The organism is Pseudomonas sp. S32, assembly GCF_016648095.1.
GTDB lineage: Bacteria > Pseudomonadota > Gammaproteobacteria > Pseudomonadales > Pseudomonadaceae > Aquipseudomonas > Aquipseudomonas parafulva.
On sequence record NZ_JACVVF010000035.1, the window covers coordinates 1 to 47,307 of the forward strand.

Here is a 47,307-nt window from a genome sequence, read left to right on the forward strand (position 1 = left end):
CACAGTATACCGTTGCGCGTTAGAAAACGAACTACCCGCTCACGACACTAGGAGGGCTGCCTGCTGTATTTTCGTGGCCAGATAGGATGACTTCGACCCGGAGTCATGAGCCCTTCGTTCTTAGGCTTCTGGATAGCGACAGCCTGTTGATCTAAGCAAATCGCTTACTGTGCCCCGGGAGATGGCGCACTCTCCGTGGGGCCTTTTCAGCCCGATTTTCTTACTTATATGCGACATTACGGTCAAAAAGGCGACGACTTTAACCTTCACCCCCTATAAAATTTTTTTGCGGGACGGAGTTGTTATATTTGAAGGCAAACAAAAAAGCAGCGCATTTTGCCCCACCGATTTTTCCCAGAAAAAACTCGATTTCTGACGCCTTTGCTGTTGCTGCTGCTCTGCTTCGAATCGTGTTGAACTGACCTTCTCCATGCCCCCCAGTGGGGGGCATTGGGGGAGTCGCCCTTTTGGCCGAAGGCCACTGCTTTTGACTTTGGGTTCAAAAATTTTCTTTGAGTAACAAAAAATGAGTGAAGCTCACTGATACCTAATGGGGATAGCTACGTCTGGCGTATGCATGCCTAGGAATGTGACGGCTGACATTAAAGATTGGTAGCTCATGCGACAGCATTCTGCTGGGGGCGAGTGGGGTGCTGAGCTGTGCAGTATCAAACCATCGATGAGTGCCAAGCTGCTCAGCATTGACGCGGATGCATGCTCAGCAGATTCGTTGAGAGAGAGGTCGCCTGTTGACCAGACGTGGGCCGTCTGATGCAGCGATGGCAGCCCTGATTACATTCGTTGTCGAGTAGATACTAAGCCTTACGCCGATTGCTACAACTCCTCGGGCGCTACAAAGGATCAGTGATGTACGTCGAAAAGAGCTTCACTCCTCAGCAGCTATTCGAGATGGTCTGGGCACGACCGGTTTTGATAATCGCCAAGGAAATTGGCGTATCTGATGTAGGCCTGCCGCAAGGCCGGGATCACATTGCCTGCCCGCGGCCACTGGGCTAAGCCAGAGTCGAAAAGGCCCCGGCGTCCAAAACCGCCAGTCTCCACTATACCCATCACGTTCCATGTTCTGGATATCCCAAAATCTGAGAAACCTAAGCCCCAGAGCCCAGTCAAAGACCTCGGCACGTTAATCGTTCCAACGGAATTGGTAGACCCGCATCCGTTGGTGAGCAAATGGCTCGCTGCAGCGAAGAAAGCCAAGGAGCTCAACGGCGCGCTAGTAGTAGAGAAGTCGCGGGTTTTGAGTTCCCACATTTCTTCGACGGAAATTGGCCGGTGCGCGATTCTGTTCGACAGCCTGATCAGGGCGAGTGAGGCCGTGGGCTACACGTGGGGTGTAAATGACAATGGAAGCTTCGTACGCCTGGACGGTGAGGATTTACTGATCACGATACAAGAGCGGATTAAACGATACGATATCCCTCCGCCGCCCCCCAAACCTTTCAAGCCTGGTCAGAGGGGGGAGCCTGATTTCACATCTATGAGAGCAGCCCGCTTTGGCTGGGAACCTACTGGCGTGCTATCCCTCATCGTGGATGCACGATCAGAGGTTTTGATCCAAAAAACTTCGGCGGACAGTAAGACCGGTAAGCTTGAATCGAAGCTTGGTCAGATATTGACAGGATTTGTTCGAATTGCTGCCTCTGTGAAAACCCGAAGGTCATCTGACGAAACCAATCGGTGTCGTTGGGCCGAAGAGGAGCGGGTAAGGAGAGAGAAGATTGATCAGCAGCGTCGTCAGGAAAAGCTGCGTCAAAATTTAATGATAAACCTGGAGAATTGGGAGCGAGCTCAGCGACTGCGCGCGTTTATTCAGGCGACGATGGATGCGTCACCGCAGGACGAAGCATCTCAAATGGCACTGGCTATTTGGGTTAGCTGGCTACGCAAAAAATCGAGCTGCTCGATCCTCTAAAAGTAGATATTCAGAAGGTTGTCGACTTGTCTGTGGATTTGCCAAATTCTGAATATGGTTACTGGAGCAGTGGCAAGAAGCCCGAGGATTGGTTGCCCTGATTTTCATTTGGATTTGAACTTAACCTGCGTTAAGATTCTCTACAGATCACTCATCACATTTTGGAGTATTTACATGTCCCGTTTGGCGGAATTCAGACAGCTCGAGCAAAAACTCGCCGTACAATTGGCCGAATTGGAGGCCATGAAAGGTAGCAGTGAGCTTCAGAACGAGATCGAGTTTGAAACCAAATTGCGCGATTTGCTTGCAAAGTATGGTTACAGTCTGAGAGATATCATCAACCTGCTGGATCCGCAGGCTGGTCGCCGTGCTGCCCCGGTAGCTGCAGAGAAGGCTCCTCGCCGAGCCCGTCAGGTCAAGCAGTACAAAAACCCGCATAACGGGGAAATCATCGAAACAAAAGGCGGAAACCACAAGCTTCTGAAAGAGTGGAAAGCTGAGTACGGTTCTGACGAAGTTGAGAGCTGGGTGTCGTAATTTGTCGCGTGCACCGACGGTAAGCTAAAAACGGCCTTAGGGCCGTTTTTTGTTCGTGCCAGTTCTTACTTGAGAGCTTGGCTTTGTCATATTCACAAGTGTCCTTAACCTAGCCTGTGCGCTTTGATGGTGTTGTGAAGTGGCCAGGCCTTTCTTGAATACATGCTTTGAACTCCACAGGTCTGGCCAAATGAACGGATAGCAGGCACTGTGGTAAGACCATTCAGCGCCTCTACATAAGCGCTGTGCCTACGCAGAGTCAAGGATGAGCTGTGACTACCCCTGAAAGCGTTTTCTTTCTACCTGGAGCCTCTGGCAACGTCCAGTTCTGGCATCCGGTTGCTGAAAGACTCAGATCAACAATACCCATACGCCACATGGGATGGCCTGGCTTCGGCACCACAGCACCCAGCCCGAAAATCGCTAGCCTGAAGCATCTTGCATCGTTGGCATTGGACGAAATCGATAGACCCACGGCATTGGTAGCCCAATCCATGGGGGGAGTCGTAGCCATCCATATGGCACTTGAGCGGCCTGAGTTGATTACTCATCTGACCTTAGCTGTCACTTCGGGCGGGATGGGCGTTTCTGCACTGGGTGCCGAGGACTGGCGGACAGAGTTCGAAACCGACTACCCGGACGTACCACGCTGGTTTCTGGATGACCGAACCGATCTCACGGCTCGCCTGCATGAGCTACGCATGCCGGTATTGCTCCTATGGGGTGGCTCAGATCCCATAAGCCCATTACGGGTCGGGCAGTTGTTAGCACAACGCATCCCTGGCGCTCGGTTGAAAGTTTTTCCCGAGGCTGCTCATGATCTAGGGCGTATTCATGCTAGAGAGGTCGCGAACCTGATTGATGAACACCATGGCTTTTGAGGTGTATCGAGTCGCTTTCAAGCAAGCTCCGTGAATCAGGCATTGGAATTTGCTATGCGGCGATGTGCCAAAGACCGTATCGAGCTGGCCTGAGCCCTCTGTGAGCTCAGGCCAGCTCAAGCGATTACTCCATTTGGGCGAGAAGTGCTTTAGCCACACCTTCAGAGCTTGCTGGGTTCTGACCTGTAACCAACTTGCCGTCTTCGACGATGAATGGAGCCCAATCTGGGCCCTTCTCATAATGGCCCCCCAGGCGCTGAAACTCATCTTCGATCAGGAATGGCACCACGTCGGTCAACTCCACGGCGGCTTCTTCGCCGTTGGTGAAACCCGTTACCCGTCGGCCTTTGATCAACGGGGATCCGTCACTACCTTTAACATGGCGAAGTGCACCAGGCGCGTGGCATACAAACCCGATGGGCTTGCCGGCGCGTTCGAATGATTCGATCAGGTTGACAGAGGTTTTCGACTCTGCGAGATCCCACAGAGGGCCATGCCCACCTGGATAGAATACTGTGTCAAAGTCTTCCGCACTGACCGTATCGAGCTTGATGGTTGCTGACAATGCCTTCTGGGCGGCTAGGTCAGCATTGAACCGGCGCGTCATGTCGGTTTGGAAATCAGGCAGTTCACTTTTCGGATCGAGTGGCGGTTGCCCACCCGCTGGGGATGCCAGCACAACCTCGGCACCTGCGTCTTTGAAGACGTAGTAAGGTGCAGCGAACTCCTCCAGCCAGAAGCCCGTTTTCAGGCCGGTGTCGCCCAGTTGATCGTGCGATGTAAGGACTATCAAAACTTTCATTTCACTATCCTCTCGATCAGAAATCCTGAGATGTTGGACGCAGGACAATTTCATTGATGTCCACATCCGCCGGTTGTTCGATGGCAAATGCGATGGCTCGCGCAACAGACTCTGCAGGAATTGCGTTCTTGTAGAAGTCAGCCACCGCCTGTGCACTGGCTTCGTGACCACTACCGAATTTCAGCTCGGAATCGACCGCGCCTGGCTCGATGGTGGTGGTACGGATGTTCTTCCCTACCTCATGGCGCAAACCTTCCGAGATCGCCCGGACTGCGTATTTCGTACCGCTGTAGACCGAACCGCCAGGGCTAAAGACCTTGATGCCCGCAACAGACGAGACGTTGATGAAGTGACCCGACCCTTGCTTTTCAAACAGGGGTAGGGCGGCAGCAATGCCATACATCACCCCCTTGATGTTGATGTCGATCATCCGATCCCATTCATCAACCCGCAGTTCAGAAATAGGCGCGATCGCCATTAGGCCAGCATTGTTGATCATCACATCCAAACGGCCAAACGTGTCCACTGCGTGTTGCACGAGGGAAATCAAGTCCTCACGACGTGTGACGTCCACCACGAGCGCCGTGGCTTTTCCACCGCTGGCTTCGATTTCTGCAGCAATTGCTTTGAGGCGATCTTCGCGTCGTGCAGCCAACACGACCAAAGCGCCCTTGCTGGCCAAGTGGCGAGCAGTGGTCTCACCCAGGCCGCTGCTTGCACCCGTGATGACGACGACCTTTCCTTCGATACCTTTGCTCATTTCAGAAGCCTCATTAGGTGGAGATGGCACCGATTATGAGTTGTCAAATCATCACAGAGAATGGAATATTCAGGATTTTAAAATTCCAAAATATGGAACAATAACGTGCTGAATCGGCTTGAGATGGTGAGGGTTTTTTTGGCGGTCGTTGATTGTTCATCCTTTCGCGAAGCTGCGAATCACCTAGGAACATCGCCTCAGAAAGTTACCCGGGCGGTGCAGGAGTTTGAACGACTCATGGGCGAGTCGCTGTTCCACCGCAGCACGCGACAGATGAGAATCACAGATTTCGGAAGGGAGCTCGCGCAAGAAGCGAGGGCGGCAATAGAAGGCTTTGACCAGCTCTTCTCTAGAGCGGATCGCGGTGATGGGCAAGAGATCATGGGGCGAGTGGGACTGACTGCACCGCATGCGATCGGCAAGCTCTACCTAGCCCGTTTCCTGGCTGAGTTACGTCGGCAGTATCCGAAACTGAGCATCGACCTAACTCTGGACGATGAGCTAACGGATTCGGTGGCATCCAAAATCGATATCGGGATTCGAGTGGGTACTGTCCGCGATCGTCGATTCATCGCGAGGACGGTGGCAAGCGTTCCGTTGCTTGTCGTGGCCGCACCTGAGCTCATAGCCAGTGCTGGAGCGCCATTGAGTCTTATGGAGCTGAAGACCATGCCTCTATCGCTGCTTCAGGATCGTAGATCCGGACGCGGTTGGCCGTGGATTTTTCCCAACGAGGAGAGCTTCATTCCCGAGCAACCTGGCTTCACATGCGATGACCCGGAAACTGAGTTGGAAATGGTGCTGCAGGGGGGCGTGTTTGCTCAAATGCCTCTTTACTTGGCTGAGCCTCATTTGTCGCAAGGCACCCTTGTTGAGGTGATGTCAGATCATGCTCCGCAACCACTCGATCTGGTTCTCTACCGGACGCGCCCAGGGCCTGCGCCGCGGAGAATAAGGTTGGTCTATGACTTCTTACTGGAAAAGCTCAGTGATCAACGTCTATTTCCAGGGGGAGCACCTACGGTTGGGCATGTGCCGTAGCAATAAACCGGTGTAGTGGTGCGTTCGAGAACGTGAAAAGGCTGACATTCCGGCAAGCCGCGTGGCATTGGGTAGTCTCAGATCACTGCAGGTGCAGAAAAATGGAGAGGGGTTGATGGCGGGTGCTCCTGCTGTTTTCAGTTCAGCCACTTCTCCGCTTCCCCCAGAAAATGCATGACTGCTCGCGATCGTTCGTCCACTCGAGTGATGAGCGACAATTCGCTCTGCATGTCTGGCTGACTCAGTTCCAGAGTGCGGATGCCCGGCATGCTCAATTGTGTAAGGGTCTCAGGAAGAATACTGATCCCGATGCCAGCGGCTATCAGGCCAGGAATGCTCATCAAGGACGGCACATACATGATGTTAGAGGGGTGCAACTGGTACTGACGGCATAGCTGGAGAGTGTGTGAGGTGAGGCCTATCCCAGCAGGGTCTTCCAGAAAGATGAATTTCTCTTGTCGGAGAGATGCCAAGTCACCATTGAAGTCCTGTGCCAATGGATGATTGTCAGGGGCCAGCAATACCAACCTGGAGAGGCTAAAACAGTGTGTAGAGGTGAGCTTCTCGGTGATGCAAAGCGCTCACTCATCGAACTGGCTTATGGGAGAAGTGAGTCTTTGACTCAGGCCTGCCAACATGCTCGACAGTGACTCAGCCATACCGGTCGATCTCCTATCAAGTGAGTTATATCAACACCGCTGCTGCTAAAAGGGCTGGAGTTCGATCATGTGCTCATACCGGATGCTGCTCATTTTCTGACCGAGCGCTTCGCCTCGGCCAAGCTCTTTTACGTTGCGATTTCGCGAGCTAGACACCACTGGTGATTGTCTCTTCAAACCCTATCTTGCAATTTCCTAGGCCAGTGCTTTAAGCCAACCCCTAGGAGAAAAAAGCATGGCGCAATTAGGGGGGCTGGTTGACTAGTTGGACGGCCATAGAATTTTTGCCAATACCGCTTGCTGCACAACCCTCGGAGTCAGTGCCAGTGCCTCTGCACGGTCGACTTCGGACGCCCCTGTAAAGATCGTTTCTCACCGGAGCGATGTAGTGCAGCCAGCGCCTCTGGGAGGCGCTGGAATTGCGACGGTTACGGGTCAGGTGTAAGTCGAGAGCAGAGCTCGCAAGAAATCTTTCCTGCGGTGAACGCTGCTGAGGATTGTGTAGTCGCGTTCTCCGTCGTGGGAGAGATGACCTGCGCCTGAACGAGCCACGCTATGCGTCGCTGCCGAACATCATGAAGGCCAGGAAGAAGCCGCTGGAGACCGTCAAGCCTGACGATCTGGGCGTTTCCCTCGTTTCGACCCAAGACCGTGAAAGTTGAAGCGCTGGCTGCCCGCAGCGCTGGCATCAAGGTCAAATCGGTGGCCGAACTGGTCGAGAAGCTGAAGAACGAAGCGAAGGTGATCTAAATGACTATCTTGGTTGTCGCTGAATACGAGAATGGTGCCGTAGCCCGGCCACCCTGAACACTGTTGCCGCTGCCGCCAAGATCGGTGGTGATGTGCACGTCCTGGTCGTTGGCCAGAACGTCGGTGGCATCGCCGAATCCGCCGCCAGGATCGCAAGCGTGGCCAAGGTGCTGGTTGCCGATAACGCTGTCTACACCCACGCTCTGCCAGAAAACGTAGCGCCGCTGCTGGTCGAGTTGGCCAAGAGTTACAGCCACGTGCTGGCCCCGGTCACTACCAACAGCAAGAACATCTTGCCACGCGTTGCCGCGCTGCGGGACGTCGACCAGATCTCCGAAATCATCTCGGTAGAATCTGCAGACACCTTCAAACGCCCGATTTATGCCGGTAACACCATTGCCACCGTGCAATGGAGCGCTACGGTCAAGGTCATAACTGTGCGCACCACCGGCTTCGACGCAATAGGCGCTGAAGGTGGCTCGGCGACTGTTGAAACCGTCTGCTCTACGCACAGTGCGGGTATCTCAATCTTCGTCGGTGAAGCGCTGGCCAAGTCCGACCGCCCGAAGTTGACCGCTGCGAGGGTCGTTGTATCCGGTGGCCGCGGCTTGGGCAACGGTGACAACTTCAAGCACCTGTACAGCCTGGCCGACAAGCTCGGCGCTGCCGTCGGTGCCTCGCGCGCTGCGGTCGACGCAGGCTTTGTGCCGAACGATACGCAGGTCGGCAAGACCGGCAAGATCGTTGCGCCACAGCTGTATATCGCCGTCGGTATTTCCGGCGCGATCCAGCACTTGGCCGGCATGAAGGACTCCAGGGTGATCGTTGCGATCAACAAGGACGAAGAAGCGCCGATCTTCCAGGTAGCCGACTACGGCCTAGTCGCTGACTTGTTCGAAGCGGTTCCTGAGCTGGAAAAGCTGGCCTGATCGGCCTGCAGCCGTACACGTAACCCGGGCTCTTGCAACAAGGCCTGGGTTTTAGCAGCACAATCTAAGATGATCGATTTTGGTCTCAGCCATGCCAGCACTTACTCATCATACCTCACTAACTACGAATCATTACGCCTTGAATAGCTTGTCATTCGCTTGTCCAGCAACGTTTGGCTTATACTAGATGAGTGGCGCCTGGTAATTCGGTCAGGTAAATCTTCAATGGATAGAATGTGGAATGACTTCACTCCACCAATACTGCCACCTGAGGGTATTCCTTGCACTCGAATCGATACATACCCGTTAAGGAGCCCATCGGTTGATAGCCAGTTCACAAATTTGGGATCTGTATTCGATAGCACGTAAGTGTAAGTGCCATCGGGGTTTGACACTGCCTGTGCTCCATTCAGGCTGCCTGTTTTATTGATGTAATTGCGAGAACGAGCCCACGGATCCATAACTTGAGTACCGATATAATTGGCTGATCCAGGATCTACTGTGATGACTAAAACCTCATCTTCAACGAGTGTAAAGCGCCGATTGACGACCCATCCCCAGCCCCCAGTTCGCAGCAGGAGTTCAGGTATCTCACCGTCGATCACAGGTTGAATGCTGCTGAGAATAGGAAGCCAGTAGTCAACGAACTCTGGAACAAGCGCCTCAGCATCTTTTGTAAGTTTGTCAAATGCTCTCCTCGGCTGAAGTGAAGGGCCAGAGACCCGCCGAATGCTTAAGCGGTTGGGTGATTGCTTAGCCCAGTCAGACAGGACATCCCTAATCATGAGGTATTTTGCATCGGCGGTACTCTGTATGTGGTTAGCTCTTCCATTTGCAGGCTGATTGTCGATGGTTATCTCAAAAAAACCATCGAATCCTACTAGAACTTCATGGTTAGCTAACATCGCAATATGATTCTCTCCAGTCATGCCCTTCCAACTGCTGGTGAGCTCAAAAAGATACTGTGATGGTGGTGCGCTTCCTAATTTCCCAGTAATTAGGTACTGACTATGACTATCAATTGCAACGATGCGATAAACGTTGTCGGGGTTGTCAACAATGTATCGTGCGCCTGGCCAATCCCTTCTGGGAGGGCTCTCATGTAGCATTATTTTAGGCCGCTGTGGGTCGTCTGCGGCCAAGTACGAGATAGCCCCCATTGCTAACTCGCGAACTGCTGAGGGTAGCGTCTTTTGAGCGTCAGCTGTTTGGGCCAGTGGCAATGAGCCAAGTTGTTTTTCCAGCTTTTCGATAGTTGCTTGGATGTTTGGCGAATTGAACAGGCGCAAGCATAAATTTTCTAGCTCTTTATTTTCTTTCGTAAGCAGCGCGGAGGAGAACAATTCCGCTTGTGGCTTCAAATCATTCAATGATTGAAGTGTATTAGGTGTTGGGAGGTGGGTCGAAGATCTATCTTGGCTCATTTATGCCTCATTTATCTAAGATAGTTGAGCATTGGATTGCGCTGTGAGTATTCTTAGTCGAGTGTGTCAACGGGCTGCGTTGGGAGCAGACAATCCCCGGTCAAGGAGGCCGCAGGGCGGCCTCTAATTCTGGTGTTCTAGATATTTATTCTATTCGCTTCGTCAGAAGTCATACCGCGCTGTTGCGCCCAAAGTTCGGGGTGTGCCCAAGAATCCTGAATAGCCACCATTGATTTCATTGAAAAATGTAGTGTAGTAGGTCTTGTCGAAGGCGTTTTTGACCCACAATGATAAATCCCATTGGCCTTGCCCCCAGTTACCTCGTAATCCTGTTGAAAAATTGGCTACGCCATATGCGGGGATTTGTGCATAAGATGAATCCTCTACGGTGCCTACAGCTTTAGAGCGATAAGCGTAGCTACCTGTGACATATGGCACTAGGTTATCGCCCCAATGCCATTCATACACGCTGTTGATGTTGGCGATCCATTTTGAAGCGCCTACTACTTGATTACCGCTGAGATCACAAGATGCTGGGGCTCCGGGTTGATAGGCTACCTCGGGAGGGCAAGGGGCATCTTTATAAGAAAGATAGCGTACATCGTTATAAGAGCCATTGACGTTTATCGTCAGGCCACGTAGCGGGATGAGCGTGGCTTCTAATTCTGCCCCGCGAGACCTAACTGAACCAGCATTGGTTAAATACTGGACACGATTAGCTTCGTCATACCCAGTGGTCTGATAACCATTGACTCGAGTCCAGAACAAGTTGCCGTTCAGTTGGAGGCGGTTGTCAAGTAAAGTACTTTTGATGCCCAATTCAAGGTTGTTCGCACGCTCGCTGCCGATCTCTAATGACTCTGCCCCTGCTGTAGGCGCGGTGCCGACAGAAAGGTTAACACCACCGGATTTTTCGCCGTGCGAAAGTGTCACGTAACCGAGAAGATCTTCGTTGAAGATATAGCTTAAGCTTAATAGTCCAGATGGGCTGAAACTATATTGATTTAAACTCCCAGATTCATACGCTCCGAACCGAGCGTTTCGGGATACTAATGCAGCGCCTGAAACTGGCTCGCCGCCAATTGATGGGCTACGATTGACCCAGGCGTCTTTCTCTTCGTACGTACCCCGCAAGCCCGCGGTGAAGTCCAATTTTGGCGTAAGGTGCCATGTCCCTTGGCTGAACAGCGCGAAGCTGTTGGTTTCAATATGCCCCTTGCCAAGGCTTTGAACGTTCGATAGAGCGCCAGTTGGAGTTCCATTCCATAGGTCGGCCAGAGGGCCATTACTGATTTTAGTTTCATTGTCTAAATCAGATCCGAAATAGTAGGCTCCCAGAACGTAATCAAATGTGCCACCAATAGGAGAAGCCAGCCTGAACTCTTGTGACCATTGTTTATCCTGAACCGACACGCCACTGTTGTTAGTGACTGGTACATTTAACGTGTCATCGTTACGAGGGCTGAAATCCCACCATCGGTAAGCGCTGACGGATGTAAGAGTGAAGTCACTAGATAGCTTCCAATTCGCCTCTGCCGATAGCCCACCTTGGTGCACTGTAACGCGCTGAACTCCATCTATATTGACTCTGCGCTTGCGTCCATCAACTAGTGTGGCGCCGACGGCAGCAGCTCGGGATTCAAAGCGGTTGACGCCATTAATAGTTGGGCCCGTGCTGTAGAGTGGATGTGTGCCGGCGCTAGAAGACTCCTCATTGTAGTCGCTTATGATGCGTAAACTGAAGTCTTCACTAGGTTTGTATAGTAATTGACCTTTAAACCCCTCTCGAGAACCGCCATTGAGGTCATGGCCATTATATTCATTTTTCAGGTCACCATCGCTGCGACTTCGGTACGCCGAAAAGCGTCCGGCCATCACTTCGGAAATAGGCCCGGAAATAGTCCCTTTTGTCTGGAAGAAACCATCCTCTCCGAATGAAGTTTCGATGCTCCGCTCAGGTGTAAAGCTCGGCAACCGAGTGCTAATATTGACTACCCCAGCGGTTGTGTTCTTGCCGAACAGAGTACCCTGTGGGCCGCGCAGTACTTCAAGCTGTTCGATGTCCATTAGGTCAAACACTGCCATCCCTGGCCTTCCTAAATAGACATTATCAATGTACAATCCGGCGCTTCCTTCTAACCCATCGCTACCGGGGTTGTTGCCTAGTCCGCGAATTGATACGCTTGACTGCCTAGCATGCATGTAGGCCACGTTTAGACTAGGTGTCAACTGCTGAAGATCTTGTATGCGGTAAACTCGCTGGTTCTCTAACGCCTGTCCGCTTATAACACTCATCGTAGCCGGTACATCCTGAGCACTTTCCTCGCGACGGCGGGCAGTTACCGTCACTGCTTTCAGGCGTGTATTATCCAACGTTGCATCGCTTGCCGCTTCGGGCTCTTTGCTAGCGGGATCCTCCGAAGCATGTGCTGGTGAGCAGGCGATGTAGCTTGCTAGCAATAAAGTCGCTGGTAAGGTTTTAAGCGGAAAAATTGGTTTCGTGGAAATACGCGATAAATAAGTCATTGAAGTTCCTTGGGGCGTAATCACACCCATTACCCAAGCCATCTCGAATTTTTCGACTCGAATTTGGGGGCTTGGTTAATTTTTTGTGATAAATCTGCGTCTATGTTAGTTGTTTCTTTTTTATTGGGATGGCGCCATAAAGCTGCGTGGGGTGCTAGCTACATGCTTATCTGTTTCCACTCGCAGGCAACACTAAAAAAGTTGAAAGTTAGGGTGAGCGAAATATCGTTATGGCTCTGATCGTCTAACCGTGACCATTCCTCGAGAACAAGCGCTTTAGACTCGAGTGATGGTGTGTTTCCTGGTCGAGCGAGTCACGCCTTCCACTCGACGTTACTATTCTCATTGCAGCACCTACGCCCCTTGACACTCGGTGGTCGGTATAGCTGTAGTTGGTGTATTTGAAAATTTTGGTAGTACTGCTCAAGGACGAGCCTCCAGGCTTGGTCGGTTCTACACGCGGCGAAGTTAGGCTCATATGCCTTTATGATCTAAACAAAGATCTAAAGCTTTGTTGACGGCATAAGAGTCAGCATTTAAAACCTCTGTCTGGCTTAGGGCCAATACTTTCGACCTATTTTTTAGATGCCGGGAACGCATATGGATTTACGCCAGCTTCGCTACTTCATCGCTCTTAACGAACATCGCAGCTTCGTACGGGGAGCTGACGCCATGGGAATCACACAACCAGCCTTCAGTCGCAGTATCCAGGGATTGGAACAGGAATTTGGTTGCGTATTGATAGATCGTGGCAGCAAAGATCTGCGTCCGACGCCGGAGGGTCATGTAGTATTACACCATGCACTCAATATACTAAAAGACGCTAATCAGTTAACCCGAGAAGTAGCTCAAATGACGAAGCTCGATGCCGGTGAGCTTCACTTTGGTTGTGGCCCTGCTCCGGCGGTGAAACTAGTTCCGGACGCCGTAGCGGGATTTGCGGCAGCTTATCCGGGTGTCCGAGTCAGATTCGAAACTTCTAACTGGGAAAAACTAAGTCGTAGTTTGAATCGAGAGGAGATTGAGTTTTTTGTTGCCGATATTCGCCATTTCGAGTCAGATCCTAATTTTCATACTCAGCCACTCACACCACGACGCGGAGTGTTTTTTTGCAGGCCGGGACACCCATTGTTATCCAAGACTAACTTGTCTCCTGACGATATTTTCGATTATCCGTTAGCAAGTGCGATGTTGCCTCCAGGAGCCCGTAAACGCCTTGCTGCAACCAGTGGCCGTTTGGATTTCGCTCTAGCGATACAAACCGATGATTTCAGTAGCCTGGCTAAGATTGTACGGAACACTGATGCGGTCGGCATGAGCACGGAGGAACACTATGAGCAAGATATTCTGCCTGGATCGTTGGTGCGTCTGCGTTTCCGCAATTTTCCGGGCGAACAACCTGGTGGCTCAGCAATTTTCGGGATTATTAGTCGTGCAGGCTTCCGCCTATCTCCTGCGGCGCGAGCGATGATTGATATAATTGTTGGGCTAGATAAGTCGCACTGTGCTGCTTGAAATAGGTTAAAGCATGCTTAAATTTTTTGCTGTATGGATGTTTGCAATAAGCTATTGTTGTTGCGCTCCGTCTATGTGTGAGGGTTCTAAAATTCAAAGTACCGTTTAGCATTTTTAATAATGCTGGTGAGCTATTTTGATATCTTATTTATCCTAAAGCGTCTATGTCCTTATTTAGGAATACGTTTTTTGTTATAAAATTCAATGTTTGACTATGGTTGCTGGGGTCGCTGCTTGACGTTTTAGAATGCTCATGCATATTTCTCGTATATATCTCGTTTTGTAGAAAATATGCGCAGAGCGATGCCTCAAGTCGTATTAAATTTTATGAGGCGGTGCAGTTATGCATGTGTGGCATAGAAAATATTCGGATAAAGCATTGGCGGTTTTTGCAGAAGACGGTACTAATGACGTCTTTTAACTCAAAGACCAGTTCACATGTTTAATAGTAAGTTGATGCGAGTATTTGATCGCTGGTTTGTAACCTACACGCCAACCTTCGGAGAGTCGAATGCTTGGTGACCGAACCCTTTCTGTCTCACCTCGTTGGCATCCATGGTGGATTGTTTTTACTGTCCGTCTGAGCGGCGCCTATGTGCCATTGCTCATCTTCGCGCTGTGGTGGATCGCTGCCCGAGACCACCTGATGAGTGCGCAAATTCTTCCCTCGCCGGGGGGGGTTTGGCTAACCGCACTAGAATTAGGCCGCGGGGAAATCTGGCAAAATATTGCAGTGAGCCTTCTACGTCTGGGGCTCGGCCTGCTGGCAGGCATTAGCTTCGGCGCGCTGCTCGGTGCTTGCCTAGGCGCCAGTTCGAGACTGCAGAATCTGGTGCTCCCGACCTTCAGCGCATTGGCGCAGATTCCGACGCTGGCATGGATTCCACTGTTTATGGTTTTCTTCGGAATCGGTGAGTTACTAAAACTCATGGTGCTTATCAAAGCCGTTGTGGTTCCGATCACGCTACACACTCTTGTAGGCGTACGCGATGCTCAACCAGGCTTGCGGGAGGCCGCTGCGGTGTTGCGTCTGCCTAAATTGATGCTCATCCGTCGGTTGATCATCCCCGCCGCAATGCCATCATTCATGGCTGGAGTGCGTTTGGCGCTCTCTGCGGGCTGGTCATCCTTGCTGGCAGTGGAGCTATTGGCATCGAGTGAGGGCATCGGTTACCTAATGGTCTGGGCTCGGCAGTTGTTTATGCTCGACATCGTATTTGTATGCATCGCTGTGATTGGCTTGATTGGAGTGGTTTTGGATCTGTTGATTGGCTGGGTTGATCAGAAAACAGTGCACTGGCCACATCCACCGACCTCACGGCTCAAGCGCTTTCACCGCCCTGGCGGTCGGCAGAGTCTTACAGCTTTGTATCTGCCCCTGACACTGTTGGTATTGTGGCAAACCGCGTACCAGCTCCATTGGGTTGATCGGGAGATATTGGTATCGCCCTTGCGAGTCTTGGGAACTCTCTTTGCGGGCATGCTCGATGCCAGTTTGCTGCACGCCATTTCCTCCAGTCTTACCCGAGCACTTATGGGCTTGCTCATCGGGGGCTTTTTTGGATTAGCCGCGGGCCTGCTTCTAGGGTTATCCCGGCCTGCTGAGCGACTATTTGGCCCAAGTTTGGGAGCCCTAAGGCAAATCGCGATCTTCGCTTGGGTTCCACTGCTAACTGCTTGGTTCGGATTAGGCGAGTCGGCGAAGTGGGTGTTCGTATCATTCGCGGCGTTTTTTCCATTATATATCGCCACTCATCGGAGCGTCGCTAGCCAGTCAGAGCAATTGAATGAGGTCGCGCTAGTGCTAGGGCTGAACCTGCAGCAACGCCTCAGGAAATTTGTGTTGCCCGGCGCTGCGCCCGGCATCTGCAGTGGATTGCGTCTGAGTCTGATTTATTCTTGGCTAGGAGCAATCGGCTCCGAATACTTCATGCCGTCGAATGGTGGTATTGGTAGCCTAATGATTGGGGCGCAACAACTAATGGATATGGACAAGATTATGGCTGCGATGCTGCTGGTTGGGATCACTGGCGGGATGATCAACCACCTCGGGCACCGTATAGAGGCGCGTGTCACGCGCTGGAGGCAAGCATGACTCATCCAATCGTTAGCTTTACTAATGTTGGAAAAGCTTTCAATATCGACGGAGGAATATTCCAGGCGATCAATGATTTTAACTTGGAAGTTTCAGAAGGTGAGTTCATTGCAGTCGTGGGCGCCAGTGGGTGCGGTAAATCTACTCTATTACGTCTATTGGTTGGTTTGGAGACTGACTATAGCGGTGATATACGCGTGGATGGGAGGAGAGTTGAAGTAGTTGGTGCGGGTTGCGGCATGGTGTTTCAAGAGCATCGGCTTTTTCCATGGCTGACAGTGGAGGGTAATGTCGGCTTGGGGTTAGTAAATGATGGGTCTACTAACGAGCAAAAAAAGCGGAAAGTAATGGAGTTTATCGACCTGGTAGGTCTTAGCGAGTTTTCTCGTGCCTATCCGCATCAATTGTCCGGCGGAATGGCCCAAAGGGTGGCTATCGCTCGAGGTCTAGTGGGGAGCCCACGCATCTTGCTGTTGGATGAGCCTTTCGGCGCGCTGGACGCGCTCATTCGTCAGCAAATGCAAAATGAGCTGCTTCAGATTCGTGAACAGTCCAAGATCACGACTGTGATGGTCACTCATGACGCGGAAGAAGCAATCTTTCTCGCCGATCGAATTGTTGTGATGGATCCTCGTCCAGGACGTATCAAGCGTATCATCAAAGTTAACCTGCCTCGACCACGTAGTCGTAGTCAGTACGAGTTTCATTTGCTGCGTGAAGAGCTTTTGCATGAGCTGACAAGTGATGAGCTCTATGTGTTGCCTAATAAAAACAGTATCAACGGTATTGATTCCGCTCTCATTGCGCAGTAAATATTCAGCCTGCTGTGATGTCACGAGCAAGGCGAGGTTTTTTGCTTGTATCTAACTCATCTGGCTTTAAATATTTCAGGATGCTCTTCATTAACCTGGCGGTGTGCAAGGTGAGGTTTCGGGCGTGCAGTTGTTAAAACAGCAATTTTCCGGGCAGCGGCGTATCCTCTGCCCACATCTTCGTCAACGTATTCAATGCCGAATCGTTCAGGGAGGTTCATATCGACCTGGAGCGTGCCGCACTGCCAGTCCCGGCCAATCGCGTCGCGCAAAACGAACTCAAGCTTGGGCCCGTAGAAGGCACCTTCACCAGGATTGACCTGACAGACGAGGTTCATTTCTTCGAGAGAGTGGATGAGCGCACCCTCGAGTTGATCCCAAGTGGCGTCACTGCCGATTCGGTTGGCAGGGCGAGTAGACAGCTTGATGCGCACTTCCTCGAAGCCAAACTGGCGATAGATGTCCAGAACTAAAGCCACGACGGATCGGCACTCCTCGTTCATCTGTTCAGGAGTGCAGAAAATGTGCGCGTCGTCCTGGGTAAAGTGACGAACCCGAAGCAATCCATGGAGAGAGCCGGAAGGTTCATACCGATGGACTTTACCGAATTCGCCCATGCGAATCGGCAAGTCGCGATAGCTCTTGAGGCCGTGTCGATAGAGGAGGGTGCCGCCTGGGCAATTCATCGGCTTGAGAGCTAGGGCGCGACCATCTTCGGTTTCTCATTGCATATGACCGAATTGAGAAAATTGCAGGTAGCATCGATGGTGTTAACGCCTCCGTCGAAATTGATGCGCAGGGTCGCTGGCTTGTGCCAGGAATGATCGACGACCAGGTGCACTTTCGTGAGCCTGGCGCTGCTCACAAGGCAACCATGGCGAATAAGTCCCGAGCCGCCGTTGCGGGTGGGATTACCAGCTTTATGGACATGCCCGATACCAATCCGGCTACCTTGTCCCTCGCCGCGCTTCAAGATAAGAAAGCCCGAGCCGCTGCTTCGTCAGTCGCAAACTTCGGCTTTCACTTTGGAGTCAGCAAGGACAATCTGGATGTAGTCGCCAGTCTTGACCCGCAGCAGGTCGCAGGTGTGAAGGTGTTCATGGGCGCGTCGACGGCAGACATGCTCCTTGACGATCCTCGAGTACTGGAGCGGCTGTTTGCCAATGTACCTACTATCTTGCTCGCGCACTGTGAGCATACGCCTACAATCTTGGCCAACGAGGCTCATTACCGCGAGCAGTTTGGTGATTTCATCCCGCCGGCAATGCACCCGGTAATTCGAGATGCGGACGCTTGTTTCCGCTCATCAAGCTTGGCAGTGGAGCTTGCCAACAAGTTCAACACACGCCTGCATGTGCTGCATTTGACCACGGCTATGGAGCTGAAATTATTCGAGCCTGGCCCTCTTGCGAACAAATTGATCACTGCAGAGGTCTGCGCACATCACTTGCTATTCGATGACCGTGATTACGCAAGCCTTGGCAATCTCATCAAATGCAACTCCGCCATCAAAACCCGAGAGGATCGTGATGCCCTGCGCCAAGCTCTCCTGTATGATCGCATCGATGTAATCGGTACTGATCATGCCCCACATACGTTGGCAGAGAAGCAGAGGGCGTATGCTTCTGCGCCGTTTGGATTACCCCTGGTTCAGCATGCGCTTCCTGCGTTGTTTGAGCTGGTGGAAGAAGGTGTTCTGCCGATTACTCAACTGGTGCAAAAGACGAGTCATGCGGTTGCGGACTTGTTCGCGATCCAGGAGCGCGGATATCTGCGAGAGGGGTACTGGGCAGACCTCGCTCTTGTAGAGCGTTTAGAGGAACCACGACCAGTCGCCCATGACCCGATCCTTGCTCACTGTCAGTGGACACCGTTAAAAAATCACCAGTTGCGGCACCGAGTAATGACGACTGTAGTTTCTGGGCAACTGGCCTGGCATGGCGGATGCGTTAATGAGAGCTGCCAAGGCCTGCCTTTGGCCTTCGGTGCGCAGCGATCCTGACAACTCAAAATTATCGAGCGAGAGTGACCGACATGACGGAACAAGAGCAGCTTTCTCTGCCAGCTGACGATTACATGGACGCCGCGCAACAGGGGTTCTTCCGAGAGCTGCAGTGGCAATTGCGCCTGCTTGAGCGGGAGAAGAAGCTATTGGACAAGATTGACGAAGCCTTGGAGAGGATCTCGCGAGGAGAGTATGGATGGTGCGAAGAGACGGGAGAGCCCATTGGATTGCGACGTTTGCTTCTGCGGCCAACTGCGAAGTTGAGCGTTGAAGCCAAGGAGTGGCAGGAAAGGAAAGAGCGGCATGTGCGGGAAGACTAGGCTGGTTAGTAGTTGACCCAACAAGATACTTTAAACATATGGGGATCGATTCCTTGCCTAAGGCGGCTCGATTGCTATTTTAACATTATGAGTGCTAAAGCTTCCGCTAGGAGTACAGCTAAGCTTGGTTATAGTTTTTTGAGGGCGCTCTGCCTCACTCCTTTCTATATACACGATAAGTGATGTGCGGAAAATAGCGCGCTCGTTGCAATCTCCTCATTTCGCTTTTGCATCACTTGCATGACCTACCCGGTGTGGCGTATTCATTGGCTTATGCCCTTGTGCATGGTGCTTAGCTATTTTTTTCTGTTTGTAAAATTCAATATGTTCATTTAACGTGCCGCTATACATTGCTTAAGCATCATGCAGGTGGCTCAGGAAAAATATGAACAGACTTTTTCAGCTCGCTCTATTTACTTTGACATTGATGACTACATCAGCTTATGCGGCGAATAGTGCGCCTGCCACCATTCGAATTGCCGTTCCGGATGCAGGCGGAAGCGACAAGCATGCTGCCGGAGGCGTGATAGATGTAATCCGTGAGCAACACTTGCTCGAGAAAGCATTTGAGAAAGATAAAATAACTATTGAGTGGCGATTTTTTAAAGGTGCTGGCCCAGTCATCAATGAGGCACTAGCGAATGATCAAGTCGATATTGCATACATGGGCGACCTGGCGGCTATCGTTGGGAAAGCTGGTGGGCTGGATACTCGTGTGTTATCCGTAGGTGTGCGCGGGATAAAAAGCTATCTAGCCGTTCGGCCTGGCTCCGAGATTAAGCAGTTGAGTGATTTGAAAGGCAAGCGCATAGCTGTATTTAGAGGCACTGCTCTTCAGTTATCATTTGTTAGCGCTCTGGCCAGCCAAGGGCTCTCGGAGCGTGACGTAAAAGTAATCAACTTAGATCCGAATGCGGCGAATGCGGCATTGGCCGCAGGCCAAATTGATGGAACCTGGGGGCTTTCCAATTTGATAGTTCTGCAGCAACGCGGTTTGGCAGAGCTTCCTGTCAATTCAAAAGAATTGCAGAATGCTGGGAGTACTCAGATCATGCTTCTTGGCACTGGAAAATTTGTTCGCGACTATCCAGAGCTCGTGACGCGACTGCTCGAGGTTCAAAAGCAAGCTTCAGATTGGTTAAGAGATGAACGCAACAAAAAAACTTACATCGAATTATTTACAAAAAACTCTTCATGGCCGCCATATGTCTTGGAGACCGAGCTGGCAGATGAGGATCTAGCGACTTACTTTGACCCGCGGCTCGATGCAGATTTTGTTTCGGGATTACAAAAGAGTATCGAGCTAGCCTTTAGTGAGCGTTTAATACGTCGCCGCTTTGAGGCCCGCGACTGGGTAGAACCAAGCTACATGAACAAAGTAATGGCCGAGAAAGCCACGGCTAAAGTTAACCCATAAATTCAGCCATAGTTGGGTGGTGTATGAGCGAAAAACCATTGAGTAGTTCTGAATATCAAAACGGGATAGAAATTATCCCAGTTGCTGGTCGTATTGGTGCTGAAGTTCGAGGAATTAAACTTTCCGGCAGCCTGGCAGCAGACGCAGTAGAGACTATCCAGGAAACGCTGGTTAAGTATAAGGTCATTTTCTTTCGCGGTCAGAATCATTTGGATGACCAAGAACAGGAGGCATTTGCTGAACTACTAGGCGAACCTGCTCGTCACCCTACGTTAGCTGCGGTAGGTGGCACTAAATATATGCTTGAGCTGGACGGCGATTCAGGCCGTCGTGCAGCGTCATGGCACACGGACGTAACCTTTATAGACGCTTACCCCAAAGCGTCTGTATTGCGCAGTATCATTTTACCTGAATCTGGCGGCGATACAGTTTGGGCGAATACCGCAAGCGCCTATGAAAACCTGCCAGCGCATCTCCGTGCCTTTGCCGATACGCTGTGGGCAATCCATACCAACGACTATGACTACATTCCTCCTACAGAAGGAATTAGGGATAAGCAAAGTAGTTTTTTGTCGACCATTTATGAGGCTGAGCATCCAGTAGTGCGAGTGCATCCGATCTCTGGCGAGCGGACACTGCAACTTGGTCATTTTGTTAAATATTTGAGAGGATATTCACTGGAAGATTCAAGGAAGCTAGTATCGCTGCTTCAGGGGCATGTAACTGCCCTAGAAAACACTGTGCGCTGGTGTTGGAGTCTGGGTGATGTAGCTATCTGGGATAATCGAGCAACCCAGCACTATGCGCTCAACGATTATGGTACGCAGCGGAGGCTGATGCGCCGCGTCACTTTAAAAGGTGAGGTGCCAGTGGCGGTGGATGGATCTCTGAGCCGATCAATACGCAAAGGCTGAATATCTCGCGATAAAGTTTGAAGTATGGCGTCAGGTTGTGCTGCCCTGGCGCCACTCAGACATTTACGATAGCTTCTCCTTAAATCTCTTTATCACTAGTAACTAATTGATTTATTAGTGCTCTTGCCATGGGTGATAAACCGATGTCAACACGGCTGACTATCCCGTAGCGTGTATAGAAAGCGTCCTCGTGTTCTGGTAGTAGATTCGCGAGTTTTAGAATGATCAATCGCGGATTCGCTTCTTGTTGTTGAAAATTGTTTGTGCATGCAATTCCGATTGCGTCAGATTGTTGAACGATGTTTATCAGGGCGTATCCATGTTCGCACTCTACCGTGGGGGTGAAGTCTCTACGCCCACTAAGCTCACATAGAAGCTTGTGAATTCTGGGAGGGTGAAATACTGTCGCTAGTGGGTACTGTAGTAGATCTTCCGCCCGCACTTCCTCCTTACAACTCAGAGGATGCCCTGCGCGGCAACAAAAGTTCCACCGCCTAGGTTTTATATGTGTTATTTTGTGGTTAGGGCTGGACTCAAACTCGTCACTATCGGCTATGAAAAAATCAATGTCCTCGGCAGAAAGCTTTTGTTTGAGACCTTGCCAGCTGTCTACTTGCAGATATGTCTTAACTGCCGGATATTCTGTAATGAAGCGCCCTACCGCAATTGCAACTAGCCCGCCCGCAGCTGCTGGGCCAGAACCGAATCTTACCAGGCCCGTGCTGGTTCCGCTAAAATCCTCAACCTCTCTGATCAAGCTGCGAGCGCCATGAACGATTTGTCGCGCGTGCTCAAGAACCAATAAGCCATGCCGTGTAGGGTTTAACCCCTTTTCACCTCTATCAACTAATCTGTATCCAATATTATTCTCTAGACTTTGTATGCTGCGACTGAATGCCGATTGAGACAAATGCACAGCTGCTGAAGCTGCAGCAAAACTGCGATGTTCGATTAGGGCAATAAAGTGACGAAGCTGGCGGAGATCAATATTCATGTACGTTTCACAGGCTACTAGTTATAAATTTGGTGATGTTATATCTTTCAAGTAATCAAGCCAAATAATTGATCGATCTATTGTTATTCCTTTTTGGAATGTACTTGAAGGGCAATTAAACGGCTCCGGTAATTCGGGTTGTCATTGAGTATATTAGAGCTGTTTCACGGTACTTATAAGTTGTTCTGTTTTTTAGAATAGCAAAGTCCCGGTAATGATTGTGAACTTATTCAAAAGGGATGGCCCGGATTATTAGGGCTGACAATTACAAGCATCGCAGCCGACTAGCCCGCGCTTGACGGGCTAGATCTTGAGCTTGAGCTTGACTAAAAAATCGGCTATTGAAATTCCTTGCTAAGCACGTAATTCATACAAACAAAAACAAAAATACGACGCCAAATTATTGGCATCGGCAGTCTAATGCCATGTCGCCGATGCATGCATACAAAGAAAACCGCAAAGCGTCACGCGCGTTCGAAATGCTCCGTAGTCGGATTCGTCCTTGTGATTCCGACGCGCTCCATGGGTTGTTGCCGCACCTCCAAACGCGCGATGTTTGGTAACCGATTTAATACCCAGGGGACAGCTAAGGACGCGCCGGCTGTCCTGAAGACTCGAGAGTGATGGCCGGCAGGAGTGGTCGTAATCGAGAATGACTCTCGTTATCATAGTGTTATTACATAACAGGAGTAGTGCTATGCAAGTCCTTTCATCGCTCAAGCAAGCCAAGAATCGCCATCGGGACTGCCAGGTAGTGAAGCGGCGCGGGAGACTCTACGTAATCTGCAAATCCAATCCGCGCTTAAGGCGCGGCAAGGTGGTGTGAAGAAAATGTGAAATCTTCTGAATGCCGGTCTCCCAGCCTTCGTTGATCGATGGATCAAGGTCTTCATTACGCGGCGGTACCTTGTAGGCAGCTGCACCTGTGCCTACCTGGAAAGTGCGGCCCCAGTTCGCATAAAAACTCGCAAACTTCCAGGGTGAGTAGACGACACTGAGCTTCGGCTGTTTGATAAGGCCATAGTCGTTGATGTCGTAATCTTGGTCGGTAAGCTTGTTAGTGAAATCGCCGCTGATCTTGTCGACGCGGGGCCGGGACAATCTTCAGCGACTCAAAGGGCTCGATTTCGGCCTGCACATAGGCTCCAACGGTATTGAAGTCGAAATCTTGGTCGCGAGTCTGAGTCTGCCGCACGCGGTTGATGGTGTTGTAGCGCTCGCTGCGGTTTTCCTGCTTCTGCATATCGCTACCGCCCTCCAGGGCGAAGGCGTGCAACCATTCAACCTCGGGCCGCCAGGTCAAGGAGGTGATGGCGCCGTATTGGGTCTCGTACCCATTGCACTGTTGCATTGGGTACTGCCTGTTGTTAGGAGTGAGGCGCTCCTGTGTAGAAGCTCAAGTCTCAGACAACGGGGAGTAACGGATTTTCTCATCGAGCGATTCGACTCTCCGGCTTTGGTCATGTGAGCTGAAGAAAGGGGGGGCAACCACGCAGCGCTTGTGATGGTGCGTTTGGCTTCAGCTGCTGTAATGGGGCCAGAGCGGGCCGTGCTCAAACGGGCGCCGAGCGGTAGCAGTGCCCAGCAGCGGGGGCTGTTGGGCGTCCGCTGCTACTGGACACGCCCAAGCGCCCTCTACTGGTACTGGTTTTCACTGATTTTTCGAGCTATTTCCACCGCGCCTTGCAGATCTAGGTGACTTGAGGCAAACGACCTCATCAAAAGCGGTCGAGGAAGAGCCCAGTCCCATTTCTCTCGGATCATGTTTTCCACGTTCTCGAGAATGGGCTCCAGATTAGAGACATCTAGCTGAGCGACGGTACGCAATGCTTTCAGTGAATCCTCCGCACCAAATGCGATGTCCAGAAAAAGTCCCGAGTTCTCACACTGGATGCCCACATGCCTCAGCAGCAAAGCCAAGGCATCATTGGTGTAGTCGCCTTGCCAAGTTACAAGATGGCTGGCGCTAGCCGATCCCACGATCGACTTTTCCCCGAGCCCGAGGGCATGAAATGTTTGCCGCGCTTCCTGGAGCAATGATTGGGCCTGCTTGTCCAGGAAAGGGCAGGGTGCTGTTTCCGAAAGAACACTCCGCATCTCCATTCGAACGCGATCGTGTATCTGAGCGCCCAAGCCGTCAAACTGGGGTGGCTCGCCGCCGCGCGTTGGGGTAACCACGATGACTTTGGCTTCAAGATCTACATCCTGAACCTGCCAGCGTCGGCCACCAAAGATGATTCTCTGCCCCTTGGAGAGTGGCCGGCTAACGGGCAGAGATCCCAGTGGTTTGCCATCTCTGAGCAGTCGGAACTCTTCATCGCTGGTAAAAGCGGTGTAGAACTCATAGTGATTGATCAGACGCTCACCCAGCTCACCTGGCAGGAGCAGACCAGAACTGTCCTGGACAATCAGCTCCTTCTCACCCATGCCCTTGAGCAGCAACATCAGATCGCCCTTCGTTACGCTCGCGAAGCTGCCGCTGGCAATGAGATCGTTCCACAGTTGGGCAGCGCTGGCGCCGCCCATTTGGGCAATGGTCGACAGGCATTGCTGAACGAGCGTGGAAGCATGCATTCCCTGCGAACGAGGGGGCTCAAACCAACCGGCCACCAGCAAGCGAATCATGGCAACGGTTTGCACCAACCCTTCACGCAGTTGATCGGAAAGGTCGGACTGATCCGTGAGCACGCGCTCCCGGCAGTAGCCTCTCAGGATGGCAGGCTCGCCTGCGCGCCGTCCCGATCTTCCGAGCCTTTGTCGCAGGCTAGCTACAGAGGGTGGGCATCCCACTTGGGCAACTGTTCTGATGTTTCCGATATCAATGCCTAGCTCAAGCGTCGTCGTGCAAATAGCAGAAGCGGGTGGATCGCCGGCTTTTAGGGCACGCTCAGCATCTTCTCGCAGCTCTTTTGAGAGGCTGCCATGGTGTGGCCAGAACTCGTTGAGAACGCCATCGTTTTCGCACAGCGACCGCAGTCGATCTGCAAACCACTCTACCTCTTGGCGCCGGTTAGGGAAGATCAGGTTGTTGTGCCCGCGTAAAACCTTGTAGAGATGTCCGGCGATCGCAACTTTAGAGCCTGACTCCTCGGTCTCCTCGTCTGTGGCATCTTCCTCAGAGGATTGTCGCTTACCATGGTCGGCAACCACCTGCTGCATTGGACGCTCGATGTAGCCGCGTACCTGAACTTGCAGCTCCTGGCCTGTCGACGTCGAGTTGATGACGGTGATCTGCTCAGGGTTGTTCGGCCTTAGAAACACCTGAGCCAGAGACATCTCACCCAAGGTGGCAGATAGGCCCACACGTGGAAGCTGCCTGCCAACGACTGTCTCCACGCGCTGCATCAAAGACTGCAATTGCTTTCCACGCTCGCTGCCAATGAACGCGTGAAGCTCATCCACGACGATGTAACGTAGGTTTTGAAAAACACCTGGCAAGCTTGAGCCTCGGTTCACGAAGAGTGCTTCAAGCGACTCAGGTGTGATCAGCAGAATGCCTTCAGGTGATTTGAGAAAGCGTTGTTTCTTGCTTGCGGACACGTCCCCATGCCACGCGACGACTGGAATCTCCAGTCGTTCGCACAGTCTGCTCAGCCTGTCCCATTGATCGTTGATCAAGGCTTTCAGGGGGCTGATGTAGAGCACCGCGCCTGCGGTGCTCGTATCGTTCAAGAGGTTGCTCAGGACGGGGAGGAAAGCGGCCTCGGTTTTACCTGCAGCAGTCGAGGCCGCGATGATGACGTCCTGGTCGGCGCCAATTAGGGCCGGCACCGCCCACTCCTGCGCATCGCGTAGCGACGTCCAGCCCTGCGACCAGATCCATTGCTGAACCTCAGGGTGCAGACGCTCGAATGATGAAGAATCAGAGCTTGAAACTGGCGAGCTCATCATCGGCCTCGACTTCTAGATCCTGCTGGGCTCCTTCATCCTTGGCCAACTCCACAGCGCCGACCAGCGACCGCCAATCTGCTCCAGGGTTTTGCTCGATCACCGCAAGTAAGCTGATGAACGCTGTGATCGTAGTCCTCGGCGTGCGGAAATAAGCCTCCCCCAGTCGCTGATTGCAGTGAGCCATGAAGGCTGGGATCGCTTCATCCGGCAGCAGGAATTTCTCAGGTTCACCGTAGGCGTACACGTGCCTGAGCTTTTGCAGCAGCACGAAGAAATCTTCGGGTGTCAGGCTGCTCAGTCGAATGACCGGGCCAGACAAGTCAACCAGGCCAGACTTGGCAAAGGTGTTTTCTGCCAGACGGGACTGGAGGGCAGGGTAGCTGTACAAGCCGCGGCGAGTGTCCATCAAGAATTCTGGTGTGCCGCCTAAGACAAAGCCGAGACCTTCTGCAGAACCCTGCAACGAGTCATTCAGAATGCGCAGGATCTGTTCGTAGTTGGCGTTACGGGCTTGGGTGTTCGCAAGCTTGTAGAGGTTGACCAACTCGTCGAGGCAGACCATCAAACCGCCAAAGCCTGCCAACCGCACAAAGCGCGCAAGCAGTTTCAACTGGTCGTAAACCGATGCGTCATCGACGATCGTGCGCACACCAAGTGCAGCTCGCGCATCTGTCTTGGTGGAGAATTCGCCACGCAGCCAGCGGATGGCATCTGCTTTCAGCTGTTCATTTCCCTCTTCGAAACCACGGCAGTAAGCTGCGATGACCTCGGCAAAGTCATAGCCATTAACCATCTCAGTGAGCTCTGCCAGGTACTCACGAATGACGGCTTCGCTTTCCACACCCTTGGCTTTGGCTTCAGACTTGGCCTGGGAAATGAATTTTTCGACGATGCCCTGGAGTGCACCACCATCGGGTTTCGTTCTTGTGGCCATGTTCTTGGCCAGCTCAGAATACAGCGACCGAGCTTGCCCACCGGAGGCATGGAGTCGACGATCCGGGTTCAGATCACCATGCATGGTGACTAGCTTGCGCTCCATGGCGATACCGCGCACCAGGTTCAGGAAGAAGGTCTTACCTGCACCGTACTCACCAACGACCACACGGAAGGCCGAACCACCATCGGCCAAGCGATCAACATCCTTGAGCAGCGAGTCGAGCTCGCCGGCTCGGCCCACCTGAATCAAATGCTGGCCAACGCGAGGTACAACGCCTGCACGTAGTGACTGGATGACCGCGTCGCGATCCTTGGCACGTATCTTACTCATAGGGCTAATTCGTCCAGAATTTCGGGATTGATTTCGATCGGGTCGTCGCCTTCGGTCACCGGCATGTCGAAGAGCTCGAAGGCGGTGTCGTTAATCCGCTCCAATGCACCGTCCAGCATGAGCTCCATATCGCTCGCGGCGTCCTCAAGCTCGGCACGACTCCATTCGGTTCGTGAAACCAAGAGACGCAGGAACGCGGAGTGTTCCACATCCAGCCCGTGAACAGTGGCAAGCTGCTCGGCTGCGCTTTCTTCAACGTCCTGAGTGACTTCAGGCGATTGGACATTGTTAGTTTCAGCGGTCGCCTCGTCGCTGAACACGCTGGCGAGCAGGGCTGATACTTCAGCGGTCTCCTGCTGCAGGCGAGCGACTTTGTGCATGTCCAGGACAAAGCCTGCGTCGGCTTTGTGTGCAGAGTTGCTAGCTATCGTTGGGCTTGTAGCCCCGGTCACTGTTTCCACCTGCCGAGCAGGCAGTACCGCAGCACTGTGCAAATCGCTGTAGACGAATTGCGGATCCAGCGACAACGACTTGTAAACTCGCTCAAGCAGCTTCACTTCTTGCGGCGTGACCTCGCCGTCTGCCTGGGCCAGGTGGGCCAGGAAGCTCGCAATTTTTCGCTTAGCCTCTGCAGTTAAAGGCTCCAGCTTCTTCTTGAGGCTCGCCAGGGTAGGGGGCTGTTTCAGCTGAATTTGCAGGTGGGCTTTCAAGCGCTTGCGGTGGGCCACACAGAGGTGATCCCACGAGTCGATGTGCCCAGACAATAAGCTCACTTCTTCGAGAGAGGTGTCACCATCTGCCGCAGCGACAGCGCTGGCCAGATCAAGGGTCACAGCTGCAGCGTTGTAGGCGTCCGATGAGCGAAGAGAGCCTTCCTCCGATTCAGCGGCGAACAGAGCGATGGTGTCTTCAGCTTTAGGGGTGCGGCTACCGGAAAGCACATCGGGCTCCAAGCCAATGCGCTTGCTCTCCAGTGCACGGGCCAGCGCGATCACCTTGTCACGTGAAAGCGCGCCGGCGGATTTGAATCGCCCGGCCAACTCGCCGAAGCTCATGCAAATAGTTTCACCGCCCACACGTTGCGCAAGCTGATCGAGCTCAGTTTGAGCCTCTGCTGGCCAGAGTTCAGTGGGTAGCTGAAGGATGGCTTCAAGCGAGCCCGCTGCATCCGGGTTGCGCCCCAGGTACCGGCTATAAGGGTCGAGCACGTTCGTGCAGTCTTCAACGATAACCTGCAGCTTGTTTCGGGTGCCAGAGGTGGCGCTCACGTCCGGTAAGTCACCCACGGATTCAGCCGGAATGTTCAGTGTCGCTGAGGCTGGGCGATAGGCGGTTTTGAGCTTGGTTTTGTTCTGAGCCAGCGCGATCCCGTTGGGGTAGCGCTTTGCGAACTCGTTTTTGAAGAGTGCTGCAAATTGCTCCGGGCAACGAGTCACAGGTGTGCGCCTGGAGATGTTTGGCTCTGACTGCGCCCAGGCCAATGCCCAACTTGGATTCAGTGGGAATTTATCCACGGCCATCTGACCCAGAGCGACGCGAAGTGACATCGGCAGTTCATAACCGTCGGCGCTCATGGTGGGCGGCTCGCTCAAATAGCTTTGAGCTTGGAGCGAGCCTGATTCGAGATGAGCGAGGAAGCGTGTTGCGTAGCCGCGGAAGGAAGAGTTGCCGCCGTAGAGATCTATCAGACGCCTCACTTCGGCTTTGATCGCAGGCAGTTCAGCCTTCGCCTGTGGGTCGGTTGGCGCATCAATCAGCGCACGCCGTTCAAGCCCATAGAAGAACAGGAATACGTACCCGGCATCGGCTGGCTGACGACGTCCACCGGCCAGCCATTGCAGATAGGCCCGACGTGCCTCTGGCGTGATGCTCTTGTAGCTAGGCCAGTAGGGCATTTGCCGATCAGTGAGGCTCATGGGGGATCGTGCAACTCGAAGGGTTGCATCAAGCAAAGAAGGCTCGGAATGACCGAATTGGGTTGCGCGTTCGGTGATGTAGAGCATCCCGCCTGGTATGGAGAGCCCTGCGACGTTGAATGATTCGCCTTCTGCGAGCCAACGTACACCAATCGGCTGAGGGGGCTTGGGAATGGCGAAGCCTTGATTAGACGGAGTGCCTACTTGAACTGTATGGAATTCAGGTTCGCGCGCGCGCGTGCTTGCTGCGTTGAACTGGACGGAAACACTAGGTGAGTTTGCTTGCAGGGGAGCTGCGGCAATTTCAGCCATGAGCGCATCCTCTGCGTCATTCGGATTGTCGCGGGAGGGGCGCCTGATGGCCCATACCAACACCCTAATGCCCAGGATGACTCCGAGTGCAATCCATACCTGCTTCGGAATCTGCGCCAAGAGGGCAACGACGAATAACAAGGCGTACAGAGCGATCGGCCCGCCGCCGCTCCCTTTTCGCTTCCGTGGCATACGAGTGTTCCATGATGTGGGTAATGGCCAAATGACATTCTTACGGATTTTTTAAGGCCGGCCAAGCCTATTAGACGAAGGGGAGGGGCATTGCGCAGCCTCGTGGAGTGGGTTCACGAGATTTGGACGGCGTTTGTAAGGGCACTGTAAGCCGTGCTACCTCCCTCCCGGGCATGGCAGGATGGTAGAAAATTATTAACTGAGTTAATGGTTTGGTGAGTTGTTGTTTGATAATGTATTCGGTAGTGCGCTTTTTTTGTGTCGCTTAATCCTCGAAGTGGCTGCGCGTGTCCGAGCTCTAACATTGTTGTTTGTAATTTTGTTTTAATGTGTCGTTAGATGAACTTCTGTGGTGCTGTTCCGTGCTTTTGTACTGCTTTTTTAAGCTGGGGCGTATTGCTCCTCCAGTACATTGCTGTCATGAAGCTATTGCTCGGTAAGCTGAGTCTTGCCCTCTCGTGTCGCTATAGCTGTCTCTTTGATCCAGGTAATGGAAGTTGTTACGGGATTGCTCATGCCACACCTTCTTGCAGTCTTTGTAAACTGAAGATGCTTCGATAGGGTCTGGCATGCTGGGGATGTTCTTTTTTAGAAAATATAGCGTATTAGTGAAGGTTTTAACCCAGCGATCTCTTGTTGGGAAAGTGCCGCTCACAAAATTATCTGAAAGTAATGCGCCGACGAATCCTTGAATGATCCCTCTAAATTTTTCATGTGAAAGCGTCGTGAAGTTAAATGGGGTTTGCGTGAGATCGCAATAGCACTCAAAGAGTTTTAGCGCCGTCGGGCAATTAGGTTGCTTGTGCGCAAGCGCCTGCTCCTTCATCAAGTTCACAAAAGCCTCGGGCAGGATGCGGTGCTGGTAGCCCCTCAAGCGGTCGTGTGTGTCAATAATCAATTTTGTCTTCCTCAATATAAATAGCGCGCGCGGGAGGCCGTGCGAGGCAGGCGCTGTCCCCGTGCAGATAACGGCTAGAGGTGCCAAGCCGATTGCAGAATTTGTCGGGTGCGGTCAGTGGGAGGGGCGTATGGAGCGGCAGGGTGCTATGGCGAGAGAGGAGGTTGGTGGGTGGAGCTGCAAGGAGGGCGTGATGGCCATCTGATTCGGGCGCGAAGCTTGATTGGTCGCTAGGCCTCGGAATACGTGGGCTTGAGGGTTATTGTTGATGGTCGTCAACATGGTTTTTCCTTGCTGTGATTGCTTCTATGTCAGGTACAATAGGGCATTCAGACGTAGTTGACAAGATCATGCATTCCACAAAAGCTCCGAAGTTTATACATCGTTTTTGATCCAAATGCGCTGGATGGTAAAGATGCACATTTCGTTGGTCGACGTGATTTAGGGAGTAATGAAAGGGGGCGTTTTTCCATTTACGCTGCTCAGCAAGACGGGGGTGTTCTCACTCAGCCCACCTCGGAGGCTCTTATTTCAAATGAAACACCGATGCTCGACGGGACGCCATTCAACACATGGTTTAATTGCCCAAGATCTACAAGTAAGCCCTGTTTGCTATCACCATATTTTGATGAATCCTCTGGTCGTAAAACACTTATAACGACCATTTCCTTTCCGCTCATTGATATGGGCAAAGTAATAGGGGTGGTCGGAATGGATATCAGCTTGGAATCAATTCAAAGCCTTGTTGTTGCTGGGAGTCGTAAGCTATTTGGAGGGGCGGGGAGCGTAAAAGTTGTTTCCCCCACAGGGCTCCTAGCTGGGAATAGTGACGATGGAGGGAAATTGGGGGGCAAAGTCGATTTTTCGCAAGGGATGGGGTTTGTTGATGGCGAGAGATCAGCTTCTGGGAAATCGTCTGGGATATTTAGAGCCGCTGCGGATGTCCAGCCCATTCCTGGTTCTGTGGCTTGGAAAGTAATCGTGGATGTGGCCAGAGATGTTGTTATGCAGCCCGCGAGTCGTCTTCAAGCGCGATTGGACCACCGCACTCACGAAAATAATCTTTGGACAGTGTTTTGGGGGTGTTTGACGGCGTTAGGGGGTCTAACGGCTGTTTTTATCATTGCCAGGCGCATTGTTCTTCCGATTGAGGATGTGTCTAAAATGCTCCGAGATATTGCGGGCGATGGTGGCGACTTAACCAAACGTCTGCTTCATGATAGACAAGACGAACTGGGTAGTCTTGTCGCAGGTTTCAATAATTTTCTAGATAAGCTCCAACCTATGATGGCTAATTTACAAAGGCTTGTGGGCGATGCCCATGACAACGCGAGGCAGTCATCACTAATCGCCTCGGCTATCAACAGTGATATGCAGCAGCAACTTCAAGAGGTTGAACAGGCAGCAACTGCTTCCAATCAAATGAGTACTTCTGCCCAAGAGGTAGCTATCAATGCTTCGCTCACTGCTAATGCAGCACGGGACGCGAGTACCGCCGCCCATCGCGGACAAGGTGTGGTAGAGGCCGCCACGGTAGAAATGCAACGGTTAGCTTCTGCGATTGATGACGCGATGGTTGAAATTGATGTGTTGTCCACTAGTAGCGAAAGGATTGGTTCGGTTTTATCTGTGATAACCGCTGTCGCTGATCAAACCAATTTGCTTGCCTTGAATGCCGCTATAGAGGCTGCGCGGGCAGGTGAGGCTGGGCGGGGTTTCGCTGTCGTAGCTGATGAAGTGCGTAGACTAGCGAAAAGCACCAGACAGTCAACATCGGAGATTCGAGTAGTGGTTGAAGAGCTTCAATTAAATAGTCGAGAAACCGTCGCCGCTATGCGTAAAGGCGCAGCGTTTGCAGGGGCGGCGTTGAAGAATTCTAGAAATGCGACCGAGGCGTTCGGCCAGATCCGACCCGCGGTAAGCGTTATTACCGATATGACTGTACAAATTGCAGCAGCATCTGAAGAACAAAGCAGGGTTGCTGATGAAGTGAGCCGCAACGCGGCTGTTATACGCGATGTCACTGAGTCACTTACGATCCAAGCCAGTCACTCTCAGACAGTGAGCAGTGCGATCAGCTCGGTAGCTGCTCGGCAGCAAGCTTTAGCCGCCCAGTTTCGTACATGAACTTGTAAGGCAGGGGGCGGCACTCAATGACCGTAGAGCCAGCGACCTTAGTAGTGACGGCGTTTCCAACCTTGCGAAACTGGCCTCCGACAACGCTGTGCTTTGGGGGCTGTGCTCCGGTGCAACCTGATGTGGCATACCTGAACGAGTGGGCATTGATAGACGGTCCACCGGAAGTTTCCACACTGGCGAAACCAAAGAATCTTCAACAAAATGCTCAAGCGATTACATCCTTCAGCTCTAGGCAAAAGGTCTGATTGATCTGAACACCGGATCTGTCGATTCAACAGCCGTAGGAGCTACCCGGGCCTCCGGTGCAGGGAAAAAGGGGCTGAAGAACCATATTACCACGCACTATGACGAAGTCAGCGTGGGACAACGACGGAAACTCACACGGGCCGTGACGCTCGCGGCCTACATCCATTTCACGCTCTCAGGCGGAAACGCCAGCGACGATTCCTACGCTCAATGACTGTTGGATGGTGTCCACTTTTTGAGGCAGTTGCTATGCCCGCTCACTTTTCTCGCTAGACCAAAAACAGCAGATCGTTTGATCTGAATAGGTGATCGCCCATGCGATATGAGCTTGCAGCCCTTCCAGGTCGAGACTTCCACGACCCTTGCAGCGATAAAGCATCCCCCATCTGAGGGATGGTGGCGTACGGCCTAAATGGTGATACTGATCCTAGGCGCTGCCACGCTTAAGCGACAGGCCTTAATCTGACCCGCGACAAGAAAAATAAGAATTGTCCAACGTGGAGCTGATCATGCTCAGCAATGCACCATCTGACGTGACCATTACCTCTCATCAGCTGTTCGCTTTCAGCATGTGCGCGTTGAAGCTAGCTCAGTTGGCCTCAGAACAAGCAATTGAGGACTTCAATCTGCTCGCTTTAAGCGAATTGTGCAATGTAGTTTCTTTCGACAAAGCCTGGTGGGGGCGCGCCATTATGAGCAATGGCATGCCCAATGAGGGCAGCTACCACCTGTTCAACCTCCCACGTAGTTATCTGGATGATTGGCACTCCATTCGAGAGGAAGACATTTCAATCGCAATGGTCAACGCTGCCCCAGACACAGCGATAGCCATAGACACGGAAAAGGCCACAGAAGGTCTTAAATGGCTAGGCCGTCAACATAATTTCCGCGAGTACCTATGCGTGATACATCGAGACAGGCGCACTCAGATATTCGACCACTTAACGCTCTACAGGGCGCCAGCATCCAAGCCCTTTACGCCTATAGATAAGTTTCTTGTCGAAAACCTCATGAAGCATCTAATTTCATCCGTGACAAGCAATGAAATCAGAACGCTCGTTGCCAAGAGGAGCACTATTGATAACTCTCGCAACCTGGCGTTGGGTGTGTCAGATGTTTATGGAAATCTACGTTCATCAGAACACGGATTCACGGATCTCCTCTTGACGGAGTGGCCAACTTGGAAAGGACCCAAGCTACCGTCGGCTATAATAGGGCAGAGTTACAGGGGCGAACGTATTTTCGTCGAAGCGTCCCCAATTGGGGATCGATTCTTGCTCTCTGCCAAATCCATTCCATCCTTTCCTCAACTTAGCCTGCGTCAAAATGAAGTAGCCGTTCGGTTTGGGGAGGGCATGAGTTATAAGGAAATCGCACGGGAACTTGGCCTCGCCCCACATACAGTAAGACATCATATAAAGAATATATATTCAAAACTAGGCATTCGAGATAAGGCCAGTATCGCGCAACTTCAAAACTACTCAGTATAAAAATTTCGGATATACCCGTCATGCAGTAGCATGGTGCGGCTTTGCTCTGCCATAAAACCATAACTCAAAATGGGAGGGAACATGTCCTTGACACGACTACTGTCGGGCGCAGCCTTTACTGCACTACCATTCACAGCATCGGCTGTAGACTTAAATGCGCGAGATTTCTTCACGGCCCCTGCGGGAACTGAACTGGGGATTTTGTACCTACCCGCTACCCGAGCCAGAAACTTTCATGGCCCCGCAGACGTGTATGGAAAGGCAGAGCTGCGGACAAACGTCCTGGCCGCAAGATACGTATACTTTACTGATGTCTGCGGTGTTCTATGCACACCACAAGTCATCATTCCTTACGCTGATATTGATGCAAGACTCCCAGGCGCTACTGCCCACTCAAGTAAACGCGGCATAGCTGACCCACAAATCGGTGCAACGCTGTTCTTCATAAACGATTCTGCCTCCCGAACTTATAGCGGACTTTTCTCCTTACTCACCGTCCCATTGGGCGAATACCATAGTAGCCAGCCGGATGTTTCTCCTGGTGGCAATCGATGGGGATTAAACTTTGTTTACAACTATACCATGGGCATCGGAAAAAAATGGGTTATCGAAGGCAATGCAGAGGCCCAGTTTTTCGGCAAAAACGATGACTATGCGGGTCAAGAATTGAAACAAAAACCTGTATACCGATTTCAAGGATTTGCCTCTTACGACTTCACCGACTCCACCTTTGGTTCGCTAAAGTTTGTCCATGGAACAGGCGGCGATCTGAGGCTTAACAATCGAACCTTGGATGATACGGATCAAAAGTACACTCAGATAGGGTTTGAAATAGGGCATTGGTTCACTCGGCGCAACCAGCTGTTGATCTCCGTCTCACGCAACGTAGAGACAGAAAACGGCTTTCATGGAAGCCAGGGCCTGTTACGCATTGTTCACGCATTTTAAGAGACCGCCGATGAATACTAAAATTGGTAGTTCGTTCTTGCTCATTGCAGCCATCGTTGCCTTTGCCGCCATTGCCCCAGCCGTGCTGATGACCGCTCCTGCTGTAGCCGCCCAGTTATCTTACGAGCTCTACCTTCGGCCAGAGCAAATTGGGTATCTTTTCTCTACAGAATTGGGCGCATTAAGCCTTGCAACGGTTCCTGCTTACTGGTGGCTGAAGAAGATAGATTGGCGCCTTGCCGCATTCATAGCGGGTGTCGCGCTCTGTCTGGGCAATCTGGGGTCAATGTTTGTACACACTTACTCTGATCTGCTGATGGCCCGGGCGTTCAGCTCGTTTGCCGGGGGCTCGCTGATGATCATCTGTGTATCCAGCGCGGCGCTGACCCAAAACCCCAGCCGAATTTACGGCGTTTGGGTCATGGGACAGCTTGTGCTGGGTGCCATAGGGCTTGCCGTCTTGCCGAAAGTCTACGCGAACTTTGGTCTAGCAGGTGGATATGCGGGGCTCGCTCTTATAGGCCTACTCATCCTTCCGCTCTGCAAAGCCTTCCCCCCGCAACGACCCATTACGCCGCAGGAAAATCTAGCGCGAAACGCTTCTTCCAAAGGAAGGATCGCTCTTGCGATCAGCGGTTTGCTGGGGTTTTACATTTCCTTGTCGGCAGTTTGGACATTCATCGGATCTGTAGCAGCAGAAGCCGAGCTCGATGGACAGTCTGTCACCAGCATTCTGTCTGTTGCAACTGTGATGGGCATCGTAGGCGCGGCATTGGCGGCAATGATTGGCGAACGAGTGCGCCGAGAAGTGCTGCTGTGCACCGGGTTCGGGATGATGTTCGTCGCAATCGTCGTGCTGCTGGATCTTCCGAACCTAACTCGATTCGCCGTTGCAGCAATGCTCTTCAAGTTCACCTGGACTTACGTATTGCCCTCGATCCTGGCATGCCTGGCAGACCTAGATGAGTCCGGCCAAACCATGAACACCTGCAACCTCGTCATCGGGGCCGGCTTGGCCATCGGGCCAGCCATTGCGGGTCGCCTTATCGAGCAGACCGGCAGTTTCGTACCTGTTCTCACGGGTGCAGCTGTGATCACAGCCCTCTCTGTTCTTCCGATCCTGATCAGCAGGCATAAACGGGAACCCAAGATCAGCACCAACCCACTATGAAAGTTCATTTGGAGTCAATTGATATGAGCAAGCGCACTTCGTTCTTTTTCGACGAGCGAGCCTTCTGGCACAGCGCCGGACAGTATAACGCCATGATCCCCGTTGGCCGCTGGGTTCAGCCGTCCTCAGCAGGCGGCTACGTGGACTCGCCCGAGTCCAAGCGTCGACTGAAAAACCTCATGGATGTAGCAGGTTTGAGCGCCAAGCTCAGCATGTGCAGCGGCGAAGCGGCGTCTGAGCGCGATCTCTTGCGCATTCACCCCCAAGCATACGTAGATCGGTTCAAGGAGCTGAGCAAGGCCGGCTCCGGCGAGCTTGGCTTCCATGCGCCAGTGGGGCCTGGAAGCTATGAAGTTGCGGCCATTTCGGCAGGGTTGGCCATCGCTGCTGTACAGGCAGTGTTTAAAGGTGATGCGGACAATGCGTACGCCTTGTCCCGGCCTGCAGGGCATCACTGCCTGCCAGACCAGGGAATGGGAGCATGTTTGCTAGCGAACATAGCCATTGCGATCGAAGCCGCGAAAGCGGACGGAGGCCTCGGAAAAGTGGCCGTTCTGGACTGGGACGTACACCATGGGAACGGGACGCAGTCGATTTTCTACAGTCGCTCCGACGTCCTGACATTGTCTATTCATCAGGAAGGCTGTTTTCCCCCCGGCTATAGCGGAGCCGAGGATCGAGGCGTAGGCGACGGTGAAGGCGCCAACATAAACATCCCCCTACTGCCAGGATCTGGTCATGCATCGTATATCGAAGCAATGCGCCGTATCGTCATTCCCGCGCTTGAGCGCTTTAAGCCTGACCTGATCATCGTCGCAAGCGGTTTCGATGCCAACGCGGTCGACCCGATGGCCAGAATGCTGCTGCATAGCGACAGCTTCCGGGAGATGACGCGGATGGTGAAGGATGCTGCGCAGCGACTCTGCAATGGGCGTTTGGTCGTTGTTCATGAGGGAGGATATTCGGAGGCATACGTACCGTTCTGCGCCCTGGCAGTGGTGGAAGAGCTCTCGGGTGTGCGTACTGAAGTTGATGATCCCTTGCGAGACTGGATTGAGCAGCAACAGCCCAGAACTGCTCAGCGTGATTTGCAAAGCGAGCTGATAAGCCAGATGGTCAACGATCTCGGGCTTCCTATGGATGGCTAAGCGGTATTGACTAAGCGGCATCGATAAAGCCAGGAGTTAGAGCCAGGCGTTAGAACCTTGTGCCAAAGCCCGGCGTGCTGACTTCGGCTTTATCAAACGAGTCCGTAAGAACACACGGAGCATCAAGATGGTGCGTAAAAATCCTGCCGTCACAGACGACATGTCGCAAGCAAGGCATCATTGCCATTTTCTCTGCCTCTGCCTCCCTTCGGTTACGAACTGAGTGTTTCGCAACCCGGCAATTGCCGACAGGCTGGGCTTCAGCCACAGGGGTCACCACCCGCGCTCAACACCAATCTCGCTGGTCAGTCCTGCTTTGCATTCCAGAAGTGCATCGGTGTACCGGTTCGGATCTCGCTCAAAGCGGAACGTCGGGATCGGCATCGATATGGCGAAGCAGCCAAGCACCGTATCCAGAGCGATTGCAGTGGTGGTGATGCCTTCCATCAATTCGCCATGATCACAGGAAAAACCCAGCTGGCGGATCGTATTCAGCTGTTGAAATATCCGGTCATCGAGCGGGCGACTTGCCGCAGTTGCACCGACCATCATGTCCCGGATCTTATCGTCATCTTCCAGCGCCAAGAGCGCACGTCCCGCTGATGTTCCATGGAGTGGCAAATCGAGCAGCCCCAGCCGGGGCATGACCTGCAGTTCACGGTCAGCCACCACGCGATATTCCACCAGCAGCCTAAGCCCGTCCGCACGAGACAGCACAGCGGTTTCCTGAGCGCTGCCGCTGAGCTTTTGAAGCCACGGCTGGACAATCGTGATGCGGTCGGCATGCGCGTGGGTTACGAGCCGCAGCAGGCCAGCCCCCAGACGTATACCGCCTACGCCCTCGCTTCGGATCATGCCTTCCTCTTCCAGCGCGCCCACAATCCGCTGCACGGTGGAGCGCGGGAAACCAACTTCCTGGGCGATTTCTCCAAGGCTCAGCCCGTCGGGCCTTTTGCCTAGCAAATTCAATATTTTGGCTGCACGCGCAATCACCTGGATGCCGCCGCCACGTTCGTCGTTGGTGCCTGCCTGATTCGATGGTTCCATGCTCACCTCCTAATTTCGGTCACTGTACCACATTGCGGTACGTATACATTATCGATACAGTGACCGCATTGCGATACAGGTCATGAGGTGAGCTATGATTCGGGAGTTTTCATTCGCAGGGCTGTTGGTAAGCCCGATGGTGGTATGCGTGCTCATCGCGGCGCTGCTCACGGCCATGACGCTTCGGCTGATCCCAGGGCGGCTGGAAATGCTGTTGCAGGTCAGACCCGCCTGGTTAGGGCTCGCGCTTTTCACAGGCTATGCCGCCGTGGCCTTGTCGATTCTGGATGGAGGCTTGAAATGAGTGGGGTGCTACGCGGTTCGATGACCTTGCTGATCGCCGCCGCTACGATTCTTGCTGGCTCGTGGGTGTGGAACCACTATCGATATTCGCCGTGGACTCGGGATGGGCGCGTGCGGGCAGACGTCGTGGTGGTTGCCCCTGACGTTGCCGGCTGGGTAACCCGTTTGAGTGTTCGGGATAACCAGGCGGTCAGGAAGGGCGACCTCTTGTTCGTGATTGATCCTGCCCGGTATCTGGCAGCCTTGAACGAAGCGAAAGCGAAGATGGAGCATGCTAAACATGCCTGGCAACTCGCCGCTGGCCAGGAGCGCAGGCGAGTTCCGCTCGCCAGAATCAACGCTATCAGCGCCGAGGATTTGGACAACGCCCGCTCTCAGGTACTGCTCGCCAAATCCGAATATGAAATGGCCAAGGCGCAATGGGAAACAGCCCGGATCAATCTTGCACGTACCCAAGTCACCGCCCCGGCAGATGGCACCATTACCAATATCCGGCTGCAGGAGGGCAACTATGTGACCCAGGGCGGCCCAGCATTCTCCTTGATCAAAGATGGCTCGTTCTACGTGACCGCGTACTTCGAGGAGACCAAGTTGCCCAGCATCAGCGAAGGGGACACGGCTGATATCGCGTTGATGAGCGGCGGGCCGATCTTGTCAGGGCGGGTCACGAGCATCGCCAAGGGTGTCGCCAACACGAACACCCAATCCGACCCCATGCTGCTGCCGCAAGTGCAGCAGGCATTCAATTGGGTTCGGCTGGCGCAACGGATACCTGTGAATATCCGGCTCGAATCCGTGCCGCGGGAAGCGCGTTTGAGTGCGGGCATGAACGTCTCGGTGAGACTTGTACCTGCCCATGGCGCGGTCGCTGGCCGATGAGAGCCGTGCTCATACATTACCTGCAGCCGAATTTGCGCAGCATTCTCTTTGCGCTGAAGGGCTTGTCTGCGGTTGCATTGGCTCTCGCTGTCTCCATGGGCCTGGATCTGGACAAGCCGTTCTGGGCGATGGTCGCCTCGATGATGCTACAGGCGCGCCCCGAAACCGGCCTCGTGATGGAAAAGGCTTTGTGCTTAATCCTTGGCTCAACCCTTGGCGCAGCGGTGGCGATATTCATCCTGGATAGCTTCATGCCCTATCCGACGTTGGCCATCGGTGCGTTGGCTGTCTGCGTTGCCTTCACTTCAGCGCTGGCGTCAACCGAGCGGCATGTCAATTTCGTCTTTGGGCTCGCACTCGTTTCGGTAACGGCGATCCTGATCGTCATGTTCGCGATAGCCGACCCGACGACCACTACCAGCGGTTCGATATTCCTAGTGGTCAGAGCGAGGCTGACCGAGGTGATCGTAGGCGCAAGTTGCGCAACGCTTTCGAGCCTGTTTTTGTTTCCGTGGCGGGTTGAAACCCTGGTCAAAGGTCATGCAAAACGGCTGCAGGCTTTGAGCATGGGTTACATCGAACTGCTGCTGCGGCCGGAGCCAGATCGTGCAGGGCTTCATCAGCAGCGTCTGGGCATGATCGCCCTGGTCACCACGATCAGCGATGATTCGAACGCCGGTCGCTACGAGCGGGCCAACACCATTCACGCTGCTCTGCATATGGCGAACGCTGCCCTGACGGTGATCGCCTGTGGCCAGACGGTCGAGCGATGGTTCAGGCAGAACAAGGCGAGCTGTGTAGGCTTGCTGGCTGCGCACAAGACAGAACAAGGTGCCGAGCATTCCCCACTGCAACTTCTGGCTGAGCTAAGTCGAAGTCCCCATGTGACCCAGGTGAAAGACCTCGCCGCCGCGCTTCGGGAATTGGCAGGAGCCAGTGCGATGATGTCTGCTGCAAATGAAGCCCTGGAGAAGAATGAACATTTCCATGAGCCGGGCCGACGCCTGAAAAGGCACAGGGACTGGCGGACCGCCGGAACATCGGCGCTGCGCAGTGCAATGGTGTTCCTTGCCGCAGCTTACGTATGGATCCTGTCCGATGGCGCCCCATCGCTGATCATGATGATGGTACTGCCCAGTCTTTTCTCGCATATGTTCGCTGCAGCACCGACGCCGGCGATGATCGTTCGCAAACTGATGGTAGGAGTAGCTCTCGCTGTACCGGTGGCAACGTTCTGGGTGCTGGGAACGCTCGCCCAAGGCCCTGATCATTTTGCCGCTTTGCTCCTGATTCTAGCCGGGCCACTGTTGCTTGGCCTGATGGCGATGACCTCGCCTGCATTAACGCCGTACGGACTGGGATTCTGCCTGACGCTGGCGGTATCGATCCAGCCCAGCAACTACATGACGTTTGCGGTGGATCAGGCGGTCACGACCGGCATCGGTGTCATCGCAGGCCTCGGTGTGCTGTTCATCGCATTCGCCCTCACGGGGCCCGCGAAGGGCGTTGCGCTACAGGGGCGGGTCATCGAGGCCTTGGCTGCCGACTTGAACTACATGATGGCTACCGGAAAGCCGGCAGCGTGGTTCAACCTACGTGTGGCTGAACGACTCGCTTACCTACAGGCTTATGCACCCCATACCATCGAGGGGCGAGAGCTCACACTACAGGGCTTAGCTTTGCTGGAGAAAGGGCACCGCTTTACTAGGAATCGTTCAGCTTCTGGCTGAATAGCCTATCTTTATTCATGGTTTTTATGGTCGGGTAGCAACAGGTTTCTATGATGGCGTCGGCGTCTTCTTGACGACCCAAAGCGAGAACTCGCTTTATCCGGTGAAAGGAGTGCTATGAATCGTGGCGGACCGGGTATTTGCCCAAGCCTGCCAATCGTAGACCCAGTCACTTGCTTGGCCTGCAAAATAAGTCCAGAATTGAGGCTATCCCTGTTTAAGGGATGGCTGAAAAGCCTTTAAATTCAACAGCTCGCAAGCCCGATGCGAGTCTCGTTTCCCGCTCCAAATTAGTCCTTATCGAAATATTTCGGTAGGGCGAGAAAGAAGACCCTTCGCAGACTGTGTGAAAACACACTGATAGGCTCTAGACCAAACGCCCCGACTTGTTCGGGGCGTTTGTTTTTATGCTGAATCAAGGCCTTTCAGCCTATCAGTTGCATCATTTGCTTGGCACTTAGTATGCTGATCGGATGCTTGAGGTTGTACGCGGTCACAGCCAGGGCCATTTCAGCTCTTGTCCCTTCGAGCTGTCGTAGCAAGAACAGCCCGTTGCCAAATAGCCATTGTTTGAGTTTACCAAACGGGTGTTCCACGGGGGATCTACGGCGCTCCATCATCGCTGGATGCGGTGCGTCCGCTGCGCCATACGCTCAAAAGCCTCCTCTTGTGTTTGGCGCGAGACATAACGGCGTTGGGCCGTCTTACATTGGGCTTTCAGCGCACATCCAGCGCAGCTAGATCGGTCGCCCTTGTAACGCTGCTTCAGGGTTAGCCACTGACCTGCCGGGCACTGATACCGATCTTGTTCAGCGTTGTAGGTAAAGTCCATGCGCTCTAACAATGTCTCTCCGCCTGGGTTCGAGGTTCGGTTTGACGGTACGTACATGGTAATGGAGGCTTCCTCACACGCTTGGAACTGCTGGCCATTTGAGTAGCCATATCGGTTGTCACGGTCAACACGTTTTACCAGTGACGGCAGATCCATAACCAAGTCCGATTTGGCTGAGTGCTGGCATTATCTCGCCATAGCATCGCTGCCCTTCAACGTACTCACCACAGTTTGCGCTGCTTCCTGTCGCTTCGTGTGGAGAGAGACCAGGTGTGCATACAGACTGCGTACCGTCTGAAAATAATATCGAGGAAAGCGCCCATTGGTCTCGTCGTACTGGCGACACAGAAATTCAAATCGAGCGATCATTTCAGCCGCGCTTTGCATTTCATAATAGGCAGACTCAATTAGGACCTGTGCGGCATTGGCACTGTTCAGATAGATTTCTGCATCATAGCGCCATGGATTGATCTCAACGTCCATCTTCCAGATTTCAAGGTAGCCCGAACGCTGCAGCGCTTGCGTAATAGCCTCATCGTACTCTGGGTGATCTAGCACGCATTGCGCCACTTGTTCGTACTGCTGAACGTCGCGACCAGATATTTCTCGGACTTCCTCAAGAAATGCATTGGTGATACGCCGCTGCTCCGCCAGAGGATTGGCGGCTTTGGCGAAGTTGGACTCTTCGGGAGAGGCTTCTCGGATACAGTCGGTTACTACAAAGAGTTCAACCGATGCAAAGATATCTTGAGGTGTACAGTAATTTGGATCCGCGACCAGTTGAACACCGGCTTCGGCAAACGCCTGCGCTACAAGGCGCGAACAGAACTGTCGATTTTCCAAGCCGGAGCGCAGCTTTTCTACTACGGTTCCCGCTGCTTCTCGTTTTGAGTATTGTGTTCCGACCTTGCGGCGGGCGTACATGATGGCCTCATCCGCAACTCCGTCTCGATTAGGTCGGCGAAGCCGCAATACGGCTGCGCGGCGGGGCGAGTCTAGGAGGAGGCGCTGAAGGTTGTCGGCGTGTACCCCTTTCAGGTCCGAATGAATGTAGCTACTGCCGCCGGCGTACAGCATTGCGTGGGAGTAATCACTCTTGGTGATGGTGCGTACGCCAGCGCTGGGAAGTTCACCGACACTGGTCAGGAGGATGTCGCCCTTTTCAAGCCGGGATAGGTCAATCAGGTACTGTTTCGTCATCGCTGATCCATGTCGTGATAGAAGTCTTTGCTGCTCTCTACAAGTTGGCCAGGAAGCTACCTTAGAGGCGCGTCACCGCACAAGCTGATGGTGTGGTAGATGGCACGAAAGCTGAAGGGGTGAAGGGGTAGCCTGGCCAGATGTGCTGGTAGGACTTGGCCAGAGAGTAGCGTCGATGGGGCGGCCAAGATACATCGGTGAGACGAACACCCAGCCGTTGCTGGCCTCATCCACTGCCTGGCGATTATGCAGCTCGTGCAGCAGTACAAGCTCCTGCTCCGGTAACAACCTTACGCTCCACCCAGCCGCAGCCTTCAGCGAAGCCGAGCACGGCACGGATGATGTCCGCACACGCTTGGCTATGGCCAAGTGCGCGCACGGCGCATGATACTGATGATCTCGGTGATGTGGCTGACTTTGATCTCGCCGACGGGAATGCGGCCTATTGTGGGCAGAATATGGTTGTTCAGAGCGCCACGAAAGCCCGTGGTCGATCGGCTGACCCGGTCCGGCGATTTGAAGGCCAACCACTACTCGGCGACGTACTGGAAGGTACGTCCATCATCGAGTGAATGCGCAGCAATTTTCTCCCGTTTGTCTTTCAGCGGAGCGACGTGATTGGCCACGTCTCGACGCGCAGCCCGCGCCAGTTCGCGCGCGTCTTTCGAGCCGATGTCCGGGTAAACATCTGTCTTGACGAACAGCGCATCAACGTTCATTTACTCACTTTCGGCTCATTTCTTTACCCAGGCCAGGATTGTTTCTAGTCTGTCTCCAAGAAGGCGCCATGCTTCAGTTTTCTCCTTGGCATAATCATGGTGCAGGTAGTGCCTGCGTACTTTGGAACCAGCCAGCAGGTGATTTTGGCAGCGATCAATAATCTCTAGAGTGACGCCAAGCTCCTGCATCATGGTCGCCCCGGTACGGCGAAGGTCGTGTGGGGTCCACTCACCCTTTGTGCCGTTGTTGAGCACTAGCGAATCGTCATGGTGACGCCCGGACAATGGTTTGCTGCGCTTCTTGAAGCGGCACTGCCGATCACCAATCAGTTTACTCACTGTCTTGGTATCAACATGGCATTCACCATCTTTGCTAGGGAAGCAGAATGGGCTACTTCCAGTTTCTTTCTGCAAACGCTTGAACTGTGCCAAAGCAAATTGCGATAGAAATATATGGTGGTCCTGACGCTTGCCTTTACGTCCTTTCGTGGCCAGCGCGGGGATGAACCAGGCGCCTTTCTCCAGATCCACATTTTTCCATTCGGCCTTGAGTAGCTCGCCGATGCGGCAGAGGGTACTCAGGCAGATCCATACCGCGCACTGCACGCGACAATTAACAGGACGGATGCCGGAGTATTTTCGGCCGGGGGGTAGGGCATCATAGTCATGCTCCAAGCGAGCAAAGATGCCTTGTAGTTCATGGATCTCGTCGGGGGAGAGCAGGCGGTCACGTTCTTCTTGATAGTCGTCGTCAAGCAGTGTCTGTACATCGATCAAGTCAATCGGATTGCCGTCAATCATCAATGATCGCCACGGTTTGCGCTTTTCGGCCCAGCGCAGCATCTGCCCAATGTCGTTATATAGGATAACCACGGTACGGTTTAGACCACGCGCACGGATTGCACGCAGAACAGTCAATAAGTCTTTCTCTGTCAGGCTACGCAATGGCTTCTTGCCCAGGACAGGCAGTATGTCTTTCTTGAAGCTGCGTCGCAGTTCCGCATTGTTATCCTGGCGGGACACACCGTCACACAGCCATTCATCGAACAAATTTTCAAAAGTCTTGTTTTCCGCTGCATGGCGTTCGGCCTCGGCAATGGTGGCGGAAATGGCTGCTTGGGCTTCGATTTTGGCGGCCTTCTTGGCAGATGTCGGATCAATGCCGTCAGCTACTTGTTGACTTACTCTCCTATGCTCGGATCGTATTTCGGACAGGGTTTTGCTCTTGCTGCCATTCTTGGCCCACGTGCCGCAGGCACAGTCTTTGAGTTTTCCACCCCACTTGAAACGGTAATAGAAGCTTACCGAGACACCTTTTTGGCGAGCGATGACTTTGCCTATTAGGTTTCCATCATCTCGAATGGTCTTGCCATGATCCTGAGCCGTGAGCATTTCCAACTCTTTGACGGTTATCTTGGCCATTGTCTACACTCTTGCACGCGGAAGGATGCCCAAAAATACCCCTACTTATACCCCTACCGTGGCAGCGGCTCTCGGTGGAAGTTCCTGGGTTTGGTTAGACGAAATATTAGCCTGAAAGGCCCGTGAGCGCTAGGCTCAACCCTTTCTGTTGTATGCTATTGAAGTCCGCTTAAGTCTGATATTTAATCGAATGGGGTGCAAGGGGTCGAGTGTTCGAATCACTCCGTCCCGACCATTATTGAAAACGAGAAAGCCACCTTCGGGTGGCTTTTTTGTTGTTTGGGGTTTTATCAAGTGGACGAGTTGGGAGGATTATCTTCTCGTATTGGTCGGTTTGAGGCGGTTCCGCATCGCCGGGGTAATTTGAAACCAGTCGGTATCTACCTGTTTTGGCTAGTAAATGATTTTTTGATCAACTTGCTTGGAATACCAGTTGGAACGCTGCGTGGCCTGGATTCCGATGGACGGTGCTTTTTTGAGAACCGCGCCCAAAAACGAATCGTGGCCGGATCTATAAAGCAGATGGTCGCACTGTTGATCGTTGCCCCTGCGCTCGCCGGTACAGGGGCTCCTAGAAAACGATACCGTCAATGATTGCTGTGTTGGCTAAGCCGACTCTCGAAGTATTGCGCCGTCTCTTTGTCAGTGCAGTACAGGTAGCAACCCTTCATTCCCCTTGTCATCAGGGTTCGGTACGTATTTTTGATGATCAGGTCTGTTTCACTTTTCGCGAGGGCAGGTTGCTCTTTCATCATTTTTTTCCAGCCGCGAATCGATTTATCGTGCTTGTCGCGCTCATCCGGGGATGTCACTACCTGACCGTCACGTACGACCAGATCTGGTCCGATAATCACTCCGATGTAGTCGACCTCCAAACCTTGGCAGGTATGAATGCAGCCAACCTGCTCGATGGAGTTCTCAGCGATGATCCATAGGCTGCCATCTTGATCCAGGTTCCATTGGCGTTTGTAGTCACCAATCACGATATCAGCAGCGGTGGGGTCTTTCTTGCTGATCGTGTCCCAGGAAGTGGTGTAACTCATCATGGCGCTGGCCACTGAGTTTGCTGTTTAGTTGATCACGGCCGACAGCTTGGCCTGTGGATTATCGCTGACGGATTCAAAGGCCTCCAACTGCATATATCGCCGTTGCAGGCACCATTCGTCGTTCTGCTCCAGCAGCATCGCCCCTACAGCCTTGTGATCGCAGGATCGTTGGGGAAGATGCCCACGACGTCGGTGCG

Annotated in this window: 34 protein-coding genes and 10 pseudogenes; 25 read left to right on the forward strand and 19 right to left on the reverse strand. The window is 52.9% G+C overall.

The window, feature by feature from the left end; all coding sequences use genetic code 11:
- Nucleotides 1-867 precede the first annotated feature (867 nt).
- The 4 genes from IAE38_RS17595 (at nucleotide 868) to IAE38_RS17610 (ending at nucleotide 3,351) form a co-directional block, all read left to right on the forward strand.
- Nucleotides 868-1,017, forward strand: coding sequence for a hypothetical protein (locus IAE38_RS17595; RefSeq protein ID WP_201165527.1), 150 nt, complete (start codon nucleotides 868-870; stop codon nucleotides 1,015-1,017).
- 166 nt (nucleotides 1,018-1,183) lie between these two features.
- A complete protein-coding gene (locus tag IAE38_RS17600; protein WP_201218457.1) occupies nucleotides 1,184-1,933 on the forward strand; it encodes a hypothetical protein in 750 nt (249 codons plus the stop codon).
- A 174-nt stretch (nucleotides 1,934-2,107) separates the two neighbouring features.
- Nucleotides 2,108-2,470 carry a histone-like nucleoid-structuring protein, MvaT/MvaU family gene (locus tag IAE38_RS17605; protein ID WP_201165524.1) on the forward strand — a complete coding sequence of 121 codons (363 nt, stop codon included), beginning with the start codon at nucleotides 2,108-2,110 and terminating at the stop codon, nucleotides 2,468-2,470.
- A gap of 272 nt (nucleotides 2,471-2,742) precedes the next feature.
- Nucleotides 2,743-3,351 carry an alpha/beta fold hydrolase gene (locus IAE38_RS17610; RefSeq protein WP_201218458.1) on the forward strand — a complete coding sequence of 203 codons (609 nt, stop codon included), beginning with the start codon at nucleotides 2,743-2,745 and terminating at the stop codon, nucleotides 3,349-3,351.
- Nucleotides 3,352-3,475: 124 nt separating this feature from the next.
- On the opposite strand, the gene IAE38_RS17615 is transcribed toward IAE38_RS17610, so the two are convergent.
- Both IAE38_RS17615 and IAE38_RS17620 read right to left on the reverse strand, forming a co-directional pair.
- On the reverse strand, nucleotides 3,476-4,153 hold the full coding sequence (locus tag IAE38_RS17615; protein ID WP_201165522.1) for a type 1 glutamine amidotransferase domain-containing protein: 678 nt from the start codon (nucleotides 4,151-4,153) through the stop codon (nucleotides 3,476-3,478).
- Between the two features lie 16 nt (nucleotides 4,154-4,169).
- The gene (locus IAE38_RS17620) at nucleotides 4,170-4,913 is read right to left on the reverse strand and encodes an SDR family oxidoreductase (RefSeq protein WP_201165519.1); all 744 of its coding nucleotides are present in this window, start codon (nucleotides 4,911-4,913) and stop codon (nucleotides 4,170-4,172) included.
- A gap of 123 nt (nucleotides 4,914-5,036) precedes the next feature.
- Between IAE38_RS17620 and IAE38_RS17625 the strand changes: the two genes are divergently transcribed.
- Entirely contained in the window at nucleotides 5,037-5,954 is a 918-nt protein-coding gene (locus IAE38_RS17625; protein WP_236404154.1) for a LysR family transcriptional regulator, read from the forward strand.
- A gap of 137 nt (nucleotides 5,955-6,091) precedes the next feature.
- Here IAE38_RS17625 and IAE38_RS17630 read toward each other — a convergent pair whose 3' ends face one another.
- Entirely contained in the window at nucleotides 6,092-6,475 is a 384-nt protein-coding gene (locus IAE38_RS17630) for a LysR family substrate-binding domain-containing protein (RefSeq protein ID WP_236404152.1), read from the reverse strand.
- 207 nt (nucleotides 6,476-6,682) lie between these two features.
- On the opposite strand from IAE38_RS17630, the gene IAE38_RS23915 reads away from it, so the two are divergent.
- The 3 genes and pseudogenes from IAE38_RS23915 to IAE38_RS17645 all read left to right on the forward strand — a co-directional run bounded on the left by IAE38_RS23915 (nucleotide 6,683) and on the right by IAE38_RS17645 (nucleotide 8,292).
- Nucleotides 6,683-6,778 carry a hypothetical protein gene (locus IAE38_RS23915; RefSeq protein WP_328804914.1) on the forward strand — a complete coding sequence of 32 codons (96 nt, stop codon included), beginning with the start codon at nucleotides 6,683-6,685 and terminating at the stop codon, nucleotides 6,776-6,778.
- Nucleotides 6,779-7,143: 365 nt separating this feature from the next.
- Nucleotides 7,144-7,363, forward strand: a pseudogene (locus IAE38_RS17640) (electron transfer flavoprotein subunit beta/FixA family protein); the annotation flags it as partial.
- Nucleotides 7,364-8,292: pseudogene (locus IAE38_RS17645) on the forward strand (electron transfer flavoprotein subunit alpha/FixB family protein).
- Nucleotides 8,293-8,414: 122 nt separating this feature from the next.
- Here the strand turns inward: IAE38_RS17645 and IAE38_RS17650 are convergent.
- Together IAE38_RS17650 and IAE38_RS17655 are read right to left on the reverse strand one after the other, a co-directional pair.
- Entirely contained in the window at nucleotides 8,415-9,716 is a 1,302-nt protein-coding gene (locus IAE38_RS17650) for a hypothetical protein (protein WP_201165515.1), read from the reverse strand.
- A gap of 162 nt (nucleotides 9,717-9,878) precedes the next feature.
- Nucleotides 9,879-12,242: a TonB-dependent receptor gene (locus IAE38_RS17655; protein ID WP_201218459.1), complete on the reverse strand. Its 2,364-nt coding sequence runs from the start codon at nucleotides 12,240-12,242 to the stop codon at nucleotides 9,879-9,881.
- A 600-nt stretch (nucleotides 12,243-12,842) separates the two neighbouring features.
- On the opposite strand from IAE38_RS17655, the gene IAE38_RS17660 reads away from it, so the two are divergent.
- From IAE38_RS17660 to IAE38_RS17670, 3 genes are all read left to right on the forward strand, one after another.
- Nucleotides 12,843-13,757, forward strand: coding sequence for a LysR family transcriptional regulator (locus tag IAE38_RS17660; RefSeq protein ID WP_201165511.1), 915 nt, complete (start codon nucleotides 12,843-12,845; stop codon nucleotides 13,755-13,757).
- A gap of 511 nt (nucleotides 13,758-14,268) precedes the next feature.
- Nucleotides 14,269-15,852 (forward strand): ABC transporter permease, encoded by a 1,584-nt coding sequence (locus IAE38_RS17665; RefSeq protein ID WP_201165509.1) that lies wholly within the window; start codon nucleotides 14,269-14,271, stop codon nucleotides 15,850-15,852.
- On the forward strand, nucleotides 15,849-16,664 hold the full coding sequence (locus tag IAE38_RS17670; protein ID WP_201165507.1) for an ABC transporter ATP-binding protein: 816 nt from the start codon (nucleotides 15,849-15,851) through the stop codon (nucleotides 16,662-16,664). Before IAE38_RS17665 ends, IAE38_RS17670 begins: the two co-directional genes overlap by 4 nt.
- 179 nt (nucleotides 16,665-16,843) lie before the next feature.
- Here the strand turns inward: IAE38_RS17670 and IAE38_RS17675 are convergent.
- Nucleotides 16,844-17,383, reverse strand: a pseudogene (locus IAE38_RS17675) (aminoacyl--tRNA ligase-related protein); the annotation flags it as partial.
- 2 nt (nucleotides 17,384-17,385) lie between these two features.
- Here IAE38_RS17675 and IAE38_RS17680 point away from each other — a divergent pair.
- From IAE38_RS17680 to IAE38_RS17695, 4 genes and pseudogenes are all read left to right on the forward strand, one after another.
- A pseudogene (locus IAE38_RS17680) lies at nucleotides 17,386-18,666 on the forward strand (dihydroorotase); the annotation flags it as partial.
- A 32-nt stretch (nucleotides 18,667-18,698) separates the two neighbouring features.
- Complete coding sequence (locus tag IAE38_RS17685; RefSeq protein ID WP_201164993.1) at nucleotides 18,699-18,989, forward strand: TraR/DksA C4-type zinc finger protein; 291 nt, start codon at nucleotides 18,699-18,701, stop codon at nucleotides 18,987-18,989.
- A gap of 385 nt (nucleotides 18,990-19,374) precedes the next feature.
- Entirely contained in the window at nucleotides 19,375-20,406 is a 1,032-nt protein-coding gene (locus tag IAE38_RS17690) for an ABC transporter substrate-binding protein (protein ID WP_201218460.1), read from the forward strand.
- A gap of 23 nt (nucleotides 20,407-20,429) precedes the next feature.
- Complete coding sequence (locus tag IAE38_RS17695) at nucleotides 20,430-21,320, forward strand: TauD/TfdA dioxygenase family protein (protein WP_201165000.1); 891 nt, start codon at nucleotides 20,430-20,432, stop codon at nucleotides 21,318-21,320.
- A 79-nt stretch (nucleotides 21,321-21,399) separates the two neighbouring features.
- Here IAE38_RS17695 and IAE38_RS17700 read toward each other — a convergent pair whose 3' ends face one another.
- Nucleotides 21,400-22,314, reverse strand: a complete 915-nt coding sequence (locus tag IAE38_RS17700) for a LysR family transcriptional regulator (RefSeq protein WP_201218462.1) — start codon at nucleotides 22,312-22,314, stop codon at nucleotides 21,400-21,402.
- 697 nt (nucleotides 22,315-23,011) lie between these two features.
- On the opposite strand from IAE38_RS17700, the gene ykgO reads away from it, so the two are divergent.
- Entirely contained in the window at nucleotides 23,012-23,140 is a 129-nt protein-coding gene (gene ykgO / locus IAE38_RS17705; protein WP_201165004.1) for a type B 50S ribosomal protein L36, read from the forward strand.
- Between the two features lie 17 nt (nucleotides 23,141-23,157).
- Here ykgO and IAE38_RS17710 read toward each other — a convergent pair.
- From IAE38_RS17710 to IAE38_RS17730, 5 genes and pseudogenes are all read right to left on the reverse strand, one after another.
- Nucleotides 23,158-23,653 (reverse strand): annotated as a pseudogene (locus IAE38_RS17710) (TonB-dependent receptor domain-containing protein); the annotation flags it as partial.
- 296 nt (nucleotides 23,654-23,949) lie between these two features.
- Nucleotides 23,950-26,133 (reverse strand): DEAD/DEAH box helicase, encoded by a 2,184-nt coding sequence (locus tag IAE38_RS17715; RefSeq protein ID WP_328822898.1) that lies wholly within the window; start codon nucleotides 26,131-26,133, stop codon nucleotides 23,950-23,952.
- Between the two features lie 43 nt (nucleotides 26,134-26,176).
- Nucleotides 26,177-27,472: an ATP-binding protein gene (locus tag IAE38_RS17720; RefSeq protein WP_201198410.1), complete on the reverse strand. Its 1,296-nt coding sequence runs from the start codon at nucleotides 27,470-27,472 to the stop codon at nucleotides 26,177-26,179.
- Entirely contained in the window at nucleotides 27,469-29,892 is a 2,424-nt protein-coding gene (locus IAE38_RS17725; protein WP_201218464.1) for a tellurite resistance TerB family protein, read from the reverse strand. The genes IAE38_RS17720 and IAE38_RS17725 overlap by 4 nt, the downstream gene beginning before the upstream one ends.
- A 418-nt stretch (nucleotides 29,893-30,310) precedes the next feature.
- Nucleotides 30,311-30,790 (reverse strand): hypothetical protein, encoded by a 480-nt coding sequence (locus tag IAE38_RS17730; RefSeq protein WP_201218466.1) that lies wholly within the window; start codon nucleotides 30,788-30,790, stop codon nucleotides 30,311-30,313.
- A gap of 339 nt (nucleotides 30,791-31,129) precedes the next feature.
- On the opposite strand from IAE38_RS17730, the gene IAE38_RS17735 reads away from it, so the two are divergent.
- The 6 genes and pseudogenes from IAE38_RS17735 to IAE38_RS17755 all read left to right on the forward strand — a co-directional run bounded on the left by IAE38_RS17735 (nucleotide 31,130) and on the right by IAE38_RS17755 (nucleotide 37,932).
- Nucleotides 31,130-32,917 carry a methyl-accepting chemotaxis protein gene (locus tag IAE38_RS17735; RefSeq protein WP_442968306.1) on the forward strand — a complete coding sequence of 596 codons (1,788 nt, stop codon included), beginning with the start codon at nucleotides 31,130-31,132 and terminating at the stop codon, nucleotides 32,915-32,917.
- A gap of 91 nt (nucleotides 32,918-33,008) precedes the next feature.
- Nucleotides 33,009-33,386 (forward strand): annotated as a pseudogene (locus IAE38_RS23920) (IS5/IS1182 family transposase); the annotation flags it as partial.
- A gap of 298 nt (nucleotides 33,387-33,684) precedes the next feature.
- A complete protein-coding gene (locus IAE38_RS17740; RefSeq protein WP_201218468.1) occupies nucleotides 33,685-34,665 on the forward strand; it encodes a helix-turn-helix transcriptional regulator in 981 nt (326 codons plus the stop codon).
- Nucleotides 34,666-34,746: 81 nt separating this feature from the next.
- Nucleotides 34,747-35,613 (forward strand): transporter, encoded by an 867-nt coding sequence (locus tag IAE38_RS17745; protein ID WP_201218469.1) that lies wholly within the window; start codon nucleotides 34,747-34,749, stop codon nucleotides 35,611-35,613.
- 10 nt (nucleotides 35,614-35,623) lie between these two features.
- The gene (locus IAE38_RS17750) at nucleotides 35,624-36,784 is read left to right on the forward strand and encodes an MFS transporter (protein ID WP_201218470.1); all 1,161 of its coding nucleotides are present in this window, start codon (nucleotides 35,624-35,626) and stop codon (nucleotides 36,782-36,784) included.
- A gap of 23 nt (nucleotides 36,785-36,807) precedes the next feature.
- Nucleotides 36,808-37,932 (forward strand): class II histone deacetylase, encoded by a 1,125-nt coding sequence (locus IAE38_RS17755; protein ID WP_201218477.1) that lies wholly within the window; start codon nucleotides 36,808-36,810, stop codon nucleotides 37,930-37,932.
- Nucleotides 37,933-38,205: 273 nt separating this feature from the next.
- Here the strand turns inward: IAE38_RS17755 and IAE38_RS17760 are convergent, their stop codons facing one another.
- A complete protein-coding gene (locus IAE38_RS17760) occupies nucleotides 38,206-38,979 on the reverse strand; it encodes an IclR family transcriptional regulator (RefSeq protein WP_201218471.1) in 774 nt (257 codons plus the stop codon).
- 94 nt (nucleotides 38,980-39,073) lie between these two features.
- Between IAE38_RS17760 and IAE38_RS17765 the strand changes: the two genes are divergently transcribed.
- Genes IAE38_RS17765 through IAE38_RS17775 form a run of 3 tightly spaced genes read left to right on the forward strand, consistent with a single transcriptional unit; the run spans nucleotide 39,074 to nucleotide 41,891 of the window.
- Nucleotides 39,074-39,283: a hypothetical protein gene (locus IAE38_RS17765; RefSeq protein WP_201218472.1), complete on the forward strand. Its 210-nt coding sequence runs from the start codon at nucleotides 39,074-39,076 to the stop codon at nucleotides 39,281-39,283.
- On the forward strand, nucleotides 39,280-40,161 hold the full coding sequence (locus IAE38_RS17770) for an efflux RND transporter periplasmic adaptor subunit (protein ID WP_201218473.1): 882 nt from the start codon (nucleotides 39,280-39,282) through the stop codon (nucleotides 40,159-40,161). The genes IAE38_RS17765 and IAE38_RS17770 overlap by 4 nt, the downstream gene beginning before the upstream one ends.
- Nucleotides 40,158-41,891, forward strand: coding sequence for an FUSC family protein (locus IAE38_RS17775; protein WP_201218474.1), 1,734 nt, complete (start codon nucleotides 40,158-40,160; stop codon nucleotides 41,889-41,891). Before IAE38_RS17770 ends, IAE38_RS17775 begins: the two co-directional genes overlap by 4 nt.
- Nucleotides 41,892-42,316: 425 nt before the next feature.
- Here the strand turns inward: IAE38_RS17775 and IAE38_RS17780 are convergent.
- From IAE38_RS17780 to IAE38_RS17805, 6 genes and pseudogenes are all read right to left on the reverse strand, one after another.
- Nucleotides 42,317-42,857, reverse strand: a pseudogene (locus tag IAE38_RS17780) (transposase); the annotation flags it as partial.
- Between the two features lie 52 nt (nucleotides 42,858-42,909).
- On the reverse strand, nucleotides 42,910-43,923 hold the full coding sequence (locus IAE38_RS17785) for a YiiX/YebB-like N1pC/P60 family cysteine hydrolase (RefSeq protein ID WP_201218475.1): 1,014 nt from the start codon (nucleotides 43,921-43,923) through the stop codon (nucleotides 42,910-42,912).
- An 83-nt stretch (nucleotides 43,924-44,006) separates the two neighbouring features.
- Nucleotides 44,007-44,606, reverse strand: a pseudogene (locus tag IAE38_RS24370) (phage integrase central domain-containing protein); the annotation flags it as partial.
- Between the two features lie 51 nt (nucleotides 44,607-44,657).
- Nucleotides 44,658-46,064, reverse strand: coding sequence for a tyrosine-type recombinase/integrase (locus IAE38_RS17795; protein ID WP_201218476.1), 1,407 nt, complete (start codon nucleotides 46,062-46,064; stop codon nucleotides 44,658-44,660).
- A gap of 587 nt (nucleotides 46,065-46,651) precedes the next feature.
- Nucleotides 46,652-47,089: pseudogene (locus IAE38_RS17800) on the reverse strand (DNA/RNA helicase domain-containing protein); the annotation flags it as partial.
- A 45-nt stretch (nucleotides 47,090-47,134) separates the two neighbouring features.
- Nucleotides 47,135-47,307: pseudogene (locus IAE38_RS17805) on the reverse strand (transposase); the annotation flags it as partial.

Bases quoted from the DNA above. Each gene is read 5' to 3' on its own strand.
- IAE38_RS17595 (WP_201165527.1), top strand. From the start codon at position 868: ATGTACGTCGAAAAGAGCTTCACTCCTCAGCAGCTATTCGAGATGGTC.
- IAE38_RS17605 (WP_201165524.1), top strand. From the start codon at position 2,108: ATGTCCCGTTTGGCGGAATTCAGACAGCTCGAGCAAAAACTCGCCGTA.
- IAE38_RS17615 (WP_201165522.1), bottom strand. From the start codon at position 4,153: ATGAAAGTTTTGATAGTCCTTACATCGCACGATCAACTGGGCGACACC.
- IAE38_RS17620 (WP_201165519.1), bottom strand. From the start codon at position 4,913: ATGAGCAAAGGTATCGAAGGAAAGGTCGTCGTCATCACGGGTGCAAGC.
- IAE38_RS17625 (WP_236404154.1), top strand. From the start codon at position 5,037: ATGGTGAGGGTTTTTTTGGCGGTCGTTGATTGTTCATCCTTTCGCGAA.
- IAE38_RS17650 (WP_201165515.1), bottom strand. From the start codon at position 9,716: ATGAGCCAAGATAGATCTTCGACCCACCTCCCAACACCTAATACACTT.
- IAE38_RS17655 (WP_201218459.1), bottom strand. From the start codon at position 12,242: ATGACTTATTTATCGCGTATTTCCACGAAACCAATTTTTCCGCTTAAA.
- IAE38_RS17660 (WP_201165511.1), top strand. From the start codon at position 12,843: ATGGATTTACGCCAGCTTCGCTACTTCATCGCTCTTAACGAACATCGC.
- IAE38_RS17665 (WP_201165509.1), top strand. From the start codon at position 14,269: ATGCTTGGTGACCGAACCCTTTCTGTCTCACCTCGTTGGCATCCATGG.
- IAE38_RS17670 (WP_201165507.1), top strand. From the start codon at position 15,849: ATGACTCATCCAATCGTTAGCTTTACTAATGTTGGAAAAGCTTTCAAT.
- IAE38_RS17685 (WP_201164993.1), top strand. From the start codon at position 18,699: ATGACGGAACAAGAGCAGCTTTCTCTGCCAGCTGACGATTACATGGAC.
- IAE38_RS17690 (WP_201218460.1), top strand. From the start codon at position 19,375: ATGAACAGACTTTTTCAGCTCGCTCTATTTACTTTGACATTGATGACT.
- IAE38_RS17695 (WP_201165000.1), top strand. From the start codon at position 20,430: ATGAGCGAAAAACCATTGAGTAGTTCTGAATATCAAAACGGGATAGAA.
- IAE38_RS17700 (WP_201218462.1), bottom strand. From the start codon at position 22,314: ATGAATATTGATCTCCGCCAGCTTCGTCACTTTATTGCCCTAATCGAA.
- ykgO (WP_201165004.1), top strand. From the start codon at position 23,012: ATGCAAGTCCTTTCATCGCTCAAGCAAGCCAAGAATCGCCATCGGGAC.
- IAE38_RS17720 (WP_201198410.1), bottom strand. From the start codon at position 27,472: ATGAGTAAGATACGTGCCAAGGATCGCGACGCGGTCATCCAGTCACTA.
- IAE38_RS17725 (WP_201218464.1), bottom strand. From the start codon at position 29,892: ATGCCACGGAAGCGAAAAGGGAGCGGCGGCGGGCCGATCGCTCTGTAC.
- IAE38_RS17740 (WP_201218468.1), top strand. From the start codon at position 33,685: ATGCTCAGCAATGCACCATCTGACGTGACCATTACCTCTCATCAGCTG.
- IAE38_RS17745 (WP_201218469.1), top strand. From the start codon at position 34,747: ATGTCCTTGACACGACTACTGTCGGGCGCAGCCTTTACTGCACTACCA.
- IAE38_RS17750 (WP_201218470.1), top strand. From the start codon at position 35,624: ATGAATACTAAAATTGGTAGTTCGTTCTTGCTCATTGCAGCCATCGTT.
- IAE38_RS17755 (WP_201218477.1), top strand. From the start codon at position 36,808: ATGAGCAAGCGCACTTCGTTCTTTTTCGACGAGCGAGCCTTCTGGCAC.
- IAE38_RS17760 (WP_201218471.1), bottom strand. From the start codon at position 38,979: ATGGAACCATCGAATCAGGCAGGCACCAACGACGAACGTGGCGGCGGC.
- IAE38_RS17765 (WP_201218472.1), top strand. From the start codon at position 39,074: ATGATTCGGGAGTTTTCATTCGCAGGGCTGTTGGTAAGCCCGATGGTG.
- IAE38_RS17770 (WP_201218473.1), top strand. From the start codon at position 39,280: ATGAGTGGGGTGCTACGCGGTTCGATGACCTTGCTGATCGCCGCCGCT.
- IAE38_RS17775 (WP_201218474.1), top strand. From the start codon at position 40,158: ATGAGAGCCGTGCTCATACATTACCTGCAGCCGAATTTGCGCAGCATT.
- IAE38_RS17785 (WP_201218475.1), bottom strand. From the start codon at position 43,923: ATGACGAAACAGTACCTGATTGACCTATCCCGGCTTGAAAAGGGCGAC.
- IAE38_RS17795 (WP_201218476.1), bottom strand. From the start codon at position 46,064: ATGGCCAAGATAACCGTCAAAGAGTTGGAAATGCTCACGGCTCAGGAT.